A 57671-nucleotide genomic window follows, 5' to 3' on the forward strand; every position below is an offset into this window, starting at 1 on the left:
TGAGCGAGGTCGCCCTAGCATTGATCCTATTGTCCTCATCAAAATGACCTTCATCTAGTACATGTTTGGCATCCGGTCCATGCGCAAAACCATCGAAGAGATTGAGACCAACCTGGCCTATCGCTGGTTTCTTGGATTTGGTTTTCATGATAAGGTGCCCCATTTCTCAACCTTCGGTAAAAATTATGAACGCCGATTCAAAGATACGGATCTTTTTGAACAGATTTTCTTTCAGATTCTGAATCAAGCTGCGGATAAAAAACTAATCCGTCCTGAACATGTATTTATTGATTCTACTCATGTGAAAGCGAGCGCCAACAAACGTAAGTTTGAGAAGAAGGTTGTGCGCAAGGAAACAAAAGCCTATCAAGAACGATTGAATCTGGAAATCAACCGTGACCGTGACGAACATGGAAAAAAACCAATTCCTCCCGATAAATTCAAAAAGGAAGAGAGGAAAGAAATCAAGGAGAGTACGACCGATCCTGATAGTGGGTACTATGTCAAAGATGAGCGAACCAAGCAGTTTGCTTATTCGTTACACGCAGCCTCCGACCGCAACGGATTGTCTTGGGAACGATTGTGCCCCCCGGAAACGTTCATGACAGCACGATGTTTGAACCCTTGATGGAGAAGGTCATGGAGAATACCGGAAAACCAAGCGCTGTGGCCGCTGATGCTGGATATAAGACTCCCGCCATTGCTCAATACCTGTTGGAAAACTAAATTCGCCCAGCTTTACCCTATACACGTCCCAAATCAAAAGAAGGTCTCATGAAAAAGACCGAATTTGTCTATGATGTACATTACGACTGCTATCTTTGTCCGGGAGGACAAGAACTACCATATCGTACGACTACGAAAGAAGGCTATCGGCAATATCTTTCCAATCCCCTTCATTGTAAGGAATGTCCGCTTCTATCTGTCTGCACCCAAAGTAAAAACCATCAGAAGCTGATTCAGCGCCATGTTTGGGAGGAACACTTAGAGGAAGCCGACCATCTCCGTCATACGGAAAAGAACAAAATCATCTACGCAAGACGCAAAGAATCAATTGAACGGGTCTTTGCCGATGCAAAGGAAAAGCATGGAATGCGGTGGACAACCCTTAGGGGAATTGAAAAATTGTCCATGCAGGCGATGCTTACTTTTGCTGCAATGAACCTAAAGAAGATGGCCAATTGGCTATGGAAAACGCCAAAAATGGCCTAATAAAGAGAGCAGGAGAAGTCTGTCTTACGGAGGAAATATCAAAAAATCAAAAAATGGACTGAGAATAAAAGAATTCTCCGTCCATTTTGTCGACAGTCTGGCCGGATGAATCATCATCCGGTTTTTTCTTTTGCGCTAGTAAGACTAATCAGCTTAATATATTTACAAACAGAAACAAACAAGGAGAGGGATGGGTTTGATTAATTATCACAATAAAAGATTTGTCTCTATTGAAAATACATCTAATGGAGAAGTATCGATTAAGACTTTTTTTGACTATAGGCAGGAAGGTCAGATTGTTACAGCGACTTACAGCGGCGGACAAATTATACAAGGGATGTTGATTGGATTAGTGAAGGTGGATGGCAGCTTGGAATTTCGATACAATCATGTAAATAGGAATAATGAACTAAGAGGCGGCTTTTGCAGGTCAACACCGGAAATCTTGCCTGATGGACGAATCAGATTGCATGAAAACTGGACATGGATGGATATTGAACGGACAGCTGGAAGCTCTATCGTCGAGGAAGTTATTCATGAATTAGATTATTGATGGACGTGAAAAAAAGAGTTTGTAACAATCTTTTCCTTTTCTAGGTTATTTGGCATTATAATAAATAAGCCCTATTTCTTCGTTTTATTTAACAAATTGGGGGAAGGGAATCTGTTTATGCTGACAATTGGTATGGCTTTTATCCTAGAAGATGAGAACGGTGTCCAGACAGTAAAATATATAAATGTAAGATTGCTGACTACACAAATGAGGAAGTATTTATTGATTATCCAATCAATCTAGATACAAATAAGCTGAGTTATCTGCAGACAGGAACAGAGCTTTTCGTCACTTTTTTGGCTAAGGATCAGCATACATACCGGTTTCAAACAAAGGTCATTCGTAAGCACCGGGAAAACATCCCCATGCTTGTTCTCTATTATCCTGGGGATTCTCGTTTAACTAAAATTCAGCGCGGAGAATTTGTGCGTTTTGAACGGCAGCTGGAGGAAAGAAATAAGGTTGCTGCTGATTAATCTTCCTTTCCATGGTTACACTTATCTTAAAGGGGTGCGGCATGGAAACGGTAGAGCGTATCATCAAGAAAATGATATTCATTCAATTGGTATTTTTACTTTTTTTTCAATTGTTTTTTCATCGAGATGACACATTTCATAAATGGAAAGCCCTAGTCCAATATGAGGGTGTATTGAAGGAAAATTACTCCTCTATTGTGGAGGCATTATCAGGCGGCGGACGAGAGGAAGAGAAGGCAAAGTGAATGTGCTTTGTCTTCTTTTATATGGAGTTCGTTCTTTATAATTCGTAAAGCTGTGTTAAAATAAGCATGTAATAGATTTGTTTGACAACAAGGAGGAACAAATGGAAAAGAAACTGTCAATTGCTATCGATGGACCTGCGGCGGCGGGAAAAAGCACCGTAGCAAAAATTATCGCTAAAAAATTAACCTACATATATATTGATACGGGAGCAATGTACAGGGCACTAACCTATAAGGCGCTCAAACAAAACGTTAATCCAAATGATGAGGCTTCTCTTTATTCCCTGCTGATGGATACGGATATCACGTTAAAAAACAATGAAACTGGACAAGACGTATTGGTAGACGGTGAAGTGGTCTCCAATGCAGTTAGAACCCCAGAGGTGACAAAGAACGTATCTGCAGTGGCACAGCATAAGCTGGTACGGGAAGAAATGGTGAGACGTCAACAGCTTCTCTCAGAACAAGGAGGAGTGGTCATGGATGGGCGCGATATTGGTACACATGTCATGCCCAATGCCGAGGTGAAGATCTTTATGCTGGCAAGTGTTGATGAGCGGGCAAAACGCCGGCATGACGAGAATCTTCTAAAAGGATTTGACTCCAATTTGGAGGAGCTGAAACAGGAGATTGCTTCACGGGATAAGTTTGATTCCGAGCGGGAGGTATCTCCATTGAAAAAAGCGGATGATGCGATCGAGCTTGATACAACAAGCCTTACGATTGAAGAAGTAGTGGATGCAATTATCCGTATTGCTAATGAGAAAGGAGTACGTGGATGACGTTTTATGGTTTTGCCAGAGGCGTTGTAAAAACGGTGCTCACTCCGCTCTATCGAGTTCGGGTTTATGGGAAAGAGCATTTCCCAAAAACGGGCGGAGTGTTGTTATGCAGCAATCACATTAGTGAGCTTGATCCTCCTGTAGTAGGAATGACAGCCCCTAGACCCGTTCATTTTATCGCCAAGGAGGAGCTCTTTGAGGTTCCGGTATTAAAAACTATCCTTCCTCACATTAATGCGATTCCAATTAAGCGGGGAATGAGCGACAGGAATGCGTTAAGAAAGGGGCTGGCTGTACTGAAGGAAGGAAATGTCCTTGGTTTGTTCCCGGAAGGAACGCGAAGTAAAACAGGTGAACTGGGGGAAGGCTTGGCTGGTGCAGGATTCTTTGCCCTGCGTACAGATGCCAAGGTAGTTCCTTGTGCAGTCATCGGATCCTATAAACCATTCAGCGTGACAAAGGTCATTTATGGAACACCAATTGATATGGAAGAACTCCGTAGTAAAAAAGCCTCTCCTGAAGAGGTGACTAAAGTCATAATGGCAGAAATAAAGGAATTAATTGTTAAAAATCGATAAGGTTACTGCTTGACAAAATCCCGTATTTGTAAGAAGTTAGAAAAAAGGAATAATTTAGAATTGTTTAGTTCCTTAAAAAATGTGGTATTAAATATAAATTGAGAAATGAAATTGAAATGAAGCTGTGATTGTTAGGAGGAGTACATATGACAGAGGATATGAATAATATTGAAGTAGCAGATTTCAGTGTGGGACAGCATGTTTCAGGCACTGTTACGAAAGTAGAAGAAAAGCAGGTAGTCGTGGAAGTCGAGAACAGCAAGCATGATGGAATTGTACCAATCAGCGAGCTTTCCAGTCTCCATGTAGAAAAAGCATCAGATGTCGTGAAAGAAGGCGACAAGCTTGAGTTCGAAATTATCAAAATCGAGGATGAGGCCTTAATCCTGTCTAAGCGTAAGGTTGACGCAGAAAATGCATGGGAAGAGCTTGCAAACGATTTTGAAGAAGGAACAATCATTGAGACAGAAGTAAAGGATGTCGTAAAAGGCGGCCTTGTTGTTGACCTTGGTGTTCGCGGATTCGTTCCGGCTTCTCTTGTTGAAGATTATTTCGTAGAGGATTTCTCAGACTATAAAGGCAAGACACTTTCCTTTAAGATTGTTGAGTTAGACAAAGAAAAGAATCGATTGATCCTATCCCATCGCGATGTCGTTCGTGACGAGAAAGAAAAGAAAAAGATGGATATCCTTGGAACTCTTCAAGCTGGAGAAGTTCTTGAAGGAAAAGTACAACGTATCACTGATTTCGGTGCATTCGTTGATATTGGCGGAATTGATGGCCTTGTTCACGTATCCCAGCTTTCCCATGAGCATGTTGACAAACCATCTGATGTTGTATCAGAGGGCGATACGGTGAAAGTTAAGATTCTTTCCATTGATCGTGACAGTGAGCGTGTTTCCTTATCCATTAAAGAAACATTGCCTGGACCATGGTCTGATATTACCTCTAAAGCACATAAAGGCAGCATTCTAGAAGGAACGGTGAAGCGCTTAGTCTCTTATGGAGCATTTGTAGAAGTATTCCCAGGTGTTGAGGGGCTTGTCCATATCTCACAAATCTCTCATAAGCATATTGGCACTCCGCATGAGGTGCTCGCTGAGGGAGATGTCATCAAAGTGAAAGTGCTTGATGTGAATGAAGATGAACATCGTTTATCTTTAAGCATTAAAGAACTTGAGGAAGAAGCTCCTGCAGAAGCAGACAGCTATGAAATGCCTGAAGAAACTAAAGGCTTCCAATTAGGTGAAATGATTGGGGAACAATTAAAGAACCTTAAGAAATAAAGAACAATCTATAAGACAGTCCATCCTTCGGGAAGGGCTGTCTTTTTTAAGCCTTCCATTATGAAAAACTGAAATGTCAGTATCTTATGCGTAACTTTATGCCATAGAGTGATTAAAAGGGCAAAGAGATTGGCATAATGCTAATGGAGGTAGTTATGCAAGAAGGTACAATCTTTTTTCTTATCAGTTGGTTAGCTATTTGGTATATTCTCTTTATGGAGAATGGACCTGCATGGAAGCGGAGCAGGCATTTGATTACTGTGCTCATTATCCTCGTATGTGCGGGTATATATATGAATATCGTCCAGATTCAAGTAAACTTTATCCTTGTTCCTGTTTTATTGTGGTCTTTTTGTCAGTGGCGGAATGTCCCGAGTCGAAAATTGTTCTTAATGGCCTTTACCATCTTCGTAGTTACGGCTTCCTTTGCTTGTTTAAGGATTCTTACCATGCTGTATCCTATATGGCTGATTGTTGACTGGAAAATAATGTGCTCGCTTCTCGTTGTTTTGACAGGGGCTCTTTTTCAGAAGGATTGGAATCAACGATTAAGTGCGGCCATTATCGGCTCATTATGCGGTCAAGTGGTTTTTGCAGCTCTGCTCATGCAGAACGGAATGCCAATCAATGGGCTTTTCTCGCTTGAAGCGATGGATTTTTTGAGTTTAATGTTCGTGTTCAATGGCCTTTTATATAGATTGGAGCAATGGTTTGTTAAACGGTCGACGAGGAAATCGTTAATGACGGTACAGCCGCGTGATAGCGAAATGAGGTAGTAGAAAGAGGGTATTGGGAAACTATTTTTGTAGAAATATCCCGATTGTCGTGTGAGAACAGTTGTACCTTTTTGAAACGTTTGCTATCATATTATAGTTAGACCCTTCTTCAATGAATAAGAAGGGTTCTTTTTTCATAAAACATGAACTTGCTAATAATGCTTTATTTATGGCCCTCTTATAACCGGCAGCGGAACGCAGAAGGGAGTATCAGGCGTTTGATACAAATTGAGATGGAGCTTATGGAATAAACAGTAGTGTAGCTAGATAGTTGAAAGGATGAACGACCATGCCAAAACCAACAGTAGCCATAGTAGGCAGGCCGAACGTAGGGAAATCAACCATCTTCAACCGAATCGTTGGAGAGAGGATTTCTATTGTAGAAGATGTCGCCGGAGTGACAAGAGATCGTATTTATAGTTCCGGTGATTGGCTGAACCATGATTTTAATATTATTGACACAGGTGGAATCGATATCGGTGATGAGCCATTTTTAGAGCAAATTCGCCAGCAAGCGGAAATTGCGATTGACGAAGCCGATGTTATTATCTTGATGACAAGTGGAAGAGAAGGACTGACATCTGCTGATGAAGAGGTAGCCAAGATTCTCTATCGTTCCAAAAAACCAGTTGTCGTAGCCGTCAATAAGGTGGATAACTTTGAGATGCGTGACCAAATTTATGATTTCTACGCACTTGGATTCGGTGATCCGATTCCTATCTCAGGATCCCATGGGATGGGGCTAGGGGACTTGCTTGATGAAGTCGTGAAGAATTTCCCTACCCGTGATGAATCAGATTATGATGATGATGTCATCAAATTCAGCTTGATTGGCCGCCCGAATGTAGGGAAGTCCTCTTTAGTGAATGCCATTCTTGGCGAGGAAAGGGTCATTGTCAGCAATATCGCGGGCACGACACGTGATGCGGTTGACTCCCCTTATAAATATAATGGTGATGAATACGTCATCATTGATACAGCTGGGATGAGGAAAAAAGGAAAGGTATATGAAAGTACAGAGAAATACAGTGTGCTTCGTGCCTTGAGAGCGATAGAACGCTCCGATGTTGTTCTTGTCGTGCTTGACGGGGAAGAGGGCATCATTGAACAAGATAAGAAAATCGCAGGCTATGCCCATCAAGCGGGACGAGCGGTTGTCATTGTCGTCAATAAATGGGATGCTGTAGAGAAAGACGATAAAACGATGAAACGCTTTGAGGAGAAAATCAGGGCAGAATTCCAGTTTCTTGATTATGCTCCAATCGTCTTCTTATCAGCCAAAACAAAACGCCGTATTCATACATTATTACCTATGATCAATATGGCAAGTGAAAACCATGCGAGACGTGTGCCGACAAACGTGCTGAATGATGTCATCATGGATGCCGTTGCTATGAACCCGACACCGACCCATAATGGAAAAAGGCTGAAAATTTTCTATGTAACTCAAGCTGCCGTCAAACCGCCGACATTCATTGTCTTTGTCAATGACCCGGAATTGATGCACTTCTCCTATGAACGATTCTTGGAGAATAAAATTAGAGAAGCATTCGGGTTTGAAGGTACGCCGATTAAGATATTCTCTCGTTTACGAAAATAACTGGTTTTGAGGAGTGGAGTAACTATGAAAGAAACGGTAACAATTTTAGGGGCGGGTTCTTGGGGAACGGCTCTCGGAATGGTACTAGCGGATAATGGCCATACAGTACGTTTATGGGGCCATGAAGAAGACCATGTGGAGGAGATCAATCGCGAGCAGGCAAATACCCGCTATTTGCCTGGTGTAGAGCTTCCGAAGGGAATCAGAGCCTATTATGACCTGGAGGAAGCACTTGAAGGCGTTGAAATCATCGTCTTTGCGGTACCAACGAAAGCATTCCGGGAAGTTGCTCGTAAAATCAAGTCCATTGTGAAGCATAAGATTACTGTTGTTCATGTCAGCAAAGGAATTGAGCCGGACAGCCTTATGAGAATCTCTGAAATGCTTGAAGAAGAGATTGCTGATATTACAAATGACATTATCGTTCTTTCTGGTCCAAGCCATGCAGAAGAAGTGAGCAGAAGAATTCCGACAACCGTAACAGTTGCCTCCAAAAACATGAAAGCAGCTCAGCGAATCCAAGATTTATTCATGAATCAGAACTTCCGTGTCTACACGAATCAGGATTTAGTTGGTGTAGAGATTGGTGGAGCCTTGAAAAATATCATTGCGCTTGCTGCAGGTATTACAGATGGTCTCGGCTATGGGGATAACGCGAAGGCTGCCTTAATGACAAGAGGCTTGGCGGAAATTACGCGTTTAGGGGTTAAAATGGGTGCAGATCCATTAACGTTCCTCGGTTTAACAGGTATTGGCGATTTAATCGTAACATGTACGAGCGTCCATTCCCGTAACTGGCGTGCAGGAAACCTTCTTGGCAAAGGCAAAAACCTCGATGAAGTGCTTGAAAGCATGGGGATGGTCGTTGAAGGGGTACGCACGACAAAAGCGGCCCACCAATTATCAGAGAAGTACCATGTAAAGATGCCAATCACGAATGCCCTTTATGATGTCTTGTTTAACGGAAAAGATATTAAACAGGAAGTAGAGGATTTGATGGGCAGAAGCAAGAAGCATGAAATGGAAGAATTGATTCACCTCGTAAACGAAGAGAGATAATCAAAGTTTTTTCATGCAGCATAGGCATTTGCTTGATACTTGAAGCACAATAAGGTCATAGTATGATGTTAAAGACTAACCAAGGCACATAGCCAATTAAAGTCGATATATTTAGTCCAAAGCGGAAGAGAGATGGAAGTCCATTTCCCTTCCGTTTTTGTTTTGTATGCTCTGTTATGTAAGGATTTTTATGGGGGAATAGTAAATAATATTTGTATTTGAAAAAATATGGTATAATACTCTCGGAAAAGGGGGTATGACAATTTGAGTTTATCGATGCAAAAAATGTGGTTTTCCATTGCTGGAATGGTATTTATGGCGATTGCTGCCTTGGCCATATATGTAAGTCGGTATAAACTGAATGGATTTTTCAAATATTTGGTCGGGACGATTGCCTATTTCTGCTTATTCCTGGCAGGAATTATCATGTTCATCACCATTATTAGCGGGCCGACAGACGGATGAAGATGAATCATAAAGTCAAAAAAAGTATCTGTGCCTTGCTTGCTGGCTGTATGGCCTTGATACTCAGCGGTTGCTTATATCCGGAAGGGCAAATGCAGCAAAACCAGATTCCCTATGAGGAAAGTGTTAAGAATGTGGAAGCTGCGGTTGATCAATTCAGGAAAGAAAATGGGAACCTGCTGCCGATTGTGACAAAGGAAGAGGATACGGATTATTACATAAAATACATCATTGATTTCAAGAAAATCGTCCCGAGATACTTAGCAGAGATTCCAAGCAATGCCTATGAAGAGGGCGGCGTCTACCAGTATACCCTTATTGATGAGGAGGAGAACCCAACTGTTAAGCTCATCGATTTAAGGATTGCGGAAACGATTCGTTCAGTGAGGCTGCAAATTGATGCCCAAGGCTATCCAGCATTAGCCGAGGAAGTTGGCCCGAATGTCTATAAGCTTGATTATGAAAAGATGGGCTTTCGTGAAGATCCAACCGTTAAGAGTCCTTTCTCTGGCAAGGACCTTCATCTTGTTATGAGCGGTGAAGGAGAGCTTTACGTAGATTATACTCCGGATTTGTATGATCTATTGGCTGAGGGAGAGAAGTCTCCGAAAGAAAATACTGATATTAGGCCCTATTTAATGGAAGAGGCATTATTTGTTCCTGCATATTCGCTTCCATATGCATGGGATTCAAAGGAGAATAAGCCTGTCTTTCTGTCAAATCAGGAATAACCTTTCTTTTACGAAATATATTGTAAAAGAAAGGTTTTTTTATTTGTGATAAAAAAAGCCTGTAACTAATAACAAGATACGCACCTTACCGGCTGTCAGCCAGTTTACATAAATAGAGAGGAGAGAAAAAACTTGTCATAACCACATCCATGAGAGTCATAAACATATAATGTCCAAGTTTACCAGTTATAAAAAAGCATCGATAGGTGGGTTCATATATTTTGGATCGGGAGGGGATCTCTTGGAAAAGATCGATATATTTAAGGATATAGCCGAGAGAACCGGCGGCGACATATATCTAGGGGTTGTAGGAGCCGTACGGACAGGTAAATCAACGTTTATAAAGAAATTCATGGAACTTGTTGTCTTGCCGGGCATGCATAGTGAAGCGGAGAAATCAAGGGCTATTGATGAGCTGCCTCAAAGTGCGGCAGGACGGACAATCATGACAACAGAGCCAAAATTTGTTCCAAATCAGGCAGCGCAAATTCAAGTGGATGAAGGGCTCGAGGTTAATATCCGCATGGTTGACTGTGTAGGATACACAGTTCCTGGAGCAAAGGGCTATGAGGATGAAAACGGACCGAGAATGATTCACACGCCATGGTATGATGAACCGATTCCTTTCCATGAGGCAGCGGAGATTGGCACGAGGAAGGTCATTCAGGACCATTCAACCCTAGGAGTAGTCGTTACGACCGACGGTTCCATCGGCGAAATTCCACGTTCGGATTATATCGAAGCAGAGGAGAGAGTGGTTGAGGAACTGAAGGAGGTCGGAAAGCCCTTTATCATGATTGTCAACACTGTTAGCCCGTATCATCCGGATACAGAGGTCCTGCGCTCGAAGCTGCAAGAGAAGTATGACATTCCTGTCCTTGCAATGAGTATTGAAAGCATGCGAGAAGGGGATGTCATCAATGTCTTGAGGGAGGCATTGTTCGAGTTCCCTGTGCTGGAAGTGAACGTGAATCTTCCTCGCTGGGTTATGGTCTTGAATGAAGATCACTGGCTGCGTGGAAGCTATCAGGATGCTATTAGGGAAACTGTCCAGGATATAAAGCGGCTGAGAGATGTGGACCGTTTAGTAGCATTGTTCGAGGAATATGAATTTGTCGGGCATGCGAGTCTTGCTGGCATTGAGATGGGTCAGGGGGTGGCAGAGCTGGATCTCAGCGCACCGGATGAGCTTTATGACCAGGTGCTGAAGGAGATTGTCGGCGTGGAGATTCGCGGAAAGGATCATTTGCTTGAATTGATGCAGGATTTTGCCTATGCGAAGGCTGAGTATGACCAAGTGGCTGATGCTCTTAAGATGGTGAAGCAGACCGGTTATGGGGTCGCTGCTCCGTCACTGGCGGATATGAGTCTGGATGAACCGGAAATCATCCGTCAAGGTTCACGGTTTGGAGTCAGGCTGAAAGCAGTGGCACCTAGCATCCATATGATCAAGGTAGATGTCGAATCAGAGTTTGCCCCAATCATTGGCACTGAAAAGCAGAGTGAGGAGCTCGTCCGTTATTTGATGCAGGATTTCGAGGATAATCCGCTCAGCATTTGGAATTCGGATATCTTTGGAAGGAACCTATCCTCCATTGTGAGGGAAGGGATACAGGCTAAGCTGAGCCTAATGCCGGAAAATGCCAGATACAAATTAAAGGAAACGTTGGAAAGAATTATTAATGAGGGATCAGGTGGCTTGATTGCGATTATTCTATAAGGAATCAGGGGTTGAATCGGTGCTTTAAGACCGTTTAATCCCTCTTTTTTTGTTCTAGGAACAAAGTCCAATATTTCAAAATAACTCAAATGGAGTCATAACGCAATAAAATGAGAAAAATAAACTACAATATTCGAATAAATGCCCGTAATTTCGCTAATTTACTTGATATGGGGTAGGGATTATGATAATCTTTTATCAGAAATCAACTTCTAAGCGAAAAGCCTTACATATCAATGTTTATAATACCTTTTTATGGTCGAAAATAATATAAAGTGAAAAACAAGTTGATGAATATCAGATATTTCATTACAATTACAAAAAGTAATTGAAATAGAATAGAAAACCTGCTTTGGGAGGAGGTGAATGGCATGAACAAGACAGAATTGATCAATGCAGTTGCAGAAGCTAGCGAACTTTCCAAAAAAGACGCTACTAAAGCTGTTGACGCAGTTTTCGAATCCATTTTAGAAGCACTCAAAAATGGTGATAAAGTACAACTAATCGGTTTCGGTAACTTCGAAGTTCGTGAGCGTGCAGCCCGTAAAGGACGCAACCCACAAACTGGTGAGGAAATCGAAATCAGTGCAAGCAAAGTACCTGCTTTCAAACCAGGTAAAGCGCTAAAAGACGCTGTTAAGTAATCTGTACATATGTGTTACTTGAATAAGCGCTATTCGCTTAAGAGCCGTTGCCGTTAGGGCAACGGCTCTTTTTCTATGTGCAGAATATATTAATTTGGCTGGCACCTAAAATGTGCTACTATGGTTATAGTTGAATTTTAGGCATGCTCTAGGAGGAAGACATTCATGTATGAAGTTAATAAAGGAAAAATAGAAGAAGCTGTAACCATGATTCTCGAAGCATTAGGAGAAGATCCGACACGGGAAGGTCTTTTGGATACACCAAAACGTGTCGCAAGAATGTATGAGGAAGTCTTTGCAGGTCTCGGCCAAGATCCAAAGGAATACTTTGAAACGGTCTTTGGAGAAGACCATGAGGAATTAGTGCTTGTAAAGGATATCCCATTCTATTCCATGTGTGAACACCATCTTGTCCCGTTCTTTGGGGTTGCACATGTTGCTTATATACCGAAGGGTGGACGCGTCACAGGCTTAAGTAAATTAGCGAGAGCTGTCGAAGCTGTTTCTAGACGTCCGCAATTGCAGGAAAGAATTACATCTACTGTAGCGGATGCCATCATGGATAAACTTGAACCGCATGGCGTTATGGTCGTGGTTGAGGCAGAACATATGTGTATGACTATGAGAGGTGTTAAGAAGCCGGGCTCTAAGACAGTGACATCTGCTGTCCGCGGAACGCTTGCAACAGATGCGCGCACTCGCCAGGAAGTGTTGAGCTTTATCAACAAATGATCTGTGCTGCACACGAAGGAGGAGTGATTTGATGAGAGAGGGAAATCCCGCGCAGAATGATTATGTGATTGTTAAGGCAGAGGAAGACGGAGTAAATGTCATCGGCCTTACGAGAGGGGAAGATACTCGCTTCCACCATTCAGAGAAATTAGATAAAGGGGAGGTCCTTTTTGTCCAATTCACTGAGCATACCTCAGCTATCAAGATCAGGGGAAAAGCGATAATGTATACCCCATATGGTCAAGTGGAGAGCGGTAAGGAATAACGTCTCATTGACTAACTATCCTTTTTCAGCATGAATCGACAATGTTGAAAAAGGATAGTAAAATAAAAGATGTCTAGTCAATTCTGAAATAGTCATGAAACGAATGGAAGTTTAGGTGATGAGGGTGGAATCAGCAAAGAAACAGGTATTACAATATGAGCGTGAAATTAGGAATCATATATTTGATTCATTTGTGTGGCGGTATATAGAGGAGCCTATCATAGATGAAGATAAGATAGCGGCGATGCTTTTAATCTTATCCCATGCTGATGCAACAGAAGAACAACTTTCTAATTACATAGTATCAATCATGCTCATGCAAATTGCCCTCGATACACATGAGAACGTAACAAATGGATTGAATTCAGAAGATTCCGGCGAGCTGCGAACAAGACAATTGACCATCCTGGCTGGGGATTACTATAGTGGTTTATATTATCATATTTTAGCCCAGACAGAGGACATTCGTTTTATCAGGGAATTTTCACGTGGTATTCAACTGATTAATGAATCGAAGGTAGAGCTTTATCAATGCAAGGATACCTCAGCCGAATTTCTTTTTGCCCATCTTGAAGCCATCGAGACAGCGCTGGCTGAGAAGGTGAGTTCCTATTTCGGCAGTACATGTAACCTGCTGCTCTTAAAGGATTTTCTGCTGATGAAACGGTTGAATAGAGAATTTGCCAGGCATGAATTTGTTGAATACGGAGCAGGCAATAAGCCTCGATATTATGCTGCTATGCTGCTGCCGCCTTTTTTGAATAGAGTGGAAGACCTTCAAAATCGGGTGGAGCAGGAGCTAGAGGCGGAGATTTGCACGGATATGGCTCAGCGGGTTAAAAGAGCTTTGGATGAATCCAGGGGACATATCACCAACATGATGGGGAAAGGGTTATTTGGATGAAACAACAATCGAAAGAAGAACGAGTTCATCATGTGTTTGAAAAGATTTCAGATCAGTACGATACGATGAATTCTGTAATCAGTTTTCAGCTTCACAAGAAATGGCGTGCTGACACAATGAAAAAAATGGCTGTCAAACCCGGCGATAAAGCTTTAGACGTATGCTGTGGAACAGCTGATTGGTCAATTGCGCTTGCAGAAGCGGTTGGGGCACAAGGCAAGGTGTGCGGACTTGATTTCAGTGAGAATATGCTGAAAGTCGGGAAAGAAAAGGTACAGAAATATGGGTTGAAGAATGTTGAACTCATTCACGGCAACGCAATGGAGCTTCCATTTGAGGATAACAGCTTCGATTATGTGACGATTGGCTTCGGTCTCCGTAATGTGCCGGATTATTTGACGGTGCTGAAGGAAATGAACCGGGTGCTGAAGCCAGGCGGGATGGCCGTGTGCCTAGATACGTCTCAACCGACTATGCCGGTCTACCGACAGCTTTATTACTTCTATTTCAAGCATATCATGCCGCTTATGGGAAAGGTGCTGGCCAAGAGCTACGAAGAATACTCGTGGCTTCAGGAATCTGCAACCGACTTTCCAGGTGCGCCGGAGTTAAAGAAATTATTTGAGAAAGCCGGATTCGTCAAGGTGAAATATAAGCCGTATTCAGGCGGTGCAGCTGCTTCTCATTTTGGTTATAAAAAATCTCAATGAGGGATTGCCCTACCTTGTTAAACGGGATGTGGAATGATGAAATTACCAGTATTATACAAACTTTTTAAACAAGATATTCAGTTGATAGAAAAGGAACTGAAATCATCCATACAAGCGAGATCGAAGCTTCTGCAGGATGCTTCGGTCCACACGCTTAAAGCCGGAGGAAAACGCATCCGCCCTATTTTTGTCCTGTTGACGGCAAAATTTGGCGATTATGATATTGAGCGAATTAAATATCCTGCAGTAGCCCTCGAGCTGATTCATTCCGCCTCTCTCGTGCATGATGATGTCATTGACCAGGCAGAGCTTAGAAGAGGATCACCTACAGTCAGCCACAAATGGGATAATAAAATTGCAACCTATACTGGGGATTATATCTTTGCCCGTGCGCAGGAGCTGATGACACGGATAGAGGAACCTCTGGCGCATAAGGTACTGGCCAAGACGATTCTGGAAGTGAGCATTGGAGAAATTGAGCAAATCAAGGATAAGTATAATTATGATCAGAATCTTCGTGACTATTTAACTCGTATTAAACGAAAGACTGCGCTTTTGATTGCGGCGAGCTGTCAGTTGGGTGCTATCAGCGCAGGTGTCAATGAAACCATACATAAGAAATTATTCCTTTATGGGTACTACGTAGGAATGTCCTTCCAGATTATTGATGATGTCCTTGATTTCACTGCTACGGAGAAAGTACTTGGAAAGCCGGCAGGAAGTGATCTTTGGCAAGGGAATATCACCCTGCCAGTGCTGTATGCCCTAAGAGAGCCTGAGCTTGGTCAGGAAATCAGGACGATTCATGAGAATATGAGCCATGATGAGCTGAAGCCAATCCTGGAGAAGATTAAGGGCTCTGGAGCTATTGAAAAATCAATTGAAGTCAGCAACCGATATTTAGATAAAGCCTTTGCTATCTTGAAGGAACTGCCGGATACGAAGAATACTCGTTATTTATATGATATCGCCGAATTTATTGGAAAACGGAATTATTAAGCGTTTTCATATTGTTTGCTAAATGATGGTGAAAATGGTATATTTTTTCTGGACAAACTAAAAAGATACATATAAACAGAGGTGTAATGATGGAAAAAACATTTTTAATGGTTAAACCAGATGGTGTTCAACGCAATTTAATCGGGGAAATTGTAAGCCGTTTCGAGAAAAAAGGTTTCCAGCTTATCGGCGCTAAATTAATGATCATTCCAGCTGAAATGGCTGAGAAGCATTATGCTGAACATAAAGAGCGTCCATTCTTTGGCGAGTTAGTTGATTTCATCACATCAGGTCCTGTATTTGCGATGGCTTGGCAAGGGGAAAATGTCATTGCTACAGCACGTCAAATGATGGGCTCCACTAATCCAAAGGATGCAGCTCCTGGAACGATTCGCGGCGATTACGGCGTAACTGTCGGCAAAAATATTATTCATGGCTCTGATTCACCAGAAAGCGCCGAAAGAGAACTAGGCATTTTCTTTAAAGAAGAAGAACTATCTGAATACAGCAAGCTTGTAAATGAGTGGATTTATTAATCTGATTCAATAAAACAGCTGTACGAAAGGGTTGAGAATGGGTATATTCTCAACCCTTTATTTTTTGACATTTTCTCCGTTGACATAGCTCTCCGATATCCCATTTTCTTCAGGTTCATCGAAGCGAATTGTGCTTTGGCCTGCATAGACTGTTTTTTTAATCCCCCTAACTGTTGTCCACCGCCTTTCATGCTTTACTATTAAGGTAGTAAAGACCTGTTTAATCCTATGTTTAATCCTTTTTATAGGTAAACCCATCTTATAAGTACAGGTTCCTATTTTAGCAGAAGGGGTGAGACTCTCGGCTACGATAAGGAAGCAGGCTGAGACAACTTTGCCGAAGGCGAGTGGCGAAAGTAACTACCATGCAGTTCGCTAAGTCCGTTGGCTTTTCTGCTGAAAATAGCTTTCACATTCATATGGAGTGCAAGAGCGAAAAAATGCAGACCTATTCTTAACTTGATTTCTTTTCAGTCTAATAGCTGCATGAAAAGTGAGGCTTTGTTTTCATAGAATCATTTAATTGTCAGAAAAATACATCTATTTATTGGTGGAGTTTCTAATTTATTCTGATGTACAATAGTTAAACAAGAAAATTTAGCAAAAGAAGCTTTCTTATGATATATTTGTACATAATTGCTTTAAAGTGATGAAGGAGGAGCCAAATGAGATACTTAACAGCCGGGGAATCCCACGGTCCCCAATTAACGACCATCATAGAGGGGTTGCCAAGCGGAATGCCTTTATCCGAGGAGGATATAAATAAACACTTAGCCAGACGCCAAAAAGGATATGGCAGAGGAAGAAGGATGCAAATAGAGAAAGATACCGCTGAGATCACCTCAGGTGTAAGGCATGGAAGAACATTAGGATCTCCTGTAGCTTTAAACGTCAAGAATCGAGATTGGACTCATTGGACACATGTAATGGGAATAGAGCCGATTGATGAGAAGGATGAAGAAGAAATTAAAAGGAAGATTACTAGACCGAGACCTGGCCATGCTGATTTAAATGGCGGAATTAAGTACGGGCATAGAGATTTACGTAATGTGCTTGAGCGCTCTTCGGCGCGAGAGACGACGGTCAGGGTCGCAGCTGGTGCTGTTGCTACGAAGCTCTTGCAATTGCTTGGAATCGAGCTCGTATCCCATGTGGTGGAGATTGGCGGGGTCAAAGCAAAGCAAGCAGATAGCACAGACATCCAGACACTAAGGAAGACAGCTGAAGAATCCCCTGTACGCTGTCTAGATGCGGAAGCCGGCGAGAAAATGATGGCTGCGATTGATGAGGCGAAGAAAAACGGAGATTCACTTGGCGGAGTGGTAGAAGTGATTGCGACCGGCATGCCAAGCGGTGTAGGAAGCTATGTGCATTATGACCGTAAGCTTGATGCTAAAATCGCTGGCGCTGTCCTTAGCATTAATGCCTTTAAGGGTGTTGAATTTGGTATAGGCTTTGAAGCGGCACGAGTTCCGGGCAGTAAGGTCCATGACGAGATTCTTTGGGATGAAGAGACAGGCTATACACGAAAAACGAACCGGCTTGGAGGATTTGAAGGCGGCATGACGACTGGGATGCCGATCGTTGTACGTGGAGTGATGAAGCCTATTCCTACACTTTATAAACCGCTTAACAGCGTAGATATCGAGACTAAAGAACCATTTGCAGCATCTATTGAACGCTCTGATGCCTGCGCTGTTCCAGCAGCAGCAGTTGTGTGCGAGCATGCAGTGGCATGGGAGCTTGCAAGTGCGATTGTCGATCAATTCTATGCAGACCGCCTTGATACATTGATTGATACTATTGAAGAACAGCGTCGGTATGCGAGGGAATTCTAATGAGAAGCTTTGAGATTAAGACGGCTTCAAAATCTTATCCAATCTATGTGGGCAATCAAGCCATCAAGAAACTTCCGGAATTTCTTCAGGAACGGTTTCCTGGGAAGAAGAAGCTATTTTTGATTACGGATTCACATGTTTCTGCCCTGCATGCGGAACCATTGACCGATTTATTGAATGAATCTGGTTATGATACGCTAGTTCATATTGTCCCTTCAGGAGAGGAAGCTAAATCGATTGCCTGCTATGAGGAGTGTCTGTCAGCAGGCTTCCGGCACAATATTGGCCGAGACGGGATTATCCTTGCCTTTGGCGGCGGAGTTGTCGGTGATTTAGCCGGTTTTACTGCAGCTACTTATATGAGGGGGATTTCCTTCATTCAGCTGCCGACAACTCTTCTTGCTCATGATAGTGCTGTTGGCGGAAAGGTAGGGATTAACCATCCTCTAGGGAAGAACTTAATCGGGGCCTTTTATCAGCCAGAAGCTGTCATCTATGATACGGAGCTGCTCCGAACAATGCCAGAACGGGAGTGGAGAAGCGGCTTTGCGGAATTAATTAAGCATGCCTTTCTCTCTTCTGAGACCTTTTATCAAAAGCTTCAGAAAGAGATTCAAACAATGGAGGACCTTAAGAAGCATGTGCAGCTTGGTGAGCTGATTGAAACAGGGATAAAGGTGAAAGCCTCCATCGTCGCTTTAGATGAGAGAGAGTCAGGTAAGCGAGCTTTCTTGAACTTAGGTCATACCCTTGCCCATGCATTGGAAGGTGCGGCAGGCTATGGGGAGCTGACTCATGGAGAGGCTGTTGCAATCGGCTTATTCTATGATTTATATTTAAGCAGGAAATATACCGGATTTGATGCGGGATTGGACAGTCTTCATCAATGGCTGATTGATCTCGGCTACTTAAGGATATCGAACGAAGTGCTGAATATGAATCTTCTTATCCCCTATATGAAGCTAGATAAAAAGAATCAAGGAAGCAAGATTGCCACCATCCTATTGAAGGACTTTGGCGACCCGGTCATAGCAACATTTGAAGAGAGTGAGATTCGTTCGGATTTCGATGAATTCATTGAAGACTATTTTACAGTTTAAGTTAGGAGAGAAGAGAATGCTAAGAGGCATAAGAGGGGCCATCACGGTATCAGCTAACCGCAAGGAGGAAATCGAACGCCAAACGGAAAGGTTGATGCGCGAGATTATTGAACAAAATGAATTGGACAGCGAGAGTATTGCCTCGGTCTTTATCTCGGTGACTGATGACCTTAATGCTGGATTTCCGGCGGCCTCAATCAGACGTATTGATGGTTTCATGTATGTTCCTGTCATGTGTATGTGTGAGATTCCAGTACCGGAATCGCTGCCGCTTGCCATCAGGATTATGGTTCATGTAAATACGGACAAGAGTCAAAGGGAGATTAAGCATATTTATTTGGAGGAGGCTATTAAGCTGAGACCAGATTTGCTGGAGAAATGAGAATAAAGGGGGAGCTTGTTGATGAAATGGAAGGAACATTTATACACACTGAAGCCATACCAGCCTGGAAAACCGATTGATGATGTGAAGCGTGAATACGGCCTGACTGAGATTATTAAATTAGCCTCTAATGAAAATCCATATGGTTATTCACCTAAGGTTAAGAAAGTCTTGAAGGAGTCCGATTGGCAGCTTGCGCTTTACCCTGACGGAGGGGCCGTCAATCTTCGTGAGGCTGTTTCTTCCTTTTGGGGAGTGGAGGGCAATCAAGTAATCTTTGGAAACGGTTCTGACAATTTGATCCAAATGATTACGAAAGCTTTGCTCGCACCTGGCGTAAACACTGTCATGGCCACAGGTACGTTCAGTCAATACAGTCATAATGCCATCTTAGAGCGGGCGGAGATTCGGGAAGTTCCTCATGTTAACGGGCGCCATGACTTGCCGGGGATGCTCCAGCAAATTGACTCTAACACAGCCGTTGTCTGGCTGTGCTCACCGAATAATCCGACTGGGGAATATATTCGAGAAGATGAATTGATGCCTTTCCTGGACCAAGTACCAGATGATGTACTCGTCGTATTTGATGCGGCTTACTATGAATATGTGGATGCAGAGGATTATCCTAACCTGATTCCTTTAATTGCACGCTATAAAAATGTCATTATCCTTCATACCTTTTCGAAAATCTATGGAATTGCCTCATTAAGGGTTGGTTATGGAATCGCTGATGAAACCATCATTCGCATGCTTGAACCGACAAGAGAACCGTTTAATGTCAATGCTGTAGCCCAAAGAGCGGCGATTGAGGCTATATCAGACCAAGCATTCATCGCTGAATGTAAACAAAGAAACCGTGATGGGCTCCAAGCATTCTATCAATTTTGTGAGAAGCATCAATTAGCCTATTATCCTTCCCAAGGGAACTTTATTTTAATGGAGGTTGGATATAAGGGAAATGAAGTCTTTCAATATTTGCTCGAGCGCGGCGTAATTGTCCGTTCAGGTGAGGCGTTGGGATTCCCGACATCAATCAGGGTAACGGTTGGTTCGGAGGTAGAGAATGCTCTTGTGTTAAAGGAGCTTGAAGGCTTTCTCCAAACGAAAAGGAGCGAATTAGCTAAATAGAAGAAGTAAGTGAGGTGCCTCCATGCGCGGCAATGTATTGATTATAGGTTTAGGACTGATTGGAGGCTCTATTGCACTAGCAATCAAGAAAGAGCATCCTGATGCATTCATCCAGGGATATGATACAGATGAGCAGCAGGCTATGCTCGCAAAAGCACTCAAAATAATCGATGAACCCGTTAAGGATTACAAGGCTGCGGCTGCAGCCAGTGATTTGATTATGATTTGTACGCCTGTAAATGCGGCTGTACAGGTGATTGAAGCATTGGCAAACGTACCGCTTAAGGAAAGAGTCATCCTTACAGATGCGGGAAGTACAAAGAAAAAGGTTATGGAGGCAGCCGAGCGCCATCTTGGCAGTCGGCATGTCTTCATTGGAGGCCATCCAATGGCTGGTTCCCATAAGAGCGGTGTAACCGCTGCTAAAGAGCGGCTGTTCGAAAATGCCTTCTATATGTTAACGCCGTCAAAATGTGCGGGCGTGAAGGAAATTGGGCAATTGAAGATGTGGCTTCGAGGAACGAAGGCAAAATTTCTTGAAGTCAGTGCAGAAGAGCATGATTATTTGACAGGTGTTATCAGCCATCTTCCGCACATCATGGCAGCTTCTATGGTTAATTTTGCTGAGGATGCTGAAAAAGAGCATGAGGTGATTGCTCGACTCGCTGCAGGAGGATTCAGGGATACAACAAGAATTGCTTCCTCAAGCCCGGAAATGTGGAAAGACATCCTCCTTCATAATGGTGAGATTTTGGTACCGCTCCTTGATTCATGGATTCGGGAGATGGGGGAAATCAAGGAATGGATGGTTAACAAGGATGGACAGAAAATCTATGACTTCTTCCATGGGGCTAAGCGGTTTAGGGATGCAATGCCAGTGCATGAGAAGGGGGCTATTCCTTCTTCTTATGATCTTTATGTGGATGTGCCGGACTATCCAGGTGTCATTTCAGAAATTACCGGATATCTAGCCGAATCAAGCATCAGCATCACGAATATTCGAATCCTTGAGACTCGCGAAGAGATTTACGGAGTGCTGGCGATCTCTTTCCAGAGCAATGAGGATAGAGTGCTTGCAGTAGAATGTCTGCAGCAAAAGACTACATATGATACTTATTTTGACTAAAGCGTCAGGAGGATTTTCATGGTAAGAAGTTTGGAATTTACACATCGTCCGTCACTGACAGGAAGATTAGAGGTACCGGGCGATAAATCCATCTCCCACAGAGCAGTTATGTTCGGTTCGATTGCAGAGGGAACCACCACTATCAGCCGCTTCTTAGAAGGCGAGGATTGCTTGAGTACGATAGACTGTTTCAGGAAGCTCGGAGTGGTCATCGAACAAAATGGGTCTAATGTGACGGTGCACGGTAAAGGGTATGCGGGATTAAGTGCCCCGAAAGAAGTCCTTGATGTAGGGAATTCAGGTACATCCATCCGACTTTTACTCGGATTATTATCTGCTCTTCCTTTCAGCCTAACGTTCACAGGGGATGAATCCATTGCCAAGAGACCGATGAAACGAGTGGTCAGCCCGCTTCGGCAAATGGGAGCTCAAATTAGCGGACGCGATGACGGCAATTTGGTCCCGCTGACAGTGGAAGGCACTGCCCTTAAGGGGATTGAATATGAATTGCCTGTAGCAAGCGCACAAGTGAAATCGGCCATTCTGCTGGCTGGGCTTCAGGCAGAAGGAGAAACAACGGTCATTGAAAAGGAACGGACAAGAGACCATACAGAGAAAATGATTCAATCCTTCGGCGGAGAAGTATCTGTAGATGGAATGAGAATTACGGTAAAGGGCGGCCAATCGTTAAAAGGGGGACATATCACTGTTCCCGGCGATATTTCATCTGCTGCTTTCTGGCTTGTTGCAGGAGCTATTGTACCGAACAGTGAAATCATACTTGAGAATGTCGGCCTGAATCCAACACGTACAGGCATCATTGATGTATTACAGGAAATGGGTGCTGATATGGACGTGATACCGGATGAAGGGACAGGAGCGGGTGAAGAAGTCGGGTCAATTATCATCCGTCATTCCAAACTGCGAGGGATGACAATTGGCGGGGATATCATTCCAAGGTTAATCGATGAAATTCCTATTATTGCCCTGATGGCCACACAGGCTAAAGGACAGACAATCATCAAGGATGCTGAGGAATTAAAGGTGAAGGAAACCAATCGGATTGATGCAATTGCGACTCAGCTTGGACGTCTTGGAGCGAGAATTACCCCTACAGATGACGGACTAATTATTGAAGGTCAACAATCTCTCCACGGCGGTACAGTTGACAGTTTGACAGACCATCGAATTGGCATGACGCTGAGTATTGCCTCTTTATTGACAGATGGACCGGTTGAACTAGTTAATGATGAGGCAATCGCTGTTTCCTATCCGGGCTTCTTTGAGGACTTGGTCCGTTTAATGGCTAAATGATTTGGAAAAAGCATTCAGAATCGATGAATTCTGAATGCTTTTTTTGATGAGAAAAAGAGGAAGCCAGCATTTGTTGTCAGTGATTGCTTCGACAGCATGAAAAAAGAGTTTGTTTTCCCTTCTATTGTGCTAAATCTCTTTCATTATACATAGCATGTCTATAAGACATTCCCGATAAGCATAAGCCAATGCCCTTTACTATCGAGTGAATATTTGATAGGGTGATGAATATTGCAGGTTTATTCGACAGCCTCTTAAAGTGATTCGCTCTATTCTCCGCCTTAAAAATTGGCTATACTGTTTATACAGGAACCCTTCTATGTATATCATCCGCAAAAAACTTCGTATATGGCTATCCGATTTTGGAACTGCTACAGGAAAATACCAAGTCTATATAGAATATTCTCATATGCAAGTTTCCTTGCCGTGGTTATGGACAAGGAGATAGGTTTTCGCAAGCAAGCTGCTAGATGGCAAAAGGAATGTCCTTTTGAGGCTGCGATTTGGCCGATTTGACAGTGGGAAATGAGCAATTGGAAAGGAATTATCGGGAAATGAATATTGAAACAATTAGAAAAAAACTTTTGCAAGGTGAATGGGAAGAAGCAAAAACACATATAAATTTCATTAAGGCATCCCAAAATGATGAGGATATTTTTGCATTAGCAGAAGAGCTGGCCTCATTAGGTTTCATGGAAGAGGCTAAGGAGCTGTATGAGGAACTTGAGAAGCGCTACCCAGATGAAGGAGAAATTCTTTTTTCTCTGGCAGAAGTTTCAGCTGAACTCGGAAATGAAGAAGAAGCGCTGCTGTATTTGGAGAAGATAGAAAATGATGATCCTATGTACCCAGGAGCCCTGTTATTGCTTGGCGACCTTTACCAGGCGATGGGCATGGATGAAGTGAGCGTCCGCAAGCTGAAGGAAGCCAATGAGATCCTGCCGGATGAGCCAATTGTGAAATTTGCTTTAGCGGAACTTTATTATCAACAAGGAAATTTTCGTGAAGCTGTAGAATTATATACTTATATTTCTCAAAATGATTCAAGTATTAATGGGGTATCCATTAATAAGCGGCTGGCCTTATCTCTCGTATCCCTCGGGGAATTTGAAGAATCCCTTCCTTATTTCCATAAGGCTGAACGGGATGATAAAGATCATGATGTCAACCTTCTGTTTGAATATGGATTTTCTGCTTTTCATGCCGGTGAATATGCCACAGCTATTGCTAAGTTCAGCGAGTTGAAGGAAATGGACCCTGCCTATCATTCTTTATACATGTATTTGGCTATGGCCTATGAGGAGAATAAGGAGCTCCCAATGGCTATCCAGGTAGCTGAGGAGGGAATGAAAGAAGATCCGTTCAATAAAGAGATTTTCTTGTATGGAGCGGAATTAGCATCCAAGAAGGGAGATCCTCAAACGGCGGTTAAATGGCTGTCTGAGGCAATCGCGATTGACCCGGGTTATTTGGAGGCTGTACTAACCCTTGGCAAGTTATATTTACATGAGGAGCAATATTCAGAAGTCATCGACCTCATATCTTCTGTTCGTGAAATGGGAGAAGAGGATCCGCAATTTGATTGGCTGACGGCAACTGCCTATTCAGAGCTTGAGGAATATGAGAAGGCTCTTTCCTGTTATCGAGAAGCTTATCAGCATTTCATGGAGAATAAAGAATTTTTGCACGAATATGGTTATTTCCTGCTTGAAGACAGTAAGTTCCAAGAGGCTAAAGCTATCTTTGAGAAACTGCTGAAAGAAGACCCGAGTAATGATGAGTACTTGGATATATTAGAAAGAATCTAAATTTAATGTGCAGAGGAGGGCTCCACCATGAAAACCCCTGTATCTGTCGATGAGAAAAAAGAATTCATCCGTTGGTTTTTGAATAATTATCAACTAAAGCGTCGTGAATGTGTGTGGATATTAAACTATTTGATGAGTCATGACCAGCTGATGAGAAATGTCCATTTTGTGGAAGGGGCCAAATATTGCCCGAAAGGAATGGTGATGTCTACCCATTGTGTAGATGATGTGCCGTTTCGATTTTATAAGAGCAATATTATGACCACTGATGCCGAGAAATCCTTTCATGATATCCGGTTAAACCGGGATGAGGATATCTACATACAGCTGAATTTTCGAACAGCTTATTCCTCGTATCATTATGCAGCTGTTTTGGAGGAGAATCCTTATTTGCCAAAGAATCTACCTGGCAATGAGCAAGACCAGCATATTGCTGAAAGTATTCTTGAAGAGAGCTTGAACCGTTTTGAGGAGGAACGATTGCTGCGATTAATTGATACGGCGATTGATGAGAGAGATCATGCTCAATTCACGCTGCTAAGCAGTCAATTGAAACGGCTGCGTAGAAAGAAGAAATCCCTGACATAGAGCCAATCAGGAAAAAAGCCAGTCAGCATAGCCGGAGCTAAGCTGATTGGCTTTTTTTATGCGTTTTTGTATAATTTTTACTTATTTTAGTTTACAATGAAATGGACATAAGGGGGGATTGCATGAAATATCAAACGGCTGATATGGAGATGTTCGAGCGTTCAAGGGAATACATCGATACAGTCATCATTCCATTGAATGCGATTACATTTGAGAAGGGGGTCAGTCAGGCGGTTGCTTCTTATGAGTACTTAAGTCTATTGACCTATGAACTGGAGAGAGAGTTAAAGGGAAGAATATTTCTGGCCCATCCAGTACCGTATTCAAAGGAAAGCGGACAAGAGTCAAAGAAAGCACTATTGAATCATTGGAGAACCTTTTACAGTGAAGCCGGGTTCACCTATATACGATTCCTCACAACGGATAACAAATGGATTACAGTCAGTGATCAAGAGCAAATTCTATGGTTTCCTTCCATTCAGACGGATAAAATGCCGAGGGAGGCTATCAAGCAAGTGCTGGATGATCATACAGACCAAATCAAAGAGCTCCTGCAGGATGCTTGGAAGACGGATTGAAAATACTTACATAATAAACCATGTATTTCCTAAACTGGGAGTTTGTTGACCTATCAAAAATATTAGGATATTATTGTAATGTCCTAGTTTTATAAAGTTTGTACAATTCTGTAATTTTGTCAGACTTTCCATATAAGGGGGGAGAAATTTAATGAGCAGCCAAAAAGTTTCAAGACGCCAATTCTTGAATTACACACTCATGGGTGTCGGGGGATTCATGGGTGCGGCAATGGTTATGCCGATGCTGCGGTTTGCGGTCGATCCTGCCTTAAAGGCTAATGCCTCAGGTGACTTTATCAATACGGGCTTGAAGATCAGCGAGGTAACAGAAACACCGACTCGCGTCGATTACAAGCTGAAAGTCCAGGATGGCTGGTATGAAGCAGAGGAGACGAGAACAGCGTGGGTTTACAAGGATGAAGGGGGCGACATTGTCGCTTTATCTCCAGTATGTAAACACTTAGGCTGTACAGTCAACTGGGAGGGTGATGAGAAGCATAAGAATGAGTTCTATTGCCCTTGTCATGGCGGCCGTTACGAGAAGAACGGTAAGAATATTCCAAATACACCGCCGATCGGTCCGCTTGATGTGTATGATATGCAGGAAAAAGATGGAGTATTGTATTTGGGCAACACAAAAACAAATGAGGTGTAGGGAGGCGTGACCAATGCTGAATAAAATGTATGATTGGATTGATGAGCGGCTAGATATAACGCCATTGTGGCGAGACATCGCTGATCATGAGGTCCCAGAGCATGTAAACCCTGCCCATCACTTCTCGGCATTTGTTTATTGTTTTGGGGGATTGACGTTCTTTATCGTTGTCATTCAGATTCTATCTGGCATGTTCTTGACGATGTATTATGTTCCGGATATCGAGAATGCATGGAATTCTGTTTATTTCCTGCAGAATGAAGTGGCTCATGGACAAATTGTCAGGGGGATGCATCACTGGGGAGCTAGTGTGGTAATCGTCATGATGTTCTTACATACAATGCGCGTGTTCTTCCAGGGTGCTTATAAAAAGCCGCGTGAATTAAACTGGATCGTGGGAGTACTTATTTTCTTTATCATGCTTGCTTTAGGATTGACTGGTTACCTTCTTCCTTGGGATATGAAAGCGCTATTTGCAACCAAGGTTACATTAACAATCATCGACTCTGTTCCATTTATCGGACCATATTTGATGACGCTGTTAGCTGGTGACCCGACAATCATCGGAGCCCAAACGCTGACCCGTTTCTTTGCGATTCACGTATTCTTCTTGCCTGCAGCCTTGATTGGGCTGATTGCAGCTCACTTTCTGATGATTCGTAAGCAAGGAATTTCCGGACCGCTATAAGATTCGGTCTTTAGAACAAGAATTGTAAAGAAGGAGGGGATATCCATATGCATCGTGGTAAAGGTATGAGATTTGTAGGTGACTCAAGAATTAGTGCTGACAGAAAGCCGAATATTCCTAAGGATTATTCTGAGTATCCAGGAAAGACAGAAGCTTTCTGGCCGAACTTCCTGTTAAAGGAATGGATGGTTGGCGCCGTTTTCTTAATCGGTTTCTTATGTTTGACGGTAGCGCATCCATCCCCGCTTGAGAGGATAGCAGACCCGACAGATACGGGCTATGCTCCGCTGCCTGACTGGTATTTCATGTTTTTATACCAGCTGCTTAAATATTCGTATGCATCTGGGCCGTATAACTTGATTGGTGCTCTTGTCATTCCAGGTTTAGCTTTTGGTGCATTATTACTTGCTCCATTCTTGGACAGGGGACCGGAAAGACGCCCTGCAAAGCGTAAGTTTGCGGTAGGCTTTATGCTTTTAGCGTTTGCTGGAGTTTTCTATTTGACGTGGGAGACCGTTTCTACACATGATTGGGCAGCGGCTAAATTGCAAGGACAAATCATTGATGATTCAGCTATCGATAAAGATTCTGATGGGTATAAGATTTATCAGGATCAAGGATGTATCAGCTGTCATGGTGACTCTCTTCAAGGAGGAGCAGGACCAAAGCTTCTTGGTACTGAATTGGAGGTTGACCAAATCTCTGAGATTGCGGTAAATGGTACAGAGAGTGGGAAAATGCCTGGTGTCTTCAAGGGTACAGAAGAAGAATTGAAAACACTTGCTGAGTTTATTAAAGGTGCCAATGCAGGCGGTGGCGAGCAAACAAGCACAGAGACAGAATAATCCTATCTGATTTCGTCCAATCGGGGGCATTTTTGATAGTTGATAAGAGGGCTTCAGAATAGCTGCTATTCTGAAGCCCTTTGCCGTTCACAGTGGATTTGCGAAGTATTTAGGCTGCCCTGCTGCTGATGATGTCTTGCCTATATAGATAATTGGAGGTTGCCAGTATTAGAGCCTAAACGCTATCATGAAAGAATGACAGCATATTAATTTGGAGGATTTCAATTTATTATGAGAAATTGGCTATATGCATTTCTTTCGAATCGACTCGTCCTATGGACGATTCTAATCATCAATATTTTAGGAACCATCTATGGGTACTATTGGTATAAAGGGCAGTTGGAAGCAACGCCGCTTCAATTCCTTTTGTTTGTTCCAGATAGTCCGACTGCAAGCCTGTTCTTTGTCATTGCACTTGCAGGAATCATGATGGGGAGAAATTTTGGCTTGTTCGAGGCGCTTGCGGTTGTGTCCTTATTTAAATATGGGATATGGGCTGTTGTGATGAACCTATTCTCCTTTGCAGTGGATGGGTCATTTTCCTTGATCGCCCTCATGCTTATTCTATCTCATGGTGCTATGGCTTTGGAGGGGCTGTTGTTTGCTCCATATTTTCGGGTGAAGCCATGGCATTTAGTGACGGCGGCCATTATCCTTGTCCATAATGAAATCATCGATTATGTATTTGGAATGATGCCGACGTACAGTGTGCTCCATCTATATATGGATGAAATCGGCTATTTCACTTTTTGGCTTAGCATTTTATCAATTGGAGTGGGGTATTATACGACTGTTCGGAAAGGAAGGGCAATTTATACGCTTCCCTCACGATAAGCAATATTTAAGGTTCTTGCCTTGTCCCTTTTCACATACATATTAGTATGGTGAGGAGGGACATTTTTTATGAAGTTGCTAAAGGGGGTCATTGGATCCGTTATTATTGTCGCATCGCTATCCATTCAGGCAATCGCCGCCAGTCCTGCAGAAGATAAAGCCATTGAAACGATTGCTGACCAATCCCTGCAGTTTGTGAAGGTTGATCGGAGGCAGGAAGCCGAGGAATTGCTCAATGTGTTCTCAGAGAGATTTTTGGATATGGCTTCACAGGGTAATCAATATTCAATGGATGAGATCAATATTGTGACCATTGCCCTTGAGGATGCGATGAATGCCGTTCAGGATACAGAGAAGTCGAATCAGGAAGCCGTAAACGAGATGACAAAATTCAGATTAGCCTTTGATGCTGTTAGTCATGATAAGAGTCCCTTATGGACAAAGATGAGAGGACAGATTCTCGAAGCTGTAAAGGATACGCGTGAAGCTGTGAAAAATCAGGATTCCGTTGTCTTTCAGGAGGAATTGAATCGTTTGTTAAATATATATAATATTCTGTATCCATCTTTGAAAATCGATGTTACTCCAGAAAAATTTCAGCAAGTGGATGCTCATTTGAAATTCATAGACCAATACCGTCCGCAAGTATTCTCTGATAGCAGTGAACAGAAAGATATGGCTTCATTGGAGGGGCAGCTGAGGGATATATTTGACGAGGCAGAGAAGGATGATACAGACCCGTCACTCTGGTGGGTAATCATCTCGACAGGCAGTATTATCTTAATGACATTATCTTATGTGGGCTTCCGCAAGTACAAGGCGCGTGAGGAGATTACCTTTACGAAGAAGAAGAATCGCGATATTTGATAAAATTTTGAAAAGTATCTATCCATTGACAGATAAATGGTTTCATTATTACAATAATATTAATCACATTAAAAATGGAGGATATTGATGGCGTTTCTAATTTACTTTATCTTGATCTTGCTTATACCGCTTTTCGCTCAAATGAAAGTCAAGAGTGCCTATTCTAAATACTCAAAGGTTCCGGCTTCCAATGGATATACCGGGGCAGAGGTGGCACGAAAAATATTGGACGAAAATGGATTGTATAATGTCAAAATTGAAGAAACACATGGTGTATTAAGTGACCATTATGATCCGACAGCAAAGGTTGTCAGATTATCCTCTGACATTTACCATGGACATTCTCTTGCTGGTACTGCGGTAGCAGCCCATGAGGTTGGTCATGCCATTCAGGACAAAGAGGATTACACATTTATGCGTATTCGTCATAAATTAGTTCCTGTTGCAAATATCGGATCGAATTTCTCTTGGATTTTGATTATTGCAGGGATGATCTTCAGTATCTATAATCTTGCTTTGCTCGGTGTGCTATTCATGGCAGCGGCAGTCCTGTTCCAATTTGTGACCTTGCCAGTAGAGTTTAATGCTTCTAATCGTGCCATGCAGCAAGTAGTTGCACTTGGCGTTATTGATGCAGGGGAAGAACGAGAAACGAAGAAGGTTCTTGACGCGGCAGCATTAACATATGTTGCGGCTGCAGCTGTAGCTCTTCTGGAATTGCTTCGTTTTGTGTTAATGTTAACCGGTATGAATAATGACGATTAAAAAAAGAGGGAAGTTCAACTTCCCTCTTTTTTGTGCTGTTAATGCTCGAGCGGGTTTTTGTTCTCATCTAAGGTAAAGCCTTCGCCGAGAACATCATGAACGACTGAGACTGATACGAAGGCGTGCGGGTCAACAGACGTTATCAGATTCTTGAGGCGGACAATTTCATTCTTACCGACGACGCAGTAGATGACATCTTTTTCAAGCTTAGAAAAGGAACCGTATCCTTTTAGAAGTGTGACGCCGCGGTCCATTTCTTCGTTGATTTTTTGAGCAATCTCTTTATTGGATTCACTGATAATAAAGGCTCCTCTGGCTGCATATGCACCTTCCTGAATGAAATCAATAACGCGGCTCCCAATAAACACAAGAACGAGTGTGTACATGGCTTCCTTATAATCAAGGTACGTTGCCAGTGATAGGGTAATGACACAGAAATCAAAGATGAACATGGTTTTTCCCATGCTGTAGCCTTTGTACTTAAAGACAAGCCGTGCAATAATATCAACTCCCCCGGTAGTCCCGCCATAGCGGAAGATAATTCCGAGTCCGACCCCGATGAAGACGCCTGCGAACAGGGCTGCAAGCATAAGGTCGTCTTTTAGTGGGATATGGAGCTGATATTTTTCGAATATCGCGATAAAAATAGATAGTCCAACCGTTCCAATGATTGTATAGATGAACGTTTTTCTTCCTAATAATCGATAGCCAATGAAGAAAAGGGGCAGATTAAGCAAAATGTTGGAAATGGACGGGCTTAATCCGGTCAAATTATAAATGAGGAGGGTAATACCAGTGAAACCGCCCTCAGCTAACTGATTTTGCATGTTAAAATGCACGACACCAAAGGCCATGATGGCTGAACCGATCAAGATAAACAAAATATTCTTGAGTTTTAGGTTGAAAATCATATGTAACCCCACTTCCTTGCTATCCGTTATTAATTATGGTGTACAATTGAGATAAGATTATGTCAATTATGCCCTAATGAATTTTATCATATGTGTGGATTGCTCGGGAATAGTTAAATGAGCTAACATAGAAGAAGTGAGCAAAGAAATGGATGTGTAACGAATGGAAACAAAAAAAACAATGGAAGAAATGCAGCAAGAGGTGGACCGCTATATCGGGCAGTTTAAGGAAGGGTATTTCAGCCCTCTTGCGATGACAGCAAGACTTACAGAGGAGCTGGGGGAGCTTGCTCGTGAAATCAACCACCATTACGGAGAAAAACCGAAGAAGTCAACGGAAGAAGAGAAGGCGATTGAAGAGGAGATGGGCGATGTTTTATTCGTGCTGATCTGCATGGCCAACTCACTTGGCGTAGACCTTGCACATGCTCATGATCTTGTAATGGATAAATTCCGGACGAGAGACCGTGATCGCTGGACAAGAAAGGATGAACAAAATGATTAAAGTAATTATTGCCGGACCAAGAGGAAAGATGGGCAGGGCGGCTGTCCAAATGGTACAAGAGACAGACCACTTCCAATTAATTGCTGTGCTTGACCGTAAAAATGGCGGAAAGCACTTAAATGAACTTGAAGGGTTTGCCGGTGTTGGCGAGGATGTCCCAGTTTATGATGATCATGAACAATGCTTCTCAACCCTTCAAGCAGACGTGTTAATAGATTTAACAACCCCAGAGGTTGGTAGAATACATACATTATCAGCCCTATCACATGGTATCCGTCCTGTGGTTGGGACAACCGGCTTTTCAGACGAGGATCTTGAAGAGCTGCGTACATTGACAAAGGAAAAGGGAATCGGCTGTATTATTGCGCCAAACTTCGCTATCGGGGCTATTTTGATGATGAAATTTGCACAAAATGCCGCAAAATACTTCCAAGATGTCGAAATAATTGAGATGCATCATGATCAAAAGCTTGATGCGCCTTCTGGTACAGCAATCAAAACGGCTCAATTGATTTCTGAAGAACGTTCTGCCAAGAAGCAAGGACACCCGAATGAAAAAGAAACGATTGCTGGAGCGCGAGGGGCAGATTTCGACGGCATGCGAATTCACAGCGTACGTTTACCGGGCTTGATTGCCCATCAAGAAGTCATGTTTGGAGGAGAAGGGCAAACATTGACGCTTCGTCATGATTCCTATGACCGTAAATCATTTATGTCTGGTGTTAGGGTATCTGTTGAAACGGTTATGAAATTAGATCAGCTTGTGTATGGGTTGGAAAATATTCTCGATTAAATGGAGGTATAAACGATGAAGATCGCTCTAATTGCACATGATAAGAAAAAGGACGACATGATTCAATTTGCGATTGCGTACAAGCATATCTTAAGTAAGCAGCAGCTCTTTGCTACCGGCACGACAGGTCTGAAAATCATGGAGGCAACAGGACTGCCGGTTCATCGTTATCAATCCGGACCGCATGGCGGAGACCAGCAAATTGGAGCGATGGTGGCTCAGAATGATATTGATGCCATCATTTTCTTCCGCGATCCATTAACCGCGCAGCCTCATGAACCGGATGTTTCAGCCCTGCTCCGTTTAGCGGATGTTTATTCCATTCCGCTTGCGACAAATATGGGTACGGCTGAGCTCATCATTCATGGAATTGACCGAGGAGATCTTAAATGGAGAACGATTGTAAGGGAAAAGGAGTAAATCACCTAGAATGAAAATAGATCTATTATGTTTTGGCGCTCATTCCGATGATGTAGAACTTGGAATGGGCGGCACATTAGCAAAATATACACAGCAAGGAAAAACGGCGGTTATCTGCGATTTAACAGAAGCAGAGCTATCTTCGAATGGCACGCCGGAAAATCGAAAGAAGGAAGCACAGGCAGCTGCTGAAGTACTCGGCGTGAAGGAGCGAATCAATCTGAATATGGGAGACAGGAATCTCTTCATAACGCCGGATAATATCGCGAAGGTAGCGGCAGTCATACGTCGTTATCAGCCGGAACTAATCTTTGCTCCTTATCATATCGATCGTCATCCCGATCATGGGCGGGTAAGTCAATTAGTCTTCGAGGCAGTCTTTTCAGCAGGAATCCGGAAATATACTGACCAAGACGGGCAGGAATCTCATAAACCAACAGCTGTATATGAATATATGATTAACAGCTTCCATAAGCCTGACTTCTGCGTGGACATCAGCAGCAGCTTTGACAAGAAGATTGAAGCGCTGAAATGCTATCGTTCCCAATTCGAACGCTCTCGTGACGGTGTTATTACGCCATTGACAGAAGGATATTTAGAAGCAATTGAAGGACGTGAGAGAGCGTATGGACGTGATGCCGGCGTTCTTTTTGCTGAAGGGTTCAAAACAACAAAACCGCTCATTCTTGATGCGGATTTATTTGGAGCGTCAAAATGAAGAAATTGAAAATAGGGATTGTTTGCTACCCGACTGTCGGCGGATCCGGCATATTGGCCACAGAGCTTGGCATCACGCTGGCAAAGCGCGGCCATGAAATTCATTTCATTACTTCAAGCATGCCGTTTCGTCTTAATAAACGGTATTCCAATATTTACTTCCACCAGGTAGAGGTCAATCAATATGCAGTATTTCAATACCCTCCATATACATTGTCCTTGGCGAGCAAAATTGCGGAGGTAGTGAAAAATGAAGGCCTCGATCTCATTCATGCCCATTATGCGATGCCGCATGCGGTCTGTGGCATATTGGCAAAACAGATGACGAGCGAGCGGCTGAAAGTGGTCACAACCTTGCATGGAACAGATATTACGGTACTTGGATATGATTCCTCGATGCAGGACATGATTAAGTTTGCCATTGAAAAATCAGATGCCGTAACAGCTGTATCGAACGCACTTGTGCAGGAGACCTATGATTTAATACAGCCTGAGAAAGAAATCAAAACCATTTATAATTTCATTGATTATCCAGCACTCAAGGACAATTCCGAGATGGACTTGAAGGCTGAGCTGAATATTAAGGAAGAAGAAAAGGTCGTCATCCATGTATCCAATTTCCGTAAGGTGAAACGGATTCCGGATATTCTGCATTCATTTGCTGAAGTAGCAAAGCGTATGCCATGTAAGCTCATCCTAGTCGGTGACGGTCCTGAAATGGGAGCAGTCAATCGACAAATCAGCCAGCTTGGTATACGTGATCAAGTCATCCTGTTAGGGAAACAGGAAAATCTCCACGAGCTGTATGCGATAAGCGATGCCTGTGTCCTAATGTCAGAAAAGGAAAGCTTTGGCTTAGTCTTGCTTGAGGCAATGGTACATGGGGTTCCATGTCTCGGGACCAATATAGGGGGCATTCCAGAGGTGATTCAGGACGGTGTGAACGGGTATATTGTCGAGAAGGGCGATACAGCGCTTGCAGCGCAAAGACTGTATAAATTATTGAGTAATGATAAGAAAAGATTGGATATGGGAGAACAAGCGATTCGAATCGTCCGCGAGCATTTTGAAACGAACCGAATCGTTGACCAATATGAAGACTTGTATGCATCCATTCTATCAGAAGAGGGGCAAGGATGATGAAGAAGGAATTTGTACAAGCAGCTCCGGTTCTTTGTCAATTGCAGGAAAAAGGATATTTGGCCTATTTTGTCGGTGGTTCGGTACGAGATTCCATTATGGGTAAAGACATTCATGATGTTGACATTGCTACATCTGCCATGCCGCAGGAAGTGAAAGAGGTATTTGGCCATACAGTTGATGTCGGGATTGCGCATGGCACGGTTCTCGTCTTTCACGAGGGTGTGCCATATGAAGTCACGACATTTCGAACGGAGAGTACATATAAGGATTTCCGCCGCCCTGACCAAGTGGAGTTTGTCACCTCGCTTGAGGAGGATCTGAAAAGAAGGGACTTCACGATGAATGCAATTGCCATGGATAAGGATGGCACATTGTATGACCCATTTAAGGGGCATGAAGATATCGAACAGAAAACGATTCGCACTGTCGGGGAGCCGGACGAACGCTTTTCAGAGGATGCCCTGCGTATGGTTCGGGCTGTCCGTTTTATGAGTCAGCTTGGTTTTCAGATTGAGGAGAAGACATATCAAGCACTGCGGGAGAACTCACATTTACTCAGCCATATTGCTCAGGAGAGAAAAACAGCGGAATTCCAAAAGCTGTTGGCAGGTAAAAGGCCCAAGGAGGCACTCAGAGCTGCAGCGGCTTCTCAAATCCTTCATTATTATCCAGAGCTTGACCTCTTGGCTGAAAAGATGGATTCATTCCTTTCCCTCGATGTGGAGGCCTGTCAAACCTTTGAGGAATGGCTGGCAGTAATGGCCTTATTCTGTTCAAAGAGGGAGAGCATGTATAGAGAGTGGAAGCTTCCGAATGCAGTCATTAAAGGAATTAAAGTCTTGATTGAAGGCTGTAAACAAAGGGAGAAAGCCTTCTATACCCGTTATCAATTATATGAGGCGGGCATCGAGACAGCCCATAGTGTTGAACGGGTATGGTCTGTCTATTCCAGCCAGCCTGCCGAGCATGACCACATCGATGATCTATACAATCAAATGCCTATTCAAAAAGAGACGCCGCTTTCGTTTTCTGGTACAGACCTAATTAAATGGACAGGTAAAAGGGGCGGCCCATGGATGAAGGACATGATGAGAGAAATCATTCAAGCCATGCTTGATGGAGAGATTGTCAATGAGAAGGAGTTTGTGAAACAATGGCTCATACAGGGGAACAAACGATAAAGAAACAATTGATTCATGCACTGACAAATGCAGGAGATGACTATATATCGGGACAGTATTTAGCCGATATTGCCGGTTGTTCCCGTACGGCTGTCTGGAAGCATATTGATGCCTTACGCAAAGAAGGCTATGAAATTGAAGCTATAAAGAAAAAGGGCTATCGTATCCTGCCTCGCAAGAACCGGTTAACCGAAACAGAAATCCTTATGGGACTTGAAACGGAGTTCATTGGAAGGTCCATCCACGCCTATGAAACGGTTCCAACCACGCAAACAATCGCAAGCGACCTAGCTGCTAAGGGAGCAGATAATGGAACGATTGTGATTAGTGAGGAGCAAACAGAAGGAAAGGGGAGATTACGGAGGACATGGTATTCCCCTCACCAAGGCGGGATTTGGATGAGTTTGATTGTAAAACCCGACATTCCCCCATACCATGCTCCGCGTCTGACCCTGCTGACGGCTGTGGCAGCTGTACTTGCAATAAGAGAGACTGGTGTGAATGCTGGAATTAAGTGGCCGAATGACGTGCTAGTGAACGGGAGGAAAATCGCTGGTATTCTGACTGAGATGCACGCTGAAGCAGACCAAATCCATTCGGTCATCATTGGAATCGGCATTAATGTTAATCAGGAGCGTCAAGATTTCAATGAGGATATTCAAAGCCTTGCCACCTCTCTTGCCATTGAGAAGGGAGAAATGCTAGATCGAGCACTCTTTTTGCAAAGATTTCTCAGCCGTTTTGAGCAGCTTTATCTGCTCTTTCTTGAGAAAGGGTTCCTCCCAATTAAAGAGCTGTGGGAAACATACTCCGTCACAATTGGTCAGCGAGTAACAGTTGCAACAGCCCAGTCATCATTCATAGGGCTTGCATCAGGAATCAATGAAGATGGTATTTTGATGGTGAAAGATGAACAGACGGGTGTGCAGCATCTTGTTTATTCCGGTGATATTACCATTCACCATATGTAAATTTAAAACAAAATAAAATAAAATGGTAAATTTTATCCCTTCCCGTTATAATGCATATGAGGGCAGTAGCGGAAACGACCTGCACCTTGTATGCGTTGTAAGTGGAAAGTTGATATTCTGCCTGTATCTTAGAAATAGGACCGGGACAGAGGGATAAAAGCCATTTTGCGGATTCAATCCTTCTGTAAAGAAGGATTTTTTTATGCGGATTCGGCTGTTTTTCTCTCCTCGGAATGTTAAGGAGGAAAAAAATGAAATTTGCTGCTGATTTTTGGAAAATGAAAGAAAAGGGAGAAAAAATCTCCATGCTGACAGCCTATGATTATCCATCTGCCAAACTAGCTGAACAAGCTGGTGTAGACATGATTCTTGTTGGGGATTCATTGGGTATGGTTGTTCTTGGCTATGATTCTACTGTTCCAGTAACAATGGAGGATATGATCCATCATACAAAGGCTGTACGCCGGGGAGCGCCTAACACGTTCATCGTCGCTGATATGCCTTTCATGAGCTATCATGTGTCCATCGATGAAACATTGAAGAACGCGGCAAGGCTTCTTCAGGAGGCTGGAGCGGATGCGGTCAAGATTGAAGGGGCAGGTGATGTCCTGCTTAAGATCAAGGCTTTGACAGATGCTGGTATACCGGTCGTTGCCCATTTAGGATTAACTCCGCAATCGGTAGGTGTGCTTGGAGGATATAAGGTCCAAGGGAAAACAAAGGAAGCGGCCTTGCAATTAATGAGTGATTCGATTAAATGCCAGGAAGCCGGGGCAATAGCGCTTGTGCTTGAATGCGTTCCATACCAGGTCGGTGGAGAAATGACGAATAAGCTTATGATTCCGACAATTGGAATCGGGGCTGGAAATCAAACGGACGGACAGGTGCTTGTTTATCATGATGTCCTTCTTTATGGAGTTGGACGTGTGCCGAAGTTTGTTCAGTCTTATGCTGATTTAAATACAACGATAGGGGATGCCCTATCCAAACATATACAAGAAGTGAAGTCCGGCGCTTTCCCTTCAGAAAGCCATTCTTTTACGATGAAGGAAGAAGAGCTGCTTGCATTGTATGGGGGAGAAAAGTAAATAATGAAAATCGTAAATCGGATTGATGAATTGCGCACCATGTTAACAGAGGAAAAAACAGAGGGGAAAACAGTGGGGTTCGTCCCAACAATGGGCTATCTGCACGAGGGGCATTTATCGCTTATTCATGCAGCACGCAAAGAGAATGAGGTTGTCGTCATCAGTATCTTCGTCAATCCGCTTCAATTTGGACCTGGCGAGGATTTTGACCAATATCCGCGCGATATTGAACATGATGAAGCACTGGCCCGCGAGGCCGGAGTGGATTACTTGTTCTATCCGACAGTTGCTGAAATGTATGGTGAGCGTCCAACTGTTACGGTTAAGGTGCATGAACGGACAGACTGCCTATGCGGCAAATCTCGTCCTGGCCATTTTGACGGCGTAGCAACCGTGCTGACTAAGCTCTTTAATATTGTTGCTCCAACTCGTGCTTATTTTGGCTTGAAGGATGCCCAGCAGGTTGCGGTAGTTGAAGGGTTGATTCGAGACTTTAACTTCCCGATTGAGCTTGTTGGTGTCGATATTAAGCGAGAAGAAGACGGTCTTGCTTTAAGCTCTAGGAATGTGAATCTGACACCGGAAGAACGTACGGAGGCCGTCCACATTTCGAAAAGCTTACGCTTGATCAGAGAGGCCATTGAAAACGGATCAACACCTGCAGCTGCGCTAGCAGAGGGGATAGGCTATCTGCAGGGACATATTACGGGCTCGATTGATTACTTAGAGGCTCTGTCGTATCCAGAGCTCAAATCAATCACAGATGTAAGAGAGACAATCATAGTCGCAGCAGCTGTCCAATACAGCAAGGTGCGCCTGATTGATAATGTCATCATAAAAAACGAACAACCAAGGGGGTAACGTCATGTATCGTACCATGATGAAAGGGAAGCTTCACAGAGCAACCGTAACGGAGGCTAATTTAAATTATGTAGGAAGCATCACGATTGATGAGGAATTGCTCGAAGCAGTTGATATGCTGCCAAACGAAAAGGTACAAATCGTCAATAATAATAATGGCGCGAGATTCGAAACCTACATCATTCCAGGTAAAAGAGGCAGCGGCGTAATTTGCTTAAATGGCGCTGCAGCACGACTTGTTCACGAGGGGGATAAAGTCATTATCATTTCCTACGGTTTAGTGCCAGAGGAAAAGGCTCGTACTCATCAGCCAAGAGTCGCTGTGCTGGATGAGAACAATACCATTACACAAATGATCGGCCTTGAGCCTGAAGCAACCATTCTATAAGATTGTTAGATAGGATAACACACTGCCGCTCCGCTCTATTAATGGCAGTGTGTTTTTTGTCGGTTAATTATCTGAATATTTATGCTAAAATAGCTGGAAAAGGAGGAAGAACGATGACCCATTATCACTCACACGTTGTGAAAGGCTATAAACAAATGGATATCCCGTTCACAATGGCTGGATTGACTGACAGAGCAGAACGGCTGGCGGTCCTTTTGCCTGGAGCTGGATATACAACAAAAGCGCCCCTATTTCATTATTCGTCCTCCATGTTTCTGGAAGAGGCCATGGATGTATTGGAGATTAATTACCCTTATCGTGATGACTTCTATCAAGATTTCTCATGGGAGGAGCTGACGGAGGCGATTCACTATGATGTAAACATGGTCCTTGACCATGTCTTGATGGATAAACCATACAGACAAATCATCATACTTGGCAAATCAATTGGGACGCTTTGTATGGATTCAATCCTTAGGAATGAATATGCTGAAGAAATGAAGGCCATTTGGGTAACTCCACTCTTGAAAGAGGAAGGGGTGCTGAATGCTCTCGCAGACGCTGCGTATCCCAGCCTATGTATCATTGGAGATAAGGACCCGAATTATACTCCGGAAGGATTGGAACGCATTGGCCGTAATCCGCTTGCAGCGGCAAGATTGTATCCAAATATGCATCATGGCCTTGAGCAAGAAGGACATATCCTTAATTCGATTGATCTTTTAAAGAGTATTATGAAGGACATAAAGACGTTTATCTAAATGAGGAATGATGGGAGTGAGACGAAGTTGTTCTATCAGGATGGCAGCATATCTGTCAGGGCCTTGGTGGAGCAGGACCTCGTGCTGCTGGCAAAATGGCTTTCAGACGATAAGGTACTGGAATTCTACGAAGGAAGAGATAATCGCTTTGATTATGACAAGGCAAAAATCACTTTCATGGATGCGAAGGATGAAGAGACAAAATGCATCGTGGAATATAGGAATCAGCCAATCGGCTATATTCAGTTCTATCCGGTTGATACTGTGGAACTTTTAGAATACGGCTTTGACAAAGAAACTACATATGGACTCGACCAATTCATTGGAGAGGTTGAATATTGGAATAGGGGCATTGGTGCCTCCCTTATTAAATCTATGGCCTCTTATTTGTTAAAAGAGAAAAGGGCTAAAAGAATCATCATGGACCCGCAAGCAAGGAATGAGCGGGCCATCAGATGCTATGAGAAATGCGGATTTAAGAAGGTGAAGCTGCTTTCGTCCCATGAGCTGCATGAAGGGGTCTACCAAGACTGCTGGCTGATGGAATACGTTAGCTGTAGCGAAGGAGCGGAAAAGTGAAGCAGCAAAAGAAAGCATGGCACAGCGGTGGCTATGCTTCTTTTTTTCATTCTTAGGCACTTGGAATCTGGCAGAATAGGGCTAAACAGGTAAGATGATAAATAGCAGAGTCAGCAGCTGGCTAGAGCCGCAAATGATTACTCCATTCCTTCTTATGTCTTTGATAATTAGTTTTCAATCTGCTATAAATGGAGTATCATGAATTCTAACAGAGAGGCTGGCATTCAGCCTTGCAGAAAAATGAACAAATGGCCGTGAACAGCGGCCTGTGACGGCTCCGGCTATGAACGGTGCCGATTGATATGATTTAAGCAGGTGTCAAACATGGAAAATAAATATGTAGTGGTCGATTTGGAAACAACGGGCAATAACTCGAAAGCCGGTGATCGAATTATCCAAATCGCTGCTATTGTTATCGAAAATGGGGAAATCACGTATCAATACTCATCGTACGTTAATCCAGAGAGGACGATTCCTTCTTTCATTCAGGAATTTACAGGCATCAAGGATGAAGATGTAAAATCTGCACCTACCTTTAAGGAAATTGCCCCATACATAGTAGGAATATTAGAAGAGGCTGTTTTTGTTGCTCATAATGTGCTCTTTGATTTGACGTTCCTTCAAGCAGAGCTCGAGCGGGTAGGCTATGAAATGTTTCTGGGATACACGGTAGATACCGTAGAGATGGCCAAGGTTATTTCGCCGAGGACTGATAGCTTCAAACTGGAGGATTTGAGCAAGGCATACGGCCATATACATGACTGCCCGCATCAAGCAGACAGTGATGCCTATGCCACAGCCCTGCTGTTCCTCGATTTTTATAAGGCGTTAAAGAGGCTGCCGAGACAGACGCTTAAATCTCTGTATCGGCTGTCCTATTCATTGAAGAGTGAATTAAAGGAAGTGCTGCTTGAGGTTTTGCAGGAGCAGGCACAGGTTTGCGAGCCTTGGAGACCAGATTTAGAAATATACAGAGGATTGGCATTGGTCCTTCCAAGGCAAGAGACCAACGTTTCCGCTATTCCTCAAGTGGACTCTAACATCTGCGGCTTCATACAAGATGTGTTCAAGTCCGGCGGTACCGCCTTCTTGGAGGACGGGACACGTGCGTTTTCGGACCATCTGGCAGCCTGTCATGATTTTGCTGAGAAAGAAGGAGAGCAAGTCCTTCTCACGACATATGGTGAACTGACAGAAGAAGAGCTAACAGCCTATATGCCTTTATCTGTTGAAAAATTAAAGCAGGAGACCAATTACCTCAGTCTGCCGAAATTCGAACAATCGTTAAGGCAGCGCGATCACAACTATGAGGTGGCAATGACAAAGATGCAAATCCTTGTTTGGCTGACCGAAACGGTTACAGGGGATATCAATGAGCTTAATCTTTCAAGTGCTGGCAGGGAGTATGCCAAAGAAGTGGCCCATCACCGCAGGCTTCATCCGAGATTATTGAAACCATGGACAGAGCGGGATTTCTATGGCAGACGGCTTGAGGCGGCTGCAAGGGCTAATGTGATTCTGACCACCCATGCTGATTTTGCAGAGAACCTGCTTCATGGAGGTTATTTAAATAAGCCAATTCATGTACTGATTGAAGAGGCAGATTCTTTTCCGGCTGTCCTGGCGGATAAGCTGGGAGTGGATATTAGTTATATGGATATGCGCAATATCGTCAATAAGGTTGGAAGTCTTGATAACCGTCATCTCCTTCACCAAGCTGTCTTGCTTGTTGAGGAAAAAACAGAGGTTCCGATTGACCGAAGACAGCTTGAGAAAGGGTTATGGCAGCTGTCCAATCAAATTGAACGATTTGCAGAAGAACTGATTACCTATGGTGAATTAAAGAGTGCTCTAAAAGAAGGTCAGATGACAGCGGTCAAATTACCGCGTAAAAGAAAAAATGTTTTATCTATTTATGAAGCGGCAAATGATTTGCGTCAATCGTTCATCATCCTTATGGACCTTTTTGTAGGCTGGGTTAAGGAACTGAATGAAGTTCCGGTTGAGAAATTGAAGAGAAGCCAGTTGAATATCATGGATGACCTGATGAAAATGCATGAACAGCTTGAAAGAATTTATCTGGGACTTGGACAAATGTTCCTAAAACAATCAGGAATGAATGAAACCTGGATTGAATGGAATAAGAGGGGCAGCCGTAATTCCCTTTCTGTCAAAAGCAAGCCAAGAACGATTGCCAAGTGGATGAAGGAAAATATTCTTGAGAAGAAGACGATTCTCTTTGCATCAGACGTGCTTGCTATTCGTGACTCATTCCACTATTTCGCTGCCAAGGTGGGGTGTGAAGAGCCTGTGTATAAAACCTTGATTTTGGCTCCCGATAGAGCCATAAAGCTGGTCATCATTCAAGATACGTGCATGAAGAATGAACGGGAGCTTGGTTCGTTTTTTGATTGTGCGCAGGACTTCTTAAAGGAATTGATCCACAGCAGAGAGAGAAACATGATTTTCTTCTTTAATACGCCTTCCAGTCTTAAAAAAATGTATCTCGGGTTAAAGGAAACCATTGAGGAGAATGGATACCAGGCACTTGTTCAAGGGATTACCTCGGGCTCTGGGGCTAAATTGCTGAGAGGCCATATGGGAGCAGGGCGGTCCTTGTTGTTTGTCACCTATCCGGTGTGGGAAACAATACGTCATCTTTATGATGGACAATCAATAAAGGTGATGATGGAGGCACCGGCTGTCTCTAGGCAGCTCTTTTTACGCGAGGATGCTGATAAGGGGATACAGGAAGGAATGGAAATGCTCTTGGATATGAGCTTTAATATCAGACGCCATTTAACGGCAAAGATACCTGCGGGTCAGGGGGCCGGATGGGTTCTGTATGAGGATCCGCTTTTGGCGGCAAATCGTCAATTCTTCGCTGACTCCTTATCCTATTTATCTGTATCGGCCTTTGATAAAGAGGCCTATCTATGAGACCTTTATTTTTATCGAAAAATACAGAATTTATTAAGGCTCTCCCTATTTTATTTTGGTATAATGTGAACTAGATATGATTGTATGGAACGTAACCATTTGGGAGGAATTTTAGTGGATAGTAAGGTAGAGGTTTTATCAACAGTGAAGATTGGTTATACAAATGATTTGTATAAGATTGTAGATTCACTAAATCGTACCCTCAAACAAGAAAACCTAATGTTTGGTCTATCGTTAGACCCTAAGGATCATAATACGGCTGTATTCTCCATCTATCGGACGTAAATACAGCATGCGTAAGAGATTATTTGAAAGGATGCTAACATGAAAAAAGTTATATGGAGCATAATTATTTTGCTCTTGATTGGTACTGGGTTGCTGGTGCAGGCTATCTATGCCGGCGACCATGATAAACAGAATGCGAAAGAGAAAGCCGTTAAGACAGCAACGGAAACGGCGAATTTGACCGAAACGGCTGATTTTTATTTATATAACGGAAATGAGACATGGTCTGTCGTCACCGGCGTAAATGATGAAGGGAAAAAGGTTGGTGTTTGGATTCCGGATAACAAGAAGGAAGAGAGCAAGGTCTTAGCCTTATCTGAAGGTCTTTCTGAAAAGGAAGCCATCAGTCTTGTGAAGAATAAAAAGAAGGTCAAGAAGATTATGGCGGCCAATCTTGGAATGGAAAATGGCACAGCCTTATGGGAAATCATCTATAAAAATAACAACGACCTTTACGGGTATTACTACCTGAACTTCAAAACAGGTGATTTAATACGAAATTATGATAATTTGTAGGATGGAGATGAACCGGAGATGAAATTAGCAAAAAGAGTAGCAGCATTGACACCATCATCAACACTCGCCATTACGGCTAAAGCGAAGGAGTTAAAGGCACAAGGTCTTGACGTCATCGGGCTGGGTGCAGGGGAACCGGATTTCAATACGCCCGTAAACATATTAGAGGCGGCAAAGAAATCAATGGATGAGGGACAGACGAAATACACTCCTTCTGCAGGGCTGCCAAGTCTTAGGAATTCCGTTGCCGACAAATTAAAACGAGACCAAGGGCTTGACTACAAGGCAAATGAGATTTTTATCGGATCAGGGGCTAAGCACGCTTTATATACATTATTCCAAGCCATTCTAGATGAAGGGGATGAGGTTCTGATTCCAACACCGTATTGGGTGAGTTATCCAGAACAGGTGAAATTGGCTGATGGTACCCCTGTTTACATTGAAGGCAAGGAAGAGAACGAGTTTAAGATTACTCCGGAGCAAATTAAAGCAAGCGTGAGTGATCGGACGAAGGCAATCATTCTCAATTCTCCAAGCAATCCAACCGGAATGATTTATTCGCCTGAGGAGCTGCAAGCAATCGGGGATGTATGTCTTGAGAACGATATCTTAATCGTGTCTGATGAAATCTATGAAAAGCTTGTTTATCATGGCAGCAAGCATGTCTCTATTGCTCAGCTATCTCCGGAATTGAAGAAACAGACAATCATCATAAATGGCGTCTCTAAATCACACTCGATGACGGGGTGGAGAATAGGCTATGCCGCTGGGGACGAGGCAATTATTAAGGCTATGACCAACCTTGCGAGCCATAGCACATCCAACCCGACAACAACAGCGCAATATGCGGCCATTGAAGCCTATAATGGACCTCAGGAGGCCGTTCAGGAAATGAGAAACGCCTTCGAGAAACGTTTAGAAGCTATCTATGACCGTCTCTTGGAAATCCCCGGCTTAACGTGCATCAAGCCGAAAGGGGCGTTTTACTTATTCCCGAATGTATCCAAGACAGCTCAGCTTGCGGGATACAATGATGTGGATGACTTTGCGGCAGGGCTTTTGGAGAATGCCTTGGTGGCTGTTGTACCGGGCTCCGGCTTCGGTGCACCAAAGAATATTCGCCTAAGCTATGCAACATCTGAGGCAGCTCTTTCAGAGGCTGTGAAGCGCATGAAGAAGTATGTGGAAGAACGGATGCAACAATCTTAATCAAACATGCTTTTCAAGAAGGCTGGAAACCGCGCCAATCGGTGTGTTTCTGCCTTTTTTATTGGCCAGTGCCTATTCGCTGTGACAATAAATAAATTTTGTATTTGCTTGTCTATTTTTGTACTTGTATAATGGATGAGTACATAACCTGGTTTGGTTTAAGCTTTGGAGGGAAAAAACGTGAAATGTACTATAAATGAAGTTCATAAATATGTAAATGAAGAAGTGACAATCGGCGCATGGATCGCCAATAAACGCTCTTCCGGCAAAATTGCCTTCTTGCAGCTCCGTGATGGGACAGGCTTTATTCAAGGTGTCGTGGTAAAAGCAGAGGTAGATGAAGAATTATTCACATTAGCAAAGAAAGTGACCCAAGAAACGTCTGTATGGGTGAAGGGGATTGTGCAAGTTGACGAGCGCTCCCCATTCGGCTATGAATTATTGGTTACAGGCCTTGAGGTAATTGCTGAAGCGGTAGATTATCCGATCACACCGAAACAGCATGGAACGGAATTTTTGATGGACCATCGTCATCTGTGGCTCCGTTCTAAGCGTCAGCATGCGGTTATGAAAATCCGTAACGAAATCATTCGTGCGACTTATGAATTCTTTAATCAAGAAGGCTTTGTAAAGGTTGACCCGCCTATCCTGACAGGAAGTGCTCCTGAAGGGACTTCTGAGCTGTTTGCGACGAAATACTTTGATGAAGATGCTTATCTCTCTCAAAGTGGTCAGCTGTACATGGAAGCAGCAGCAATGGCGCTTGGAAAAGTATTCTCATTCGGACCAACTTTCCGTGCTGAGAAATCTAAGACAAGACGCCACTTGATTGAATTCTGGATGATTGAACCAGAGATGGCTTTTGTCGAATTTAACGAGAATTTAGAAGTGCAGGAACAATATGTTTCCTATATCGTTCAATCTGTTCTTAAGAACTGTGAGATTGAACTTAAAACATTGGGCAGAGATACATCTAAATTAGAGAATATCAAAGCACCATTCCCGCGTATCAGCTACGATGACGCCATTAAATTCCTTCATGAGAAAGGATTTGATGATATCCAGTGGGGCGATGATTTTGGTGCTCCGCATGAAACCGCGATTGCGGAAAGCTTTGACAAGCCGGTGTTCATCACACATTATCCAACAGGCATTAAGCCATTCTACATGCAGCCGGCTCCAGACCGTGATGATGTTGTGCTTTGCGCTGACTTGATTGCTCCGGAAGGGTATGGTGAAATCATCGGCGGCTCTGAACGGATTCATGATATGGATCTATTGAAGCAGCGTCTTGATGAGCATAACTTAAGCATGGAAGCGTACCAATGGTATTATGAATTAAGACAATACGGTTCAGTACCGCATTCCGGATTCGGGCTTGGTCTTGAAAGAACCGTTGCCTGGATCAGCGGCGTCGAGCATGTAAGGGAGACAATTCCATTCCCACGCTTGCTAAACCGTCTATATCCTTAATAAAGTGAAATAAGCTTGGCAATACTTTTATTGCCAGGCTTTCTTTTTTTGTACTTCCAAACGGACCTACATGATATACTAAGACAGAGGTGTCGAATTATGACTATGAAAAATCTATCCGAATGGATGAACCAGCCGACTGTTATTATTCCTTCCTACTTGCTGAGCCATTATAAGGAAATGGGATTGACAGAACAAGAAGTAATGCTCCTCTTACAGGTGCATAATTTCAATTTGAACGGCAAGGCATTTCCGACGCCTGCCGAAATCTCCGCAGTCATGAATTTAACGGAGATGGACTGTACGGTGCTTTTGAGAAAGCTTGTACAGAATGGATTTTTGGAGATTACTGAGGATGTGAAACCCGGCTTTGAAAGCTATTCTATCAAGCCGTTAAATGAGAAGCTTGCTTATCACTTTTTAAAAGAAGCGAAGCAGGCAGATTTTGAAGAAAAGGTACAGAAGAGTGAATCCCTGTATGCGATCTTTGAAAAAGAATTTGGGCGCCCGTTATCTCCGTTTGAAGGGGAAACATTATCGATGTGGCTTGATGAGGATAAGCATGAACCAGAGCTGGTCCGAGCTGCCCTGAAAGAGGCAGTCATATCAGGCAAGCTTAATTTCCGCTATATCGACCGAATTTTGTTTGATTGGAAGAAGCACGGGGTCAAAACATTAGAACAGGCTAAAGACCACGGAGAAAGATTCAGAAGCTATCAGAAGAAGCCGTCTGTCAAAGCAGTCCCGACGGCGAAAGACTTGCCATTATATAATTGGTTAGAATAGTATATATTTATCAGACCGGAAGGGAAATCTCCGGTTTTTTTCATGGGAAAGAGGGAGAAGGTATGCTGAATAATACGCAAATTCGTTATTGTCTAGATGAAATGGGAAAGCTATTCCCTGATGCACATTGTGAATTAAATCATTCCAATCCATTCGAATTGGTCGTCGCGGTTGTCCTGTCCGCACAATGTACGGATGCATTGGTGAATAAAGTGACGAAGAACCTGTTCCAAAAGTATAAGAAGCCTGAGGACTTTCTGGCTGTTCCCCTTAGCGAGCTGGAAAATGATATTCGTTCCATTGGATTGTATCGTAATAAAGCAAAGAACATCCAAAAGCTGTCTCAAATTATTTTAGAGAAATACAATGGGGTTGTTCCTAATGACCGCGATCTGCTGACAGAGCTTCCGGGAGTAGGTAGGAAGACAGCGAATGTTGTTGTATCGGTTGCTTATGATGTACCGGCTATTGCCGTGGACACGCATGTCGAGAGGGTAAGCAAGCGCCTTGGAATCTGCAGGTGGAAGGATTCTGTACTTGAAGTGGAAAAGACACTTATGAGAAGAATTCCAAAGGATGAGTGGTCCATCACCCATCACCGCATGATATTCTTTGGCCGATACCATTGTAAGGCGCAATCGCCAAAATGTGAGGTTTGTCCACTGCTCCTTCTTTGCAGGGAAGGGAAAAAACGAATGAAAGCAGCTGGGAAGAAATGAGAAAATATGAAGTGTTACAATTTACGTATGGCCATATAAAGGCTGAATCCCTGAAAGAATGGGATCTGAGTCTAATGGAAAGCGGATTCCCGTATGATGAGCTTGAGGGCGAATATAAACCATGGCAGCATATTGCCGTTATTCAAAACGATATATGGAGTGGATGGGAAGCTGTTTCAGAAGCGGCTGAAGGGCTGTTGGCAAATCGTCAAACGAAAGAGATCAAGCCTTATATGCAAAGAGGGATTGTGCTATTCTTGTCGATTCTTTTCTGGTCGAATAAAAAGCCTGTAAACCTTGATGAACTTAACGAGGAATTGCAAGCCATGGCTCATAAACCAGTCAATGTGGATGAACGGATCAGCTATATCCTTCATAGACCTAATACCTATCCGGCCTTTATGCAGCTGAAAAGCTTAATGGAAGAACAAAAGAAAATGGTCGCAAAATTGATTGCACTAAAGAAACTATGAGCAAAAAAGGACAGGCTAGTTGAACCAGCCTGTCCTTTTTTGTGTTCGATGTATGAAAGAGAGCACCCAGATTTAGTCCGGGTGCTCTCTTTATGTGTTAGGCAATTTTAAGACGGAAATCAAACGCATCTCGGATAAAGGCCGGGATCATCGATTGTATAAGGCTTGCTGATTCATCATTTTGGCTTCTGGGTGTTGCTCCATTATCATCATCGCCTGAGCCTGAATCATTGCTGCCTCCGTTGTCATTTCCATTACCATTTCCGTTACCATTACCATTTCCGGAATCATTACCGGAGTCAGATTCATCATTTGGATTTCCTGTGTCCTCGTTTGAATCACCGGAATCGGTGTTGCCAGACTCCTCATCTTTATTCTCGTCATTTCCTTGATCTGAACCATCTTCGTTCGAATCAGGCTTCTTATCTTCGTTTTCTTCTGGCTTTTTCTCTTCGTCTGTTTCAGGGGCAGCCGGTTCTTCTTCCTCTTCCGGCTCTTCTTCAATGACCTCCTCAATCGAAACAGATACGGAGGCAGGGTCGCTTTCCTGACCATCTACCTTGGCGGTGACAGAGAATACATAGGTGTTGCCCACTTCCGGTGAATTCATGCTGAATGACGTATCAGAAGTGTTCGTTAAAGTATTGGCTGAACCGCCATTAACAGCTACTTTTACATCAAATTCAGCATCAGCAGAAGCATCATAATTCCAGCTGACATTAATCTTGTTAGCCGTCTCATCATACGATGCGGTCAAGCCGCTTGGAGCAGCCAGCTTTTCGTATTTTGTAGATGTCTTAGATGGCTCATGTCCTTTAACGAAGTATTCATAGACCTTTTGACTGTCTGGTGTATGTGCTCCTGCAATAGCTGCTGGGTTTGAGCCTTTCTCAATAGCCAGCTCTACAACGGAGCTAGGTTGTTTGAAGTCTTCAGTATCTACGCCTGAGGACATTTCTTGCATCATTGCCTTAAATATTTTCTGTGCAATTTTTGTTTCATCCTTGCCCAAGGTGTTTTCAAACTGTTTATCATATCCTGTCCATACAGACATCGTAAAGTTCGTTGTATATCCGACAAACCATGAGTCAGGTGATTTCGATTTGTCGATATTGTATTTTGCCCGGTCCTCTGCAGAGTAGTTAGTTGTACCCGTCTTTCCTGCTACTGGGAGTCCAGAGATATTTGCTAGTGTCCCCGTACCTTTCGTCATAACATCCTTAAGGATATCGGTCACCATAAAGGCTGTATAATCCTTCATGACTGCCTCTGATTCTGGTGCGGTCTCGATGACTGTATCGTTATCTCGCAGCACAATTTTCTTGATGACATGAGGCTCTGTATAAACCCCTTCATTGCCAAATGCCGCATAGGCACCTGCCATTTGAAGAGGGGAAGCTCCTTTTTCAACACCGCCGATGGCAGAAGACTCGTAAATTGGACCAAAATCAATGCCTAGCTTGTTTACAAACTCGCCTGCTTTCTTCTCACCGACTTCTTGGAGGGTCTTAACAGCTGGTACGTTTAGGGACATATAGAGTGCCTCGCGCAAGGAAACTTGACCCTTATAGGAGCTGTAGGCTGTGCCAACAGTCTGTCCGCTTGAATACTGGTATTCCTCATCAACCAGCGGATGGTAGGTTGACCATTGAAGATATTCAAAGGCTGGACCATAATCAATCAGCGGTTTGATGGTAGAACCAGGCTGCCTTGTTTTCAGGTCGGTCGCATAATTGAAGCCACGGGTTACTTCTTGGTTACGCCCGCCCCCAATCGCATAAATCTCGCCTGTTTTTGTATCCATGAAAACAGAGCCGACTTGGAACTTGTCATCAGGGTAGGCGATATAATCATCTGAATCAAGGATTTTCTCCATTAACTCCTGTGCTTTCGGGTCAATGGATGTATAGACAGATAAGCCGTCTGTGTAAATATTGTAATCACCAAGCTTTTCTACCTCTTCAATAACTTGGTCCACTATGGCATTGTATTTCGTTCCTGTTTCGTCACGGTCGCCATCAGCAACAAGACTGTCTTGGAGGCTTTCTGCTTGAGCGGCCTTCCGTTCGTCAGCTGTGATGAAGCCGGCATTTTCCATCGCTTGGAGAACGATGTTTCTGCGTTTCTCCGCTTTTTCCGGATAATCAAATGGATTGTAGTTATTCGGGCTTTGCGGCATTCCAGCAAGAGTTGCTGCCTCAGCCAATGTAAGCTCATTTAAATCCTTGCCGAAATAGAGCTTAGAGGCTGTAGAGAAGCCGTGGATACCTGAGGACATATATACTTTGTTGACATACATTTCAAAGATTTGTTCCTTACTGTACTCCTGCTCCAATTGGTAAGCAAGGTACATTTCCTGTACTTTACGCTTAATCGTTTTTTCAGATTGAAGGAAAGAGTTTTTGACAACCTGCTGGGTGATCGTACTTCCACCCTGTGAACCGAATCCGCCCGTGATATTGGCTACAATGGCCCCTCCGACACGAATTATATCAATCCCGTGGTGCTTATAGAATCGGACGTCTTCAATGGCAATTATGGCATCTTCCATTAAATCCGGGATATCTTCGTATTCTACATAATCTCTTGTTTCAGAGCCAATCTCGGTATATAGATCTCCGTTTTTATCGTAGATTTTGGAGGAGATTGGATCAATGAGGGATTCTTCATCGATTTTCGGCGCTGTGGAAATATAATAAGCGAACACACCGCCAACCGAAATCGCTGCCACGATGCAAAGCATTAACAGAATGACCGCGATTCGCTTAATGAGTCCTTTAGATTGTTTTTTCTGTTTCTTATTCCTTTGTGCGTGCTTTCTTTTTTCTTCTCTTGTTTTATATTGATCTGACATTAATGATTACCCTTCCTTTCAGGATAAATCCCATTCAAACTTCCTATTCATAATCTTAATATAATCGATCCTTGGTGCATAGCCTATTGGAATCAAATCACCAAAACGTTCGATATCTTTCTTAGGGATTGACTTCCTTCCGCCTGCAAGCATTTGTTCCCAATAGTCGATTAATGTTTCAGCAGGCAGATAGTATATTTCCTCTGTTTGACTAAAGCGGATGATGATGAATGCTATCCCGCCATGGTTAAGTACATTCTGCATATGAACGATTTGGTGCTCATGGAAGTTCTTCAATGGGAATGAAGTTTGAAGCTTGGTTTCCTTTGCCTCAAAATCGATATATCGTCCTTTGTACACACCGTTATAGTCCGTAGTGGAGGCTTGCTTGAAATAGGCCTCCTTAATGACAGCGGCACTCCTTTTTGGATAAGAGACGTTGACAATTTGTACTGGGGTAGGTTTCTTATGGACAATCGCGATATTATTCTCAATATAGTACTGGTTTGTCTCATTCAAATCTTCTTCCAGCGTCATACCTCTGTTTGAGTAGTCCAGTTTCTTCTGGGCAGGCTTTTTCACTTGATTTTGAGCATTTTCAGCTGGGATGTATTTTTTTCCATTAGGATATCTTATAGCCATAGTATCCCTCCAAGTCCTACCTAATCATAACAAAAATGTTGCGAGAATTGTAAAAAACATCATGTCTTTCGGCTGACAATATTTATCACAATTCTACTTTATTCTACCGTTTTTATCGATATTTGCTTATGACTGTCTAATATTGGGATTAGTGTTAACTTGGTAAAGAGAAGTTTATTATAATATTTCTAATTCGTCAAAGGGAGCGTACAGCTCATAAGGAATGAACATAAAAAGGAGAAGAACCAATACACCTGCTGTACTGGTTCTTCTCCTAAAAGGCTCTTTTTCAATTATGTTGATGGACGATCTGGTCCGTCAAGTTTCGGATTGCCCGTATTGTTTTTGGGAATGCTTTTCTTTTTCTCATCTTGTGCCTTTGATGTGTTTTTGTTTTTCATGTCCTGCACCTCCTGACATTTAGGTTCTCACCTCATCACGTTTTTTATGCATGCTGTCGAAGGAGGGGCATGTATTGACTTATCCTTGTTTCTTTGCCGATATGCTTCTAGTTTTGTCGGCAGTGCAGGGAATTAAAATAAGAGGGCGAAACCTTAGAGTTAAGAAGAAAGATGAAAGGGGTGCTAGTCATGAGTTCCAAAGAAAAGCTTGTATCCGTCCTAAAGGAATTGGAAGAGGAAATTGCGGCCCTGGAAGAAAAGATGATCAGCAAGACGGAGAAAAAATATGAAGAGACACTCTCTGAATTTCATTTATTCATAAAGAATCGTTCAAGAGAATTGGAGGCAAGAATGGATGTTGTGGATACAAAAATAGACCAGCACTTGAAATATGGACGCCAGCTTGAGAAGGAAGCCGTGAATCGCCATCATGGCGGCATAAAAGTGGCAACTGTCCCGGATTTCTGATAGTTTGAAGAGAGACTGGATTAAATCAGCAATAAAAAATAAGGATGGCTGGCATGACGAAGGAATTAGCACAATTAACCGAGCTGCTGCTTTCAAAAGTGGCTGAGGCAGAAGAAATTTATCGACAGGCTAGGGAAGAAGAAAAGACATTTGATTTCTACCAGGTCATTAAGCCCTATGCAGATGAAGTGAAAGAATTGGCTGACAGATGGGAGGATTTGGCTAAAGAATGGCAAAAGGCGGCAAAGCCTAAGCATATTAGCCCCCTCCAAATTCAAAATACACATAATAATTTATTGCAGGTGTCTGTGCACTGCCACATCCCTCAATCAAGCAAATCGCGGTTTATTAAACACTGCAACGCTTCAGCCTATGTTCTTGAACAGGTAAAGCAGCTGCTTTCATAAAAGGCGTCTATGAGGCTTGGATGTATAAACAATACGCACTTAGCAGCGGGTTTTTCTACGGGAAACAAAGTCAGCCGCTTATGTGCGAGGAATGTAAGTGGTCCTAAAATAAAAATGGATTAGCGAATAAAAACCTGATTTCTAAAAATGGAATCAGGTTTTTATTTAGAGTAATGAGAAATGCACTCATGCCCGTTTTCCTCATATAGTAATGATAAATAAGCAGAACGGAGGAGGATGGCATGCTTAAAGACCTTCTGAAGAAAAAACGCAGACAGGGTGCAGAACCGAATTCTATGATGAATTGGTCTCCCGGTATGCCTGGCTATGAGTATCAGGCCAACGGGGTCAATTGGCACCAAGGAGGGGGCTTTCCTCAGACGCAGCCTTTTTATCAAGGCCCCGCACAAAGCTGGCCTGGATATCTTGAACAGAGCACGGTATATCAGGTGTCCGGTCCTATAGATACGACGCTGACAAATCAGGGGTATACTGGTCCGTTAATGACACCGTACAATCTGGAACCTTATCAAATGCCTCCCGCACAGGGGGGAATGCCGAATTCTGCCCCCCTGATGCAGGGCGCTTACCAGAATCAGATGCCTAATGGTTATCCGCCTTATCCAATGGCACCAGAGATGAATCCATATCCGAAACAGCAGCCTAACCCGTTTCAAAATCCACTTTACCAGCAGGATGAGGACTTTTATCCAATACAGCCAGTGATGAATATTACACATCCTTATCCAAAGCCAAGCTTTCTGCAAAAGAACCAAGGAAATAATATTTCCTCTGTATTGAATCAGTTTAAGAACCAGGAAGGCAGCATTGATTTTAATAAAATGATGGACACAACCGGACAGATGCTGAATACAATGAACCAAGTTTCTAATCTCGTAAAGGGAGTTGGATCCATTTTTAAAGTAGGAACATGAAAAACTGCCGAACATTTGTTGTCGGCAGTTTTATTTTGATCTTTTTTAACGAATAGATATGCGCTTTTTTTTCGATTTTGGGACAGATACGGTCAAGAGTCCATTTTCGTGGGTAGCCTGAATGTTTTCTTCATCAATTGGCTCAGTGAAGCTGAAGCTCCTCGCTTTTTTTCGTCTTTCCACTGAGGAAGGTGTCCCTTTTTCATGGTTTGCTGGCCGGCGCTCCTCTGTTTCATAAGAGATGGTCAGCCGGCTGCCGGAGATGTCAATTTCAATAAATTGTTTATCCACCCCTGCTATATGGGCGTGGATGATATAGTGGGTGTCCGTTTCTTCCCATTCCATTGGGAAACTTGAGAACAGCTTTTGGTTTTGGAAGAAGCCATCCATCGATTGCAATAATCCATTGCCGGTTTTCTCTGACAATAGATTATCCATTTGGGAAATGAATTGGCGGAAAGGTTCCAATAACTCGTTCCGATTGTTATGAGCCATGTCTATTTCCTCCTCTTGATTCGAATTCTACCCATATGATATGCATCTCCCTGTTCTTGGGTTAGTGGAAGTTTACGTGGGAGAAAAGAAATATGGATATAAATCTTTCGTGATTGTCATGTACACTATAAGGAATGGATGAATATTTGAAGGGAGTTAATGAATATGGCTGAACGAGTGAAGCTTGCATATAGAGAGTCAGGAGAGGGGGAGACCATCCTGCTGATTCATGGATTTTGCGGAAACAAGGATTACTGGAAAGAGGTGGAGGCACGTCTGTCGCCAAGTCATCATGTGGTGGTACTGGATATGAGAGGGCATGGAGAAACGAAGGCTGTGGAACCAGGATATAGCATCCATGACATGGCTGAGGATGTTTTTGCCTTTATTGAGGAAAAAGGCCTGCAGAATATTTTTCTATTCGGCCATTCAATGGGCGGGTATATCACGCTTGATTTAGCCAAACATCACCCAGAGATTCTTGGCGGCTATGGGCTCATACATTCCACCGCATATCCTGACAGCGAGGAAGCAAAGAAAAACCGCTCTGCAGGTGTGTCAAAGGTCTCGCAGCAAGGAGTGGACTTATTCGTGAAAGAGCTCGTTCCAAAGCTTGTCTCTGAACGAACGAGAGAGACTGAAAAGGATGTCATAAAAAAGCTATTTGAGATTGGAATTGAAACCAATCCAAAAGGTGTCATCGGGGCTTTGATGGCGATGAGGAATCGAGAGGATTTAACCCATGTTTTGGAGAATGACCGTCTTCCCGTTCTGCTTGTAGCCGGGGGACAGGATGAAGTGATTTCCCCTGAAAAGACCTTTACGGTAAATGGAAGTCATGTGACGAAGGCATTAATTGAAGAGGCAGGTCATATGGGAATCTTTGAGACACCCGATGAGGTAAGTCGTGCCATTGCTTCTTTCGTGGACGAAAATTCAAAGAAATAAATCAATTGCCGCATCAAGGAAAAGATGCGGCTTTTTTCTTCACAAGAGAACGTTCATTCGGTTACAATGAGGACAGAAATGAGGTGTGAACGTGTTCAGGAAGAAAAGTTTAGCGGATATCATGAACGACCTGCTGACAGATGAACAATACAAAGACCAGATCAGCTTCTGGCATACGATTAATGAAAAGGAGGCAGTTTATGCGCCTTTTCCAAATGATCTTCACGAGCAATTGCGAACAGCCCTTGAAGCAAGAGGGATTTCTTCATTATATAGCCATCAAAGCGAAGCATACCGTTCTATTCGAGCCGGAAGGAATATAGTCGCCGTTACCCCGACTGCATCCGGCAAGACCCTTTGCTATAATCTGCCCGTCATCCAAACCATTCTTGAGAACTCGGATACGAGAGCCTTATATTTATTTCCGACAAAGGCACTGAGCTATGATCAAAAGTCAGAGCTGGAGGAATTAATCGATGCAGCAGAATTGAAGATTAACAGCTATACGTATGACGGTGATACACCAACAAGCATTCGGCAGAAGATTCGTAAGGCGGGGCATATTGTTATCACAAATCCAGACATGCTCCATTCCGGAATATTGCCTCATCACACGAAATGGGTTTCCTTATTTGAGAATCTGAAATATGTGGTGATTGATGAACTGCATACGTACAAGGGGGTCTTTGGCAGCCATATGGCGAATGTCATACGAAGGCTGAAGCGTATATGCCGTTTCTATGGCAGCGATCCGCTCTTTATTTGTACATCAGCGACGATTGCTAATCCGAAGGAATTAGCAGAGGCGCTGACGGAAACAGAGATGGTGCTGGTTGATAAGAATGGCGCTCCTGCAGGGAAGAAACATTTCGTCTTTTATAACCCGCCGATTGTCAATAAGCCCCTTAATATTCGAAGAAGTGCTGTCCTTGAGGTTCGGAAGATTGCCAGTGACTTGCTTCGGAATAAGATACAGACCATCGTGTTTGCCAGAAGCCGGGTTCGGGTTGAAA

General features: G+C 43.2%; 63 protein-coding genes and 1 pseudogene (1 of these 64 running past the window's edge). 60 read left to right on the forward strand and 4 right to left on the reverse strand.

Annotated features, from left to right (window positions below; genetic code table 11):
* The 35 genes and pseudogenes from ACI35L_RS03905 to ACI35L_RS04075 form a co-directional block, all read left to right on the forward strand.
* A pseudogene (locus ACI35L_RS03905) lies at positions 1–1212 on the forward strand (IS1182 family transposase); the annotation flags it as partial.
* A gap of 196 nt (positions 1213–1408) precedes the next feature.
* A complete protein-coding gene (locus tag ACI35L_RS03910) occupies positions 1409–1765 on the forward strand; it encodes a n-acetylglutamate synthase (protein WP_231589493.1) in 357 nt (118 codons plus the stop codon).
* A gap of 176 nt (positions 1766–1941) precedes the next feature.
* On the forward strand, positions 1942–2241 hold the full coding sequence (locus tag ACI35L_RS03915; RefSeq protein ID WP_082197066.1) for a flagellar brake protein: 300 nt from the start codon (positions 1942–1944) through the stop codon (positions 2239–2241).
* 41 nt (positions 2242–2282) lie between these two features.
* The gene (locus ACI35L_RS03920) at positions 2283–2486 is read left to right on the forward strand and encodes a DUF5359 family protein (protein WP_049670545.1); all 204 of its coding nucleotides are present in this window, start codon (positions 2283–2285) and stop codon (positions 2484–2486) included.
* A 101-nt stretch (positions 2487–2587) separates the two neighbouring features.
* Complete coding sequence (gene cmk / locus ACI35L_RS03925; RefSeq protein WP_439802298.1) at positions 2588–3268, forward strand: (d)CMP kinase; 681 nt, start codon at positions 2588–2590, stop codon at positions 3266–3268.
* Entirely contained in the window at positions 3265–3846 is a 582-nt protein-coding gene (locus tag ACI35L_RS03930) for a lysophospholipid acyltransferase family protein (protein WP_049670547.1), read from the forward strand. The genes cmk and ACI35L_RS03930 overlap by 4 nt, the downstream gene beginning before the upstream one ends.
* A 146-nt stretch (positions 3847–3992) precedes the next feature.
* Positions 3993–5132 (forward strand): 30S ribosomal protein S1, encoded by a 1140-nt coding sequence (gene rpsA / locus ACI35L_RS03935; protein WP_049670548.1) that lies wholly within the window; start codon positions 3993–3995, stop codon positions 5130–5132.
* Positions 5133–5287: 155 nt separating this feature from the next.
* Entirely contained in the window at positions 5288–5908 is a 621-nt protein-coding gene (locus ACI35L_RS03940; RefSeq protein WP_156185585.1) for a YphA family membrane protein, read from the forward strand.
* 289 nt (positions 5909–6197) lie between these two features.
* Entirely contained in the window at positions 6198–7508 is a 1311-nt protein-coding gene (gene der, locus ACI35L_RS03945; protein ID WP_049670550.1) for a ribosome biogenesis GTPase Der, read from the forward strand.
* Positions 7509–7532: 24 nt separating this feature from the next.
* Complete coding sequence (locus ACI35L_RS03950) at positions 7533–8567, forward strand: NAD(P)H-dependent glycerol-3-phosphate dehydrogenase (protein ID WP_049670551.1); 1035 nt, start codon at positions 7533–7535, stop codon at positions 8565–8567.
* Positions 8568–8831: 264 nt separating this feature from the next.
* Complete coding sequence (locus ACI35L_RS03955; protein ID WP_049670552.1) at positions 8832–9032, forward strand: DUF2768 domain-containing protein; 201 nt, start codon at positions 8832–8834, stop codon at positions 9030–9032.
* Entirely contained in the window at positions 9029–9763 is a 735-nt protein-coding gene (locus ACI35L_RS03960) for a hypothetical protein (RefSeq protein WP_231589494.1), read from the forward strand. Before ACI35L_RS03955 ends, ACI35L_RS03960 begins: the two co-directional genes overlap by 4 nt.
* Positions 9764–10004: 241 nt before the next feature.
* Complete coding sequence (gene spoIVA, locus ACI35L_RS03965; RefSeq protein WP_049670553.1) at positions 10005–11483, forward strand: stage IV sporulation protein A; 1479 nt, start codon at positions 10005–10007, stop codon at positions 11481–11483.
* 371 nt (positions 11484–11854) lie between these two features.
* On the forward strand, positions 11855–12127 hold the full coding sequence (locus tag ACI35L_RS03970) for an HU family DNA-binding protein (RefSeq protein WP_049670554.1): 273 nt from the start codon (positions 11855–11857) through the stop codon (positions 12125–12127).
* A 165-nt stretch (positions 12128–12292) separates the two neighbouring features.
* Positions 12293–12859: a GTP cyclohydrolase I FolE gene (gene folE / locus ACI35L_RS03975; RefSeq protein ID WP_049670555.1), complete on the forward strand. Its 567-nt coding sequence runs from the start codon at positions 12293–12295 to the stop codon at positions 12857–12859.
* Between the two features lie 31 nt (positions 12860–12890).
* A complete protein-coding gene (gene mtrB / locus ACI35L_RS03980) occupies positions 12891–13124 on the forward strand; it encodes a trp RNA-binding attenuation protein MtrB (protein ID WP_049670556.1) in 234 nt (77 codons plus the stop codon).
* 118 nt (positions 13125–13242) lie between these two features.
* A complete protein-coding gene (locus ACI35L_RS03985) occupies positions 13243–14028 on the forward strand; it encodes a heptaprenyl diphosphate synthase component 1 (protein WP_049670557.1) in 786 nt (261 codons plus the stop codon).
* Complete coding sequence (locus tag ACI35L_RS03990) at positions 14025–14738, forward strand: demethylmenaquinone methyltransferase (protein WP_049670558.1); 714 nt, start codon at positions 14025–14027, stop codon at positions 14736–14738. The genes ACI35L_RS03985 and ACI35L_RS03990 overlap by 4 nt, the downstream gene beginning before the upstream one ends.
* Positions 14739–14774: 36 nt before the next feature.
* Positions 14775–15737 carry a heptaprenyl diphosphate synthase component II gene (hepT, locus tag ACI35L_RS03995; protein ID WP_439802308.1) on the forward strand — a complete coding sequence of 321 codons (963 nt, stop codon included), beginning with the start codon at positions 14775–14777 and terminating at the stop codon, positions 15735–15737.
* An 89-nt stretch (positions 15738–15826) separates the two neighbouring features.
* Positions 15827–16273, forward strand: coding sequence for a nucleoside-diphosphate kinase (ndk, locus tag ACI35L_RS04000; protein WP_049670560.1), 447 nt, complete (start codon positions 15827–15829; stop codon positions 16271–16273).
* A gap of 665 nt (positions 16274–16938) precedes the next feature.
* The gene (gene aroC / locus ACI35L_RS04005; RefSeq protein ID WP_049670561.1) at positions 16939–18111 is read left to right on the forward strand and encodes a chorismate synthase; all 1173 of its coding nucleotides are present in this window, start codon (positions 16939–16941) and stop codon (positions 18109–18111) included.
* On the forward strand, positions 18111–19211 hold the full coding sequence (gene aroB / locus ACI35L_RS04010) for a 3-dehydroquinate synthase (RefSeq protein WP_439802299.1): 1101 nt from the start codon (positions 18111–18113) through the stop codon (positions 19209–19211). Before aroC ends, aroB begins: the two co-directional genes overlap by 1 nt.
* Positions 19212–19227: 16 nt before the next feature.
* On the forward strand, positions 19228–19593 hold the full coding sequence (aroH, locus tag ACI35L_RS04015; RefSeq protein ID WP_049670563.1) for a chorismate mutase: 366 nt from the start codon (positions 19228–19230) through the stop codon (positions 19591–19593).
* A 21-nt stretch (positions 19594–19614) separates the two neighbouring features.
* Entirely contained in the window at positions 19615–20721 is a 1107-nt protein-coding gene (gene hisC / locus ACI35L_RS04020; RefSeq protein ID WP_049670564.1) for a histidinol-phosphate transaminase, read from the forward strand.
* 22 nt (positions 20722–20743) lie between these two features.
* Entirely contained in the window at positions 20744–21847 is a 1104-nt protein-coding gene (locus tag ACI35L_RS04025) for a prephenate dehydrogenase (RefSeq protein ID WP_049670565.1), read from the forward strand.
* Between the two features lie 18 nt (positions 21848–21865).
* Positions 21866–23161 (forward strand): 3-phosphoshikimate 1-carboxyvinyltransferase, encoded by a 1296-nt coding sequence (aroA, locus tag ACI35L_RS04030; RefSeq protein ID WP_439802300.1) that lies wholly within the window; start codon positions 21866–21868, stop codon positions 23159–23161.
* Positions 23162–23715: 554 nt separating this feature from the next.
* Entirely contained in the window at positions 23716–24969 is a 1254-nt protein-coding gene (locus ACI35L_RS04035) for a tetratricopeptide repeat protein (protein WP_156185586.1), read from the forward strand.
* A 27-nt stretch (positions 24970–24996) separates the two neighbouring features.
* Positions 24997–25557: a ReoY family proteolytic degradation factor gene (locus ACI35L_RS04040; RefSeq protein ID WP_049670568.1), complete on the forward strand. Its 561-nt coding sequence runs from the start codon at positions 24997–24999 to the stop codon at positions 25555–25557.
* Between the two features lie 122 nt (positions 25558–25679).
* On the forward strand, positions 25680–26135 hold the full coding sequence (locus tag ACI35L_RS04045; RefSeq protein ID WP_049670569.1) for a DUF2487 family protein: 456 nt from the start codon (positions 25680–25682) through the stop codon (positions 26133–26135).
* Between the two features lie 151 nt (positions 26136–26286).
* Positions 26287–26790, forward strand: a complete 504-nt coding sequence (locus ACI35L_RS04050) for a ubiquinol-cytochrome c reductase iron-sulfur subunit (RefSeq protein WP_049670570.1) — start codon at positions 26287–26289, stop codon at positions 26788–26790.
* Positions 26791–26803: 13 nt separating this feature from the next.
* Complete coding sequence (qcrB, locus tag ACI35L_RS04055) at positions 26804–27478, forward strand: menaquinol-cytochrome c reductase cytochrome b subunit (protein WP_439802301.1); 675 nt, start codon at positions 26804–26806, stop codon at positions 27476–27478.
* Positions 27479–27525: 47 nt separating this feature from the next.
* Complete coding sequence (locus tag ACI35L_RS04060) at positions 27526–28323, forward strand: menaquinol-cytochrome c reductase cytochrome b/c subunit (protein WP_049670572.1); 798 nt, start codon at positions 27526–27528, stop codon at positions 28321–28323.
* Between the two features lie 231 nt (positions 28324–28554).
* A complete protein-coding gene (locus ACI35L_RS04065; protein WP_049670573.1) occupies positions 28555–29157 on the forward strand; it encodes a DUF1405 domain-containing protein in 603 nt (200 codons plus the stop codon).
* Positions 29158–29226: 69 nt separating this feature from the next.
* Entirely contained in the window at positions 29227–30024 is a 798-nt protein-coding gene (locus tag ACI35L_RS04070) for a sporulation protein YpjB (protein WP_439802302.1), read from the forward strand.
* 87 nt (positions 30025–30111) lie between these two features.
* The gene (locus tag ACI35L_RS04075) at positions 30112–30789 is read left to right on the forward strand and encodes a zinc metallopeptidase (RefSeq protein WP_049670575.1); all 678 of its coding nucleotides are present in this window, start codon (positions 30112–30114) and stop codon (positions 30787–30789) included.
* A gap of 38 nt (positions 30790–30827) precedes the next feature.
* Here the strand turns inward: ACI35L_RS04075 and ACI35L_RS04080 are convergent, their stop codons facing one another.
* Entirely contained in the window at positions 30828–31700 is an 873-nt protein-coding gene (locus ACI35L_RS04080; RefSeq protein WP_049670576.1) for a YitT family protein, read from the reverse strand.
* A gap of 163 nt (positions 31701–31863) precedes the next feature.
* Here ACI35L_RS04080 and ACI35L_RS04085 point away from each other — a divergent pair, with 163 nt between their 5' ends.
* The 20 genes from ACI35L_RS04085 to ACI35L_RS04180 all read left to right on the forward strand — a co-directional run bounded on the left by ACI35L_RS04085 (position 31864) and on the right by ACI35L_RS04180 (position 49508).
* Entirely contained in the window at positions 31864–32205 is a 342-nt protein-coding gene (locus ACI35L_RS04085; protein WP_049670577.1) for a nucleotide pyrophosphohydrolase, read from the forward strand.
* Positions 32189–32998 carry a 4-hydroxy-tetrahydrodipicolinate reductase gene (gene dapB / locus ACI35L_RS04090; RefSeq protein ID WP_049670578.1) on the forward strand — a complete coding sequence of 270 codons (810 nt, stop codon included), beginning with the start codon at positions 32189–32191 and terminating at the stop codon, positions 32996–32998. The genes ACI35L_RS04085 and dapB overlap by 17 nt, the downstream gene beginning before the upstream one ends.
* 15 nt (positions 32999–33013) lie before the next feature.
* Positions 33014–33418 (forward strand): methylglyoxal synthase, encoded by a 405-nt coding sequence (gene mgsA / locus ACI35L_RS04095; protein ID WP_049670579.1) that lies wholly within the window; start codon positions 33014–33016, stop codon positions 33416–33418.
* A 10-nt stretch (positions 33419–33428) separates the two neighbouring features.
* On the forward strand, positions 33429–34136 hold the full coding sequence (gene bshB1, locus ACI35L_RS04100; protein ID WP_049670580.1) for a bacillithiol biosynthesis deacetylase BshB1: 708 nt from the start codon (positions 33429–33431) through the stop codon (positions 34134–34136).
* Complete coding sequence (bshA, locus tag ACI35L_RS04105; protein ID WP_049670581.1) at positions 34133–35275, forward strand: N-acetyl-alpha-D-glucosaminyl L-malate synthase BshA; 1143 nt, start codon at positions 34133–34135, stop codon at positions 35273–35275. Before bshB1 ends, bshA begins: the two co-directional genes overlap by 4 nt.
* Positions 35272–36459: a CCA tRNA nucleotidyltransferase gene (locus ACI35L_RS04110; RefSeq protein WP_049670582.1), complete on the forward strand. Its 1188-nt coding sequence runs from the start codon at positions 35272–35274 to the stop codon at positions 36457–36459. Before bshA ends, ACI35L_RS04110 begins: the two co-directional genes overlap by 4 nt.
* Positions 36432–37430, forward strand: coding sequence for a biotin--[acetyl-CoA-carboxylase] ligase (locus tag ACI35L_RS04115; protein WP_049670583.1), 999 nt, complete (start codon positions 36432–36434; stop codon positions 37428–37430). Before ACI35L_RS04110 ends, ACI35L_RS04115 begins: the two co-directional genes overlap by 28 nt.
* Before the next feature lie 251 nt (positions 37431–37681).
* Entirely contained in the window at positions 37682–38518 is an 837-nt protein-coding gene (gene panB / locus ACI35L_RS04120) for a 3-methyl-2-oxobutanoate hydroxymethyltransferase (RefSeq protein WP_049670584.1), read from the forward strand.
* A 3-nt stretch (positions 38519–38521) separates the two neighbouring features.
* The gene (panC, locus tag ACI35L_RS04125) at positions 38522–39379 is read left to right on the forward strand and encodes a pantoate--beta-alanine ligase (RefSeq protein WP_439802303.1); all 858 of its coding nucleotides are present in this window, start codon (positions 38522–38524) and stop codon (positions 39377–39379) included.
* A gap of 4 nt (positions 39380–39383) precedes the next feature.
* The gene (panD, locus tag ACI35L_RS04130; RefSeq protein WP_049670586.1) at positions 39384–39767 is read left to right on the forward strand and encodes an aspartate 1-decarboxylase; all 384 of its coding nucleotides are present in this window, start codon (positions 39384–39386) and stop codon (positions 39765–39767) included.
* A 113-nt stretch (positions 39768–39880) separates the two neighbouring features.
* A complete protein-coding gene (locus tag ACI35L_RS04135; protein WP_049670587.1) occupies positions 39881–40528 on the forward strand; it encodes an alpha/beta hydrolase in 648 nt (215 codons plus the stop codon).
* On the forward strand, positions 40529–41107 hold the full coding sequence (locus ACI35L_RS04140; protein WP_049670588.1) for a GNAT family N-acetyltransferase: 579 nt from the start codon (positions 40529–40531) through the stop codon (positions 41105–41107). It begins immediately after the preceding gene.
* A gap of 324 nt (positions 41108–41431) precedes the next feature.
* Positions 41432–44047 carry an exonuclease domain-containing protein gene (locus tag ACI35L_RS04145; protein ID WP_049670589.1) on the forward strand — a complete coding sequence of 872 codons (2616 nt, stop codon included), beginning with the start codon at positions 41432–41434 and terminating at the stop codon, positions 44045–44047.
* A 114-nt stretch (positions 44048–44161) separates the two neighbouring features.
* Positions 44162–44332 carry a YpmA family protein gene (locus ACI35L_RS04150; protein WP_082197068.1) on the forward strand — a complete coding sequence of 57 codons (171 nt, stop codon included), beginning with the start codon at positions 44162–44164 and terminating at the stop codon, positions 44330–44332.
* A gap of 39 nt (positions 44333–44371) precedes the next feature.
* Positions 44372–44848, forward strand: coding sequence for a cell wall elongation regulator TseB-like domain-containing protein (locus ACI35L_RS04155; RefSeq protein ID WP_049670590.1), 477 nt, complete (start codon positions 44372–44374; stop codon positions 44846–44848).
* An 18-nt stretch (positions 44849–44866) separates the two neighbouring features.
* The gene (locus ACI35L_RS04160) at positions 44867–46057 is read left to right on the forward strand and encodes a pyridoxal phosphate-dependent aminotransferase (protein ID WP_049670591.1); all 1191 of its coding nucleotides are present in this window, start codon (positions 44867–44869) and stop codon (positions 46055–46057) included.
* 180 nt (positions 46058–46237) lie between these two features.
* Positions 46238–47530, forward strand: a complete 1293-nt coding sequence (gene asnS, locus ACI35L_RS04165; RefSeq protein WP_049670592.1) for an asparagine--tRNA ligase — start codon at positions 46238–46240, stop codon at positions 47528–47530.
* A 99-nt stretch (positions 47531–47629) separates the two neighbouring features.
* Positions 47630–48316, forward strand: coding sequence for a DnaD domain-containing protein (locus tag ACI35L_RS04170; RefSeq protein WP_049670594.1), 687 nt, complete (start codon positions 47630–47632; stop codon positions 48314–48316).
* A gap of 62 nt (positions 48317–48378) precedes the next feature.
* The gene (gene nth, locus ACI35L_RS04175) at positions 48379–49035 is read left to right on the forward strand and encodes an endonuclease III (protein ID WP_049670595.1); all 657 of its coding nucleotides are present in this window, start codon (positions 48379–48381) and stop codon (positions 49033–49035) included.
* Positions 49032–49508: a YpoC family protein gene (locus ACI35L_RS04180; protein ID WP_049670596.1), complete on the forward strand. Its 477-nt coding sequence runs from the start codon at positions 49032–49034 to the stop codon at positions 49506–49508. Before nth ends, ACI35L_RS04180 begins: the two co-directional genes overlap by 4 nt.
* Positions 49509–49605: 97 nt before the next feature.
* Here the strand turns inward: ACI35L_RS04180 and ACI35L_RS04185 are convergent, their stop codons facing one another.
* Together ACI35L_RS04185 and recU are read right to left on the reverse strand one after the other, a co-directional pair.
* Positions 49606–52362, reverse strand: a complete 2757-nt coding sequence (locus ACI35L_RS04185) for a transglycosylase domain-containing protein (protein ID WP_082197069.1) — start codon at positions 52360–52362, stop codon at positions 49606–49608.
* A gap of 18 nt (positions 52363–52380) precedes the next feature.
* Positions 52381–53004 (reverse strand): Holliday junction resolvase RecU, encoded by a 624-nt coding sequence (gene recU / locus ACI35L_RS04190; RefSeq protein ID WP_049670597.1) that lies wholly within the window; start codon positions 53002–53004, stop codon positions 52381–52383.
* A gap of 590 nt (positions 53005–53594) precedes the next feature.
* On the opposite strand from recU, the gene ACI35L_RS04195 reads away from it, so the two are divergent.
* The 3 genes from ACI35L_RS04195 to ACI35L_RS04205 all read left to right on the forward strand — a co-directional run bounded on the left by ACI35L_RS04195 (position 53595) and on the right by ACI35L_RS04205 (position 55215).
* Positions 53595–53873 carry a hypothetical protein gene (locus ACI35L_RS04195; RefSeq protein ID WP_049670598.1) on the forward strand — a complete coding sequence of 93 codons (279 nt, stop codon included), beginning with the start codon at positions 53595–53597 and terminating at the stop codon, positions 53871–53873.
* A gap of 53 nt (positions 53874–53926) precedes the next feature.
* Positions 53927–54280: a YppE family protein gene (locus ACI35L_RS04200; RefSeq protein WP_049670599.1), complete on the forward strand. Its 354-nt coding sequence runs from the start codon at positions 53927–53929 to the stop codon at positions 54278–54280.
* Positions 54281–54522: 242 nt separating this feature from the next.
* Positions 54523–55215, forward strand: coding sequence for a YppG family protein (locus ACI35L_RS04205; RefSeq protein ID WP_053103731.1), 693 nt, complete (start codon positions 54523–54525; stop codon positions 55213–55215).
* Positions 55216–55260: 45 nt separating this feature from the next.
* On the opposite strand, the gene ACI35L_RS04210 is transcribed toward ACI35L_RS04205, so the two are convergent.
* Positions 55261–55710 (reverse strand): Hsp20/alpha crystallin family protein, encoded by a 450-nt coding sequence (locus ACI35L_RS04210; RefSeq protein WP_049670600.1) that lies wholly within the window; start codon positions 55708–55710, stop codon positions 55261–55263.
* 165 nt (positions 55711–55875) lie between these two features.
* Between ACI35L_RS04210 and ACI35L_RS04215 the strand changes: the two genes are divergently transcribed.
* Together ACI35L_RS04215 and ACI35L_RS04220 are read left to right on the forward strand one after the other, a co-directional pair.
* Positions 55876–56658 carry an alpha/beta fold hydrolase gene (locus tag ACI35L_RS04215; RefSeq protein ID WP_439802304.1) on the forward strand — a complete coding sequence of 261 codons (783 nt, stop codon included), beginning with the start codon at positions 55876–55878 and terminating at the stop codon, positions 56656–56658.
* Between the two features lie 121 nt (positions 56659–56779).
* A protein-coding gene (locus tag ACI35L_RS04220; protein ID WP_439802309.1) for a DEAD/DEAH box helicase crosses the window boundary here: on the forward strand, positions 56780–57671 show its start. Its footprint extends 1376 nt past the window's final position; only the first 892 of its 2268 coding nucleotides appear in the window; it begins with the start codon at positions 56780–56782; the stop codon falls past the right edge of the window.

Origin of the sequence: Pradoshia sp. (assembly GCF_051873915.1) — a bacterium.
Lineage (GTDB): Bacteria > Bacillota > Bacilli > Bacillales > Pradoshiaceae > Pradoshia.

Excerpts from the sequence above, each read along its gene's own strand:
- ACI35L_RS03920 (WP_049670545.1), top strand. The coding sequence starts at position 2,283 with ATGGAAACGGTAGAGCGTATCATCAAGAAAATGATATTCATTCAATTG.
- cmk (WP_439802298.1), top strand. The coding sequence starts at position 2,588 with ATGGAAAAGAAACTGTCAATTGCTATCGATGGACCTGCGGCGGCGGGA.
- ACI35L_RS03930 (WP_049670547.1), top strand. The coding sequence starts at position 3,265 with ATGACGTTTTATGGTTTTGCCAGAGGCGTTGTAAAAACGGTGCTCACT.
- rpsA (WP_049670548.1), top strand. The coding sequence starts at position 3,993 with ATGACAGAGGATATGAATAATATTGAAGTAGCAGATTTCAGTGTGGGA.
- ACI35L_RS03940 (WP_156185585.1), top strand. The coding sequence starts at position 5,288 with ATGCAAGAAGGTACAATCTTTTTTCTTATCAGTTGGTTAGCTATTTGG.
- der (WP_049670550.1), top strand. The coding sequence starts at position 6,198 with ATGCCAAAACCAACAGTAGCCATAGTAGGCAGGCCGAACGTAGGGAAA.
- ACI35L_RS03950 (WP_049670551.1), top strand. The coding sequence starts at position 7,533 with ATGAAAGAAACGGTAACAATTTTAGGGGCGGGTTCTTGGGGAACGGCT.
- ACI35L_RS03960 (WP_231589494.1), top strand. The coding sequence starts at position 9,029 with ATGAAGATGAATCATAAAGTCAAAAAAAGTATCTGTGCCTTGCTTGCT.
- ACI35L_RS03970 (WP_049670554.1), top strand. The coding sequence starts at position 11,855 with ATGAACAAGACAGAATTGATCAATGCAGTTGCAGAAGCTAGCGAACTT.
- folE (WP_049670555.1), top strand. The coding sequence starts at position 12,293 with ATGTATGAAGTTAATAAAGGAAAAATAGAAGAAGCTGTAACCATGATT.
- mtrB (WP_049670556.1), top strand. The coding sequence starts at position 12,891 with ATGAGAGAGGGAAATCCCGCGCAGAATGATTATGTGATTGTTAAGGCA.
- ACI35L_RS03985 (WP_049670557.1), top strand. The coding sequence starts at position 13,243 with ATGAGGGTGGAATCAGCAAAGAAACAGGTATTACAATATGAGCGTGAA.
- ACI35L_RS03990 (WP_049670558.1), top strand. The coding sequence starts at position 14,025 with ATGAAACAACAATCGAAAGAAGAACGAGTTCATCATGTGTTTGAAAAG.
- hepT (WP_439802308.1), top strand. The coding sequence starts at position 14,775 with ATGAAATTACCAGTATTATACAAACTTTTTAAACAAGATATTCAGTTG.
- ndk (WP_049670560.1), top strand. The coding sequence starts at position 15,827 with ATGGAAAAAACATTTTTAATGGTTAAACCAGATGGTGTTCAACGCAAT.
- aroC (WP_049670561.1), top strand. The coding sequence starts at position 16,939 with ATGAGATACTTAACAGCCGGGGAATCCCACGGTCCCCAATTAACGACC.
- aroB (WP_439802299.1), top strand. The coding sequence starts at position 18,111 with ATGAGAAGCTTTGAGATTAAGACGGCTTCAAAATCTTATCCAATCTAT.
- aroH (WP_049670563.1), top strand. The coding sequence starts at position 19,228 with ATGCTAAGAGGCATAAGAGGGGCCATCACGGTATCAGCTAACCGCAAG.
- hisC (WP_049670564.1), top strand. The coding sequence starts at position 19,615 with ATGAAATGGAAGGAACATTTATACACACTGAAGCCATACCAGCCTGGA.
- ACI35L_RS04025 (WP_049670565.1), top strand. The coding sequence starts at position 20,744 with ATGCGCGGCAATGTATTGATTATAGGTTTAGGACTGATTGGAGGCTCT.
- aroA (WP_439802300.1), top strand. The coding sequence starts at position 21,866 with ATGGTAAGAAGTTTGGAATTTACACATCGTCCGTCACTGACAGGAAGA.
- ACI35L_RS04035 (WP_156185586.1), top strand. The coding sequence starts at position 23,716 with ATGAATATTGAAACAATTAGAAAAAAACTTTTGCAAGGTGAATGGGAA.
- ACI35L_RS04040 (WP_049670568.1), top strand. The coding sequence starts at position 24,997 with ATGAAAACCCCTGTATCTGTCGATGAGAAAAAAGAATTCATCCGTTGG.
- ACI35L_RS04045 (WP_049670569.1), top strand. The coding sequence starts at position 25,680 with ATGAAATATCAAACGGCTGATATGGAGATGTTCGAGCGTTCAAGGGAA.
- ACI35L_RS04050 (WP_049670570.1), top strand. The coding sequence starts at position 26,287 with ATGAGCAGCCAAAAAGTTTCAAGACGCCAATTCTTGAATTACACACTC.
- qcrB (WP_439802301.1), top strand. The coding sequence starts at position 26,804 with ATGCTGAATAAAATGTATGATTGGATTGATGAGCGGCTAGATATAACG.
- ACI35L_RS04060 (WP_049670572.1), top strand. The coding sequence starts at position 27,526 with ATGCATCGTGGTAAAGGTATGAGATTTGTAGGTGACTCAAGAATTAGT.
- ACI35L_RS04065 (WP_049670573.1), top strand. The coding sequence starts at position 28,555 with ATGAGAAATTGGCTATATGCATTTCTTTCGAATCGACTCGTCCTATGG.
- ACI35L_RS04070 (WP_439802302.1), top strand. The coding sequence starts at position 29,227 with ATGAAGTTGCTAAAGGGGGTCATTGGATCCGTTATTATTGTCGCATCG.
- ACI35L_RS04075 (WP_049670575.1), top strand. The coding sequence starts at position 30,112 with ATGGCGTTTCTAATTTACTTTATCTTGATCTTGCTTATACCGCTTTTC.
- ACI35L_RS04080 (WP_049670576.1), bottom strand. The coding sequence starts at position 31,700 with ATGATTTTCAACCTAAAACTCAAGAATATTTTGTTTATCTTGATCGGT.
- ACI35L_RS04085 (WP_049670577.1), top strand. The coding sequence starts at position 31,864 with ATGGAAACAAAAAAAACAATGGAAGAAATGCAGCAAGAGGTGGACCGC.
- dapB (WP_049670578.1), top strand. The coding sequence starts at position 32,189 with ATGAACAAAATGATTAAAGTAATTATTGCCGGACCAAGAGGAAAGATG.
- mgsA (WP_049670579.1), top strand. The coding sequence starts at position 33,014 with ATGAAGATCGCTCTAATTGCACATGATAAGAAAAAGGACGACATGATT.
- bshB1 (WP_049670580.1), top strand. The coding sequence starts at position 33,429 with ATGAAAATAGATCTATTATGTTTTGGCGCTCATTCCGATGATGTAGAA.
- bshA (WP_049670581.1), top strand. The coding sequence starts at position 34,133 with ATGAAGAAATTGAAAATAGGGATTGTTTGCTACCCGACTGTCGGCGGA.
- ACI35L_RS04110 (WP_049670582.1), top strand. The coding sequence starts at position 35,272 with ATGATGAAGAAGGAATTTGTACAAGCAGCTCCGGTTCTTTGTCAATTG.
- ACI35L_RS04115 (WP_049670583.1), top strand. The coding sequence starts at position 36,432 with ATGGCTCATACAGGGGAACAAACGATAAAGAAACAATTGATTCATGCA.
- panB (WP_049670584.1), top strand. The coding sequence starts at position 37,682 with ATGAAATTTGCTGCTGATTTTTGGAAAATGAAAGAAAAGGGAGAAAAA.
- panC (WP_439802303.1), top strand. The coding sequence starts at position 38,522 with ATGAAAATCGTAAATCGGATTGATGAATTGCGCACCATGTTAACAGAG.
- panD (WP_049670586.1), top strand. The coding sequence starts at position 39,384 with ATGTATCGTACCATGATGAAAGGGAAGCTTCACAGAGCAACCGTAACG.
- ACI35L_RS04135 (WP_049670587.1), top strand. The coding sequence starts at position 39,881 with ATGACCCATTATCACTCACACGTTGTGAAAGGCTATAAACAAATGGAT.
- ACI35L_RS04140 (WP_049670588.1), top strand. The coding sequence starts at position 40,529 with ATGAGGAATGATGGGAGTGAGACGAAGTTGTTCTATCAGGATGGCAGC.
- ACI35L_RS04145 (WP_049670589.1), top strand. The coding sequence starts at position 41,432 with ATGGAAAATAAATATGTAGTGGTCGATTTGGAAACAACGGGCAATAAC.
- ACI35L_RS04155 (WP_049670590.1), top strand. The coding sequence starts at position 44,372 with ATGAAAAAAGTTATATGGAGCATAATTATTTTGCTCTTGATTGGTACT.
- ACI35L_RS04160 (WP_049670591.1), top strand. The coding sequence starts at position 44,867 with ATGAAATTAGCAAAAAGAGTAGCAGCATTGACACCATCATCAACACTC.
- ACI35L_RS04170 (WP_049670594.1), top strand. The coding sequence starts at position 47,630 with ATGACTATGAAAAATCTATCCGAATGGATGAACCAGCCGACTGTTATT.
- nth (WP_049670595.1), top strand. The coding sequence starts at position 48,379 with ATGCTGAATAATACGCAAATTCGTTATTGTCTAGATGAAATGGGAAAG.
- ACI35L_RS04180 (WP_049670596.1), top strand. The coding sequence starts at position 49,032 with ATGAGAAAATATGAAGTGTTACAATTTACGTATGGCCATATAAAGGCT.
- ACI35L_RS04185 (WP_082197069.1), bottom strand. The coding sequence starts at position 52,362 with ATGTCAGATCAATATAAAACAAGAGAAGAAAAAAGAAAGCACGCACAA.
- recU (WP_049670597.1), bottom strand. The coding sequence starts at position 53,004 with ATGGCTATAAGATATCCTAATGGAAAAAAATACATCCCAGCTGAAAAT.
- ACI35L_RS04195 (WP_049670598.1), top strand. The coding sequence starts at position 53,595 with ATGAGTTCCAAAGAAAAGCTTGTATCCGTCCTAAAGGAATTGGAAGAG.
- ACI35L_RS04200 (WP_049670599.1), top strand. The coding sequence starts at position 53,927 with ATGACGAAGGAATTAGCACAATTAACCGAGCTGCTGCTTTCAAAAGTG.
- ACI35L_RS04205 (WP_053103731.1), top strand. The coding sequence starts at position 54,523 with ATGCTTAAAGACCTTCTGAAGAAAAAACGCAGACAGGGTGCAGAACCG.
- ACI35L_RS04210 (WP_049670600.1), bottom strand. The coding sequence starts at position 55,710 with ATGGCTCATAACAATCGGAACGAGTTATTGGAACCTTTCCGCCAATTC.
- ACI35L_RS04215 (WP_439802304.1), top strand. The coding sequence starts at position 55,876 with ATGGCTGAACGAGTGAAGCTTGCATATAGAGAGTCAGGAGAGGGGGAG.